This window comes from Parabacteroides sp. FAFU027 (assembly GCF_022808675.1).
Classification (GTDB): domain Bacteria; phylum Bacteroidota; class Bacteroidia; order Bacteroidales; family UBA7332; genus CAXXIC01.
Genome location: NZ_JAKZKV010000002.1, coordinates 1 through 57,671 on the forward strand (window position 1 = coordinate 1; position 57,671 = coordinate 57,671).

A 57,671-nucleotide genomic window follows, 5' to 3' on the forward strand; every position below is an offset into this window, starting at 1 on the left:
AACTTGACAGAACTACATATGAGGTTTTGCAGATCTTGAGTATTTCATTGACTGATAAAACTAATCTTAGAGAACTATTCAACAGAACTAAATTTCAAAATGACAAAGATCGTTTTAGGCTTAATGAGCCAAGTTTATTTGAGTTTTAATTACGTCCCAATTTTAATGGGACACTAGTGAAGTATTATATAAGATAAAACGATCATCTGGTCGGGAATACCTACTCACCAGAAGTTAAAGTATGCAAACTAAAGTTTTACCTATTTAGGGCTACTCATAAATCCGTATATCGTTCAGCAGATAGTTTCAAATTATAAAATGAGAATTGTTTTTACACGAAGTGTATATACTACAAAACAATACAACAACAAGTAATTGATATATATGGTAAATTTGCAATATCGCATTTACAGCATTGCTAATATCATAAAATAAAAACACAGAGGGGTTACCTTATGAGTATGCCCCTATATGCGATAGCTATCGGTTGCATGTGCAGCTAAAGCCAAAATCATTATTGATACATGAAAAAACTAGACCTCTTTTTTCTCATCGTTATTTTATTTACTCATTACAACTCTGTTTTCAGTAATAATTTCATTCAAAAATCAGATCTTCAAAACGGATTGAGTAGCAATTATATCCGTACTATATACAAAGATACAAAAGGGCTATTGTGGATTGGTACTGATAACGGACTGGACAGCTATGACGGGCTTCAATTTGTCAGCTATGGAAAAAGGCTTAAGATGCCATTGAAAGGTATCGTACAATCTATTCTTGAAGTAAAAGACGGAACTTATTATATTGGAACAACCTGGGGCGCTTACATTTATACTGTAACAGGGAATAAAATCAGCCCGATAGACTTTGGCCGTCAGGCTCTTGATGTCAGGCAGGTATTTAAAGACTCAGCAGGCAAAATCTTTTTTATTACAGACAAAGGCCTTTTTCTACTAGGCAAAGATAACCAGGCTTCTCTTTTTGCGACACAATTAAAGAATCCCCAATTGATTGGTATGACAGAAGATGATAAGCATAATCTTTGGATCATTTCTCACGATGACATTACTCTAATAGATTCACATAAGCTAATTAAGCCAATTTCAATCAACGAATCTTTATCTGGCCGTAAGATTCTTTCATTATGCTACACCGGCAAAACTGATTTATTTTTAGGCTCCGACAAAGGCATGATGCATTTCAACCTTTTATCCCAGACATTAGATGAGATAAAAGGATTTGACAATTTCACAATAACAGCATTGGCTAATGATAAAAAGAACAACCTTTTTATCGGAACCGACTATGACGGCCTGATTATTTACAATCTAAAAAACGGACAATCAAGAAAAATAGACAATTCAGGAACACCGTCCGGATCCCTCTCGTCAAATGCCATTAAATCTCTTTTATTTGATAATGCAGGGATATTGTGGATAGGAACTTTTACCGGAGGATTAGATAAGCTAAACTTACAAAACAACTTTTTGTTCAGAAATATTGAAATAACCGGCAACAAAGAAGCCCATATCCGTTCGGTGTATATCTCTCCAAATGATGATAAGTATATTGGAACAAACACCGGGATAATCCGTTTAGATTATCAAAATCAGGTTATTGCTAAATACACAGGAAAAAATCTACGTTCCAAGATCTTGACTACAATATACCCGTACCCGGGTAACCCTGATATGTTATTAATTGGTACCTTCGGAGGTGGAATGAGTGTCTTAAATAAAAAAACAGGAACATTTACAAACTTCTCAGACAAACCCTCTTTTACACAAGGGACAGTCTACCGTTTTTGCAAAGACAATCATCAAAACTTATGGATTGCAACCCTTGACGGTGTTTTCAAATATGATCTTACCAAACAAAAATTTATTCAATACAATCTGACCACTTTGATGGCCAACAATGAAATCTTCTCATTGGATACAGATAAGTCCGGCAGAATCTGGATCGGAACCAAAAACGGAGTCTGTTACTATTCTTCATCAGATCACAAATTTCATCTACCGAAAGCACTTGCCGGATTTCGTTTCCAATGCACCTATATACATTGTGACAACATAGGCAATAACTGGTTTTGCTTTAATAAAGGTGGCGTGCTTAAATTAGATAAACACCTGAATAAAAAAGCCTGGATTACGACAGAGATAGGTCTGCCCGAAAACTCACCGGCCTCTGTGATAAATGACAAAAACGGAAATACCTGGATCAGTACACTTAAGGGGTTATTCAGTATTGATACTAAACATCAGGTCAGCACCTACGATCTGGAAGACGGACTAGCCGGTACCGGTTTCTGCCCCGGTGTTGCTTCTTCAGACAAAAACGGGAATATATGGTGGAGTAATGAAAAAGGATTAGTTTCGTATAATCCAACCAAAAACAATAACAGGAAACAATACAACCTTCTTTTTACAACACTTAGAATAAATGGCACCTCCTACTCTATAGATACGCTTTCCTTTGTTAGTAAGAAATCTATCAACAACTATCAGATTCTAATTACAGGTCGGCACAATAACAATCTCGAGTTTTTGGTATCGGCTTTAAATTACGAGCACCCACAGAAAAACAGCTATTCATACGAGCTGAATGGCAACGGTTATCATCGAAGTGAAACATCAAGAAATAATATTGCCTCCTTCAATGATTTGGCAACAGGCAACTATATACTCACAATCAAGACCAGTGACAGAGATGGAAACCGGGCCAGACAGCCTTTAATCATATCATTTGCTATTGTTCCCTATTTCTACGAAACAACGTGGTTTATCTTTATTATTATAGCTCTTGTAGGAGGCTCTATCCTCTATTTTACCCGCAACTACATCTTCCGCATGAAGGATAAGTTCCTGGAGCAACTGGAGGAAAGCAAGAAGAAACAGCCACAGGGAAGTGGTATCCAGCGGGTATCCGATGAAAAAGGAGAAATCATCAAAGAAAAACTTCTTTCGTATATGCTGGAAGAAAAGCCATACCTCAACCCGGCTCTAAGACAAGCAGATGTTGCTAAGGCGATAGGATTTTCGGTCCATGAAATTTCGGAGGTTATCAACAGCCAGCTAAATCAGAATTTCGCAGACTTTGTCAATTATTTCCGGATCGAAGAGGTGAAAAGAAGAATTATAAGTGGAGATAATAAGCTTTATACAATGTCTGCCATTGCCAAACAATGTGGATTCAATGTCAACTCTTCATTTATCAGGGCCTTTAAGAAAGCAACCGGAACCACTCCTTCTCAATATTTCAAGAGCGATAACGATGACTCTAATCCGACAGATATCCGTAAGTAGTTCAGCGCTCAATGGTATTACATTGTTTTTCTTCGTGAATAACAACCTTGGATTAGTAGCAGAACAACCCAGGATATCCCCTACTCATACAGATAGGGATTATCCTGGGGTTAACCTCGACTATACCTCATCTATACTTGGGGAAATACTCCTATGACAATCGAATGTCCCCTGAATTAGTCATTAATTACTTTCGGGCTACAAGAGAGAACGATACTCTTTATTGAAATGAAAACAGAAAAGGTATTTCTCAGGAATTGTCACCTATCATCCTAAATCAAAAGAGGGACATTCCTTACATGTATAAGAAAAGTTTCCCCTTTACAAATTCGACTAAACCTTTATCTTTTCGATATATCATCATTAGAAATAAACCTCAGGCCATCTACATAATTCCCTTTATAAATCCGGGCAAAATCAGTATATTCCATATACGCGGGCTTCTTCAAGTTAGGAGAAATCTCTTTCCCATTGATGACCAGATTTTCGAAAGTGACATTCCGCACCGCTCGCAGGCTATCGAAACCTTCTATGATTGAAAGATTTGAATTCGAACCGTTATACTGAATATTTTTAAAATAGATATTTTCAATCCCCCTACCGGGAGCTAAAGCATACTTTTTATTGAAAGTCACGCGAAGATTCACCAGTTGCCCCTGTTCGAAATCATCTACCCGAATATTTTCAAACCGGATATTTCTAGCCAGATTCTGATCGGAGACATTAATTGCGATGCAACCCTGATAGTTTATTTGAGGTTCATCATGGTTGAGTATATCTATATTTGAGAAAGTTATATCCTCCAACATTTCTGCTTTTCCTGGCTCAGGATTACCGTGTGTGCCCATCATGATGGGATGTGCTACATCGGCCCATAAAACAGAATTTGTGACTGATACATTTCGACAATCACCATAATATCCCCACCGGTGGCAATACAATGCAATACAATCATCGGAAGTACGGAGAAAAACGCCGTCAACCTTGACATTGAAACAGCTCATCAGGTCTATGCCATCCGCCCACCCCTTTGAGCTAAATGAACGAATATCACGGATTACCAAACCACTTGACTGACCTCCATAAACGGTATAATGGGATGGGTTAATGAAAATAAGTCCCTCCAGAGTGACATTCTTAGACTTCGTAATCTCAACGCCTCTTTCGCCGTGATATAAAATACCTCTCCCACAAATACGGACATTCTGCACACTATCACACACTAACTTCGCATTGACAACTGCCCCTCCTGCAATGTAAACCGTTTTACCGGATGAAATCCTCAACTCTCCTTTTGGATAGGTATGATAACCTGGACCAATATATATCAGGTTTTTATCTTTGATGGATGGAATATCAGACTCCAAACTGTTGGCAAAAATATGCAGGTTATGAAATATATCACCATTCACTTCAACAGACAGGTTACCCGGACGTGTGATTTCAAAACGGACAGAGTCATTGCTATAAGTACATGGGATATTCTCGTTTGCAGGTCTGATACGAACCGTCTTTACAGGCTCCCGATTACAGATTACCAGCACCTCAACTTTTTCTCCTTCAAAATCAAAAGCAACCATAGAGGCCTTTCTCATATAATGCATATCCACATCGACCGAATACTCAAACAAATCGATCCACCGCCCACCTGCCGTGCAAACTTTGACCGAATAATCACTATTCGGAACCATTTGTTCCGGGACCAGATAGGTTCTGATTTTTTGACTACAAACATTGGAAATCACTCCAATCGTAAAAAGATAGATTAATAATAAACGATTCATTAATACTCGGTTTTTATAAAAGAGGATCTATTTAAATTGCCACTCGCGTTAAACTCCTATTCATCTTCAGAAATTCTTTTGGCGAAACACCAAACTCATACTTGAAGCATTTTGAAAAATACTTCACATCATTAAAACCACATATAAATGCAACCTCTAGAATATCTTCGACTCCATTTTCCAGTAAATTCCTTGAATAGATAAGTTTTACCGACCTCATAAATATACCTGGAGACTTCCCTGTTATTTGCTTAATCCGCCGATAGAGAGTGGAAAGAGAGAGATTAAGATCTTGCGCCAAACTGCTATAGTCATATTCTGAATCCAGAATATTTTCTTCTATCAGCATAGTTGTTTTCTGAAGGAAATCCTGATGAATTACTAACAAACTCTCTTCTGACAATTTCGAGAGTTTAGATCGGTATTGACTGGGCAGTAATCCGTACCTGGTTTTAAAACATTGACTAAAATAGTGAGGACACCCGAATCCTAAATGGTAAGCAATTTGAGAAATGTTGAAAGACTTGTCTCCTAAAAGTTGTAAAGCCTTTTCTAATCTCATTTGAGTTACAAATTCGCAGGGCGATATACCCACCATTGATATTAAGCGTCTGTACAAAGTTGACTTTGATACTTGTAAAGCCCCCGCAAACCGGTCTAAATCGAATGTACGATCTGTAAGATGATTATTGACAATTTCCAATGCTTTCCTGAGAAACAAATCATTTGAAAACAACACTCTTTCGATAAAAATAGAGGTGTTTCTGCTCTGTAATAATTGCATAAAAATAAAAGTGAAAGAAAATGGCGACCGGGAAGTCGCCTTTTGACTATTAACAAAGCACTTATTTAACCATCAAAACTTTTCGTGTTATATTTCCGGTAATATCAGATATGGCCACTATATATGTACCTGTAGCAAGATTATTGATATTTACAGCCTGGTTTGAGGAGTTAATCTCTTGTTCCCAAACTAAGCTTCCAACAGAGTTGTATATGTAAATCCGGCCCTCTTCTATCCCACCAACAACGATCTTCTCTTTTGCCGGATTCGGATAAATTGAGACCTGTTTCATTGCAATCTCTTTCACAATTGAGGTTTTTAAATATAGATTCTTAATCTCAGTCAAGGTCATCCCATAATTATAGAATCGCATATCATCCAGCAAGCCGTTGAAATAGGGATCGCTGCTAAACTGAGATTTACCCAGATAATTGGCTGTAGTCGCCGCTAAGTCATAAGGTCTCAGATAGAAGGGATAAGAAGTTCCGACAGCAGCGCCATCCAGGTAAATCGTCAGTTTATTTGCACCCAGAGTTACGGCGACATGATGCCAAGCTCCAATAGGCAAAGCTGAACTTGCATTAACGGTCTGAGTTCTTCCATCTGAACTTAACATTGAGAAACTCATCAAGCCAGAGCCATTATATGGAGAAAGAAACATATATGAAGTTGTTCCACTACCTAAATCCAAAATCCGGGACCACGATGTCTGGGCATTGTACTTCACCCAGGTAGCAATAGTAAAGTCACTTAGTTTCTCTATAAATCCGTTGGGTAATTTCACATAATCATCCACACCATCCATGCTTATGGCATTATTAAATTCACCTGTCGCTGGAATAGGTCCGTTATATAGAATTCCTGTGAGATTATTTCCATTTGAATCAATCGCAAAATATCCGGTCGTCTTTTCATCGAATTTATAGTAGGGCAATTTGGTCGTAGTTGCATTTATAACATAAGTTACTGTATCGGACACTTGCACTGCTCCGGCTTTGTCGTACGCCTTTGCCAATAATTTATACGTCCCCGTTTTATTTACCGATAGTAGATTATAGGTAAATGGTGAAACCTTAGAGGTAAAATATAAACTATCATTAACATACACCTCTACTTTATCCAATGCTCCATCCAAATCATACGCAGAACCATTGATATAAATATTAGCCGGAGCAACATAAGCAGTATGGCCTATCGCCGGAGAGACCATCTTAACAATAGGACGGATATTCCCCTGAATAAATTTTGCTTTATCAAATACTGCTTTGCACAAAGCATTGGTATTATTACTGGACACAGCAAGTCCTGCTAAAGTAAGACGATTGAATTTTAAAATGGCACTACCAATGGTAGTCCAGCTCAAACTATCAGGCGATACTGATGCGGTAAATGTATTTCCTGAACGCGATAATTGAAGCCAGTATGGAAATGTATTAAACGCTGTATTTGATGCAACTGTTTTTGTTGTTTTTCCGGTACTGTCACGAACGGTAAAAACGGCCCCCTGACTAGCAGTAAGACTTAATAGAGCGTTCACCGAATTTTGCTCCAGGTTTTCCCGAATCATAAGTCCGGCCTGACACAACGAATTTACTTCATCTATAGAGTTTATCCTTGCAATGATGGAGCCGTCATCGACAATCTTCTGATAGGCAAACTGACAATAATCTGAAGCACCTTTTATTCCGGCACCGGTACCGTAAACAGTAAGAACACTATTTTGCATGGTAGTCTTTCCATAGACCGGAAGTTTTGCAATTGATCTGGCACTTATATCCAGGAATTCCCAGGGTAGGATGTAAGTTCCTGAATCAGCCGCTGATGTCAGAGCCATAATACCCGGTGTATCATAAGTATCCGCATGAACCGCTGTACTTGAAATTGCAGTGGACGGTTGTTGCTGGAGAATCTCTGTAATGCTTTTTATTTTATCACCCTGATTTAAACGGTGGGCATAATGATTGTAAATTGTCTCCCAACAACGACCATATTTTCCACGGGTAGCAGCTCCCAAAGCGGATTCTGTGTACCAGGAACAATTCGACCCCATCTGTCTGGAATAGGTTGTATATGGTAAATCATTGTATTTACCCACCCATGCACCTGTACTGTCGGTCATCATGATATTGTAACGGGCAACATATTCAGCTCCTTTACGATAACGGCAATTGTCATATCCATACATATCAATGCCCTGATTCCATGACATCTCACAAAATAAGCCATAGAGTTGTAGTCCCCCCACAGCGTGTCCCTGGTCACGGCCACTCTCTTCCCATTGACCCCAGATATTGGCTCCAACCGTTGGCAGATTGGGATAGAGGAAATTGACTGACCTTGTTATATTTCCGGTACCATCTCCGTTTTTAGCATAGCTTAACGCTTCATTAAAAAGATCTTTGTTGTCACAAAATATACCAATGGCCATGATAGAATTCATATTGCAGATATCCCAATTGACGCGATAATTAGTTGCACAAGCATCATTGTGATTAATTAGAAATATAGAGTTATTTGGATAAAATACCGTCATCAGATATTTTTTGAATTTCTCTACATTAAAACCGGAATACCCGCGCATTAATTCTGCTGCCATAGCGAACTGATAGCCATTTAAGCCCAATGCCAGAAAACGATCCGAGTTACCCGATACGGAAGTGTTAATATTTGCCCAGGCATTTAAGATTTCAGCGGCTTTAGCGGCGTGTGCCAGATCTCCGTTTATTTTATAAATCATGGCATGCTCATAGACTGCAGCCACATCCCGATACATTAATTGGATATTATTCGGTGTTCCGGACCCTCTATACACAATATCCGTTGCGTGAGAAGTCCAGGACAACTGAGCTTCAGGCGCTGCAAGGAGATTCTTCCAGGCGGTATACCAGGGTTCGGCTTGTTCTGCAATTTTTTGTCTTGCCCGTGCCAAATCAGACTCTTTGTGCAAAATACCCGGATGCACAAAATCCTGGGCATTTAATTGAATAATCATACCTATACTACACCAAAGAGTCATGAGCATGATTGCTTTTCTTAATTGTACTGATGTTTTCATTGTTGACTTTAAGATAAATGGGATTAGAAGTTTTCTGAATGCAATATTACAATCTCAGACACCTCTAATACAAACTAATACAACTCAAAGAATTTCGATTTTATAATTTGCAACTTATTCATACAACAAACGACTAGCTGTATATGCAAAAAAAGGACTGGATAAGCGTCCTGCTCTGTATTTACCATATTTCAAAAAGCGAAACACTTTAATCGGATGGGGTTGCATATCTGCGCCCCCATCCGGAAAGAGAGATAATACAGAGACTAAAAACGATTAATAGAAAAGTTTCCAGACCATAGAAAGGGGCAAAATAGTATTTTATAAAAACCGAACTTTCTCTTAAAAAGAGGATTTTAATTGTAATGCAATATTACAGACAGAACAACTCAACTCCAATTCTTTATCAACCAAAGACTTTTCATTTTTGTAAATTGAAATAAATAGGTATCTTATATCACTACTGTAGTCTAGTTTCCAGCAATAACAGTGCGCTTGTTACTGTTGCAGATTGATGTTTTACATCCCTTATCACCCTTTAGGTTCCATCCTATCTCTAAAGTTATAATCTCATCAACCGGGATACTTTTGTTTTAAGCCTACACTTCTCTCTATTAAGACTTCTGCAGAACTTTCACTCTATAGTTCTCGATCATACTGGACGATTCATAAAACCTGACAGGTAAAATTTCCCGTCAGGTTTCCTTAAAGATATTCTTGCTTCCCAAGAATTATAATCCTGAAAATCTTATTTGACAGTTACTTTTTTAGTAACTAAGGCTCCATTACTATTGACAGTAACGATATATATACCCGCTTGAATTACATTAATTACAGTTTTGTCTTTTGTAATTTCTGAGGAATAAATTTTCTGGCCTAATGTATTGACAACAGACAATTCACCATCACCTTTTGAAACAATCTCAATTTGTCTACTCTCGTTCACTAAGATAGTGACTTCATTCTCTGCTACTTCATCAATAGCAGTCGCAGTTCCCACTGTATAGTTAATGGTATATGTTTTAGTTGTTAAACCATCTAAAGCTTTCACTTCTATTGTTGAAGTACCAGAACCGGAAGTCACATCAACAACCTCTGTTCCGGAGACTGTTGCACCTGAAATATTCGCCACAGCAGTCGGAGTTACAGAAGTTGTTCCGCTTGGTAGATTTGCAGTATATGCTGTTGTTGCTGGTGAAAATACCGGACTTAAGGCTCCTGCACTTAAAGTCAATGAGGAAAGCGTTGCATCAATATTGGTAATATCATACATCTCTACATTATCAATATAACCTGTTCCGGCAGCGTTACTGCTGTAGTTATTAAAATAGAAGAACTGATTTGCAGAAGTTATGTTTGCTCCGGTTGTAAATGTAAAATCTACGGTTTGCCAATCCGCTCCTGAAGTAATTGTATTCACAATATCTGCAGCTGTTCCCGACCAACCTGAAACGTTCAAATTAAATGTACCTGCATCAACAAAAACTCTCGCTCTGATTCTGTATGTCTTGTTGGCAGCCCAAACTCCGGTCAAAGGATAAGTAATAGAGCCTGCTCTGGTACCGGCCACTTTACCACTATTCAAACCACAATATACTCTTGTAACATCAGAATTAATGGTTGCACCCGCCCCCCATGAAGCCGAATATACTGTCAAGCTGTTCAGATAGGGATCTGTCACCAGATTGGTTCTGTCATCATATAGTTTAGTATCACAACCAGCAAAACTTATTCCGCTTACACTTATATTTTGAGAAGTTGCTCCGGTACTGGCTACTACAATATTTCCGCTTACGGCTGTTACTCCGTCATAAGTCACACTTACACTCGCACTGGTTGAGTTAGCCGGCAAAGTGGTCGGATTCACAGTAATTCCCACAGGAGCAGTAATTGAAATAGGATCGGTCAGATTTGCACCCGATATGGTCAGGATTTGTGAAACAGGAATTTCGCTATTGAAGCTCAAAGAAGTTTGAGCAACACTAATCGCAGGTACCGGTGGAATGAGATTCACCGTATAGGTTTTAGTGGTGCTACCATCACCCGAAGTAACAACAAGATTTGCAATCCCCCCCGGGCTAAGAGTGATTGTTCCGGTACCGGTTACAGTTGCAAACTCTTTATTAACCGTTGCACCTACAGTTACTGAGGTGGTTCCAGCAGGAACATTCACATTATAAGTGGTAGTCGCCGGATCAAAAGTAAGTGAACCCACAGAGAGGGTAATACCTGACAAAGTGGCATCTTTTACATAACTGGCGGCACGCGAGGCAATAGTGGTTGCCGACAATCTGCCTTTATAAATATTGAATTCGCCAATCGAACCAATCATATTGGCATCGCCGGGATAACCGGAACGACCCAGATAGGCCACATTTGCACTTATATTAAATAACTGATTTACATTACTCAACGCTGTTCTTGTTTTATAAACTCCATCCTGATATACAATCACAGAGTCCATCGTCATAACTCCTACAATATGGTGGGCTTTACCGTTGGCCATGCTGGCTCCCGATGCAGTAGAAGCTCCATTCCAGGGTTGATGATTGATATTACAGCTTGAAGAAAAATCGGTGGTATGTACATACAAATAGTCCGTACCATTTTGCAACGTTTGATTACCAGTGTAAAACAGGAAGTTGGCCGCAGAAGTCTTAACGATACCTTCCAGTGTTACTGAAGGGTATTGCGTTATACCCAGACCGGCAGCCGGTAATGAAATGTATTGGCTGGTTCCACTTGCAAAGTTAGTTCCTGCGGTAGTTGTATAAACACCGTTTGCAATAGCGCCTGCCCCCATAATCGTTCCATCGGCTGAACCCACCACGTCTTTGGCAGTTCCATCGGCAAAAGTATAGGAGTGAGTCAATACAGGAGTAGCCACATCTTTACGCCAGTTTACCAGATAGGGGGTACCCGTAGTGCTTGCTTTCAAGGTAATGGTACCATAGTCAGCACCAGAAACATCATAGGTGGTTGCTCCGCTGACAGTCGTATAAACGGAACTGGCAGGAGTAGCACCTACAGTAAGCGAAGTGGTACCGGCTGGTAAAACGACGCCATAATTATAGATATTCGCATCGAAAGCAGGCTTCAATGTTCCGGCATCCACGGTCAGTGTCGCCAGTTTTGAATTCATGGTTGCATAACGGCTTGCTACAGTAGCCGCATCCATGGCGCCATCATAAATATTAAACTCATGGATCGGTTGTGTAAATAACGCATCAGACCAGGCTCCTTTTCCTAAATAGGCATAAGTAGTTGCCAAAGCTGAAACAGCAGTATTATATGAATTTGCGGTCAACACTGTAGATTGCGCCAATACGCCATCATAATATAAGGCAATGGATCCATCGACAGTCGCAGTTGAAGGTGTTAGTACCGCTACATAATGGTGGGTTTGTTTGGCTCCGGCTTCGGTTCCAACCGCAAATTTTGAGTTATTCAATCCGGCTTTCGTATTTGAACCGCTAATCTCCGGTTGCAACATAAAACTGTTTGCCCCTGATGCACCGCCAAAATAGGCTAAACAAGACCATTTGTTAGGGTTGTTCTGGTCGTTACTGGTGGTAATATAAGCTTCAATTGTTACAGCTGCATAAGTATTCAATGCCATTGCTGTACCATCAAATGAGATATAGCCCCCCATGGTTGTACCTGATGCCTGAAAACTATTGTGATTATAAAAATAGCCGTTTTTCACTTCCCAGTTACTACCATTAATGGTTCCGTTAGCTGGACTACCAAGAGCTGTTCCGGCGACATCGGTTACTGTTGTACCCGTTACTGTTCCGTCCTCAAATGTGTAGGAGTGTTTCAATGTTTGACCATTGAGGGTTGTTGCCCCCAACAGAACCAAAGCGGCAAAACCGTACTTTGCACTAAGGCGTAAAAACTTGTTTTTCATAATAAATAAAGTTTAGTTGATAATTAGACTATTCTCTTAATCTCCTTGAAGGAGAATCCCAGAACTTGAATTTCGTATTAAGTTCTGGCTTGAATTTTTGAAAGACAAATCGGGAGGAAAATGGTATTAGATTTATTTCGTAAGAGAGATGTATTAGTCACGTATTCTCATTGAACACGCATATAAAATGGAGGGAATAAACCTAACAGGTTTTCAAAACCTGTTAGGTTTGGCCTTTTAAACACCCTCTTTCAGGTTTAAAGCTTTATTTTACCAGAGCTTTAGTTACAAAGTTGTCTATCTTAACGATGTAGATTCCGGATTTTACAGGAATGAAAGATGCATTCGTAATCTGCAATTTACGTCCGGTCAAATCATAAACAGCAACTTTCTCAACACCGGTCAGACCCTTAATCTGAAGACCTCCATCGACCGAGAATACACTGCATCTGTTAGTAACTACAGATTTTACAGAACTGATAGGGGTTTCACTGTAGGCAACATCGAGAGCCGGAATTGTACCAAACACATTGAGCAAATCAGTCTGAACTTCAGCGTCTGTCAAAGCTCTCTTATAAATCCTGAAATCGGTAACCAATGTTTTGCGCAGGTAAACATCTCCGGTATAACATGACCGACCAATCCAATTGTACCATGTACCTAATCTGTTGGAATATACTTTTGGCAAGACTGTTGATGGAAAATTGGTAATAGTTCCTGAATGTAACATAATACCGTCAATATAGAGATTACCGGTAGTTCCGCTTTGTACATAGGTTAAGTTATGCCATCCTCCGGTTAATGCTTTTGCTGCATGAGTTACAGTCTGGTTCTGTGTCTTATAATTGTAAGGAGTAATACTTTGGCTAAGGTCTTTCAGTGAACCTATCACATAACCATTATTATCTGATAAAGCATTCGCCCCGTTTGAGAAAGACCACAAGAAGTTACCATTGCTGGTAAGTCCGGTATAGCTGTCCTCAATGCGGTAATAAGCGCTCATGGTGTAGTCTGATAGATTATACATCAGCTTTCCAACCTCCTTACCCATATCGAAATAGCCAATACTATCTCCCAGGCTGAGGATCTTAAACTGAGCGGAAGTTCCAATGGTTTTTACCATAGCATTTTTCTTCAGGATTCCTTTTAATCCTTTTTCCGCAACGTCTGTTACCACAGAATCTGTCACATTACTGAAATCAAATTTGACCAAAAGGTCATTGTTGTAGGTAGTTCCCGATTTGGCAAGAACAGTGGCATAGAAAGTTTTAGTTACGACCTGTCCGTTCTTTGATAAAGTCGCTGTAAGCGAGTCTGTATAATTAAAATAGTTAGGACAAGTAACAACTCCGGCTGAAGTAATCAAACTGTCATTGGAGGATTTCCATGAAATAGCAATGGCATTATCCAACGATCCTTTTGTTGGTAAAGTCAGGTTGCTTGTTACTGCAGAAAGGTCACCAAGGTTAAGGTTTATCTGCTCAGTAGTCAATTCAGGCAACAGCGCATTTGGATTTTCAGCATAAGCAGCATTCAAATTAGAAATTGTGGTAGTGACCGGTTCAAAATCACCATAACCATTGGTCAGGTCACCGATCGAGAGTGGCATATTCAACACCTGGAATCCATAAATCATTGTTTTCTTCAGGTAACTGTCCGAAGGATAACAGGAACGGCCTAACCAGTTATACAATGTTCCGGTTCTACCGGAAACAGGAAGAGTAATTGATGGCAATGCTGTAACGGTACCTGTACTTTGTTGAACACCATCAACAAAAATTGTACCAGTGGTTCCGTTCTGTGTATATGCAAAATGGTGCCATCCACCAATCGTGGCAGCTTTTGCGGCAGACACTCCTTGCTGGGCTGAATAATTAGAAGATGTAATACTATAGGATTGATTATTCAAAGGACAAATAATATATCCGTTCAAATCTTTGGTTACATCAGCCGAATTTGAGAAGTTACAGAAGAAATTTCCAGCTCCGGAAATTGTACTGTAGTCATCATCAACCCGATAAAAACCACAAACTGAGAAATTTTTCAGAGAGTAAATTGCTTTACCAATCTCTGTTCCCATATCGAAATAGCCGGTACCGTTTCCTGTATACAGTACGTTATACTGGTTGGTAGTACCGATTCGTCTGATGCTGGCGTTGTTCATTACAGTACCTTCAAATGCATAAGTAGAATTACTTTTTACAACGGTATTTCCACTTGCATTTGTTGAGATTAACGCATTGTCAAAATCCCAGTTTGCTACAATATCTTCAGCAGCAGATTTGGCTTTAACCGTTACATTGAAGGTTTTGGTCAACGTATAGGTAACACCATCAATTGTCTGGGTAAGAGTTGCGGTCATTACCACTGTTGCATCGAATTGATCCGGACGGGTTATCGTTCCGTCATTAGCGACTACAGCAGTATTTGAGGATGACCAGGCTACCTGCACACTGTTATCTGAAGCCGTCGGCAAAGTCAGGTTTGACGTAACTCCTGTTACGTCACCCAAAGTAAGATTATTATACGACGAAATCAATGCTGAAGAATATCCGTTTAGAATCATAACCTCGTCTGAAGTAAGAGCTCTGTTATAGATCCGGAATTCATCAATTGCACCGTTTAAAGCCGGGTCATTATATTGTGATTTTGCCAGATAATTCAACGTTGTAGATGGCAACATCGATGGATTGATTGTCAGATTTGAGTTTGTTCCGACTAATGAACCATTTACATATAATTTACCGGTACCAATCAGTGTGGTCGGATCATATTTACAGGTAACGGCTACATGCACCCATTTACCGGTAGGCAATTTCGCCGTTCCGTTAATGAGCTGTTCCGTCCCGCCGTTTTTGATGGCAAAACGTGCAATAGAACCATTAGATGGCGTAAGAAACATATAATACGAAGTTCCTGTTCCAAAGTCGAAGATACGCGACCAGGTACTCAACGTATTGAAATTTACCCATGTAGAAATCGTAAAATCGGTCAAAGTACTGACAACACCCGCCGGCAGAGTCATGTAATCGGTCTTCGTAGGAAAATTTACAGCACTTCCACTTTTACCTGTTACAACTGCAGGAGCACCAACTAATGTACCTGCAATACCATTACCAGTGTCATCCGTTACGGTTGTACCACTAACGGCATCAAAACTATACCGGGCCACCAACCCGGTCGTAACATCATCCGCTAAACAGATCGAAGCGGATAAAAAAGCCAATGCAGAAAGGAGTGATAATCGCCATTTCCACATACTCTTAAATGAGTAGTTCTTTTTTTTCATAATTAGAATTTAGTTAATTAAGTCCCCGAAACATCCATGAAAAGAATAGCCTGACATGGATGATTTCATCGCATATTTACGATGCAATATTAAACATAGCAGCTACCAAATCCCGAATAAAAAAGGGTAAATCGGATTGCATTTTATAATTTACAACTCACTTTACCCATCTCATTATAAGCCCCTAATAAAATCCAAATAGATTCACAACAGCTCTAAGACAGAATCTGTCTTAGAGTAAAAACAGACCTCCATTTTCTGGATATTTTTTATGCAAAAACGAAGGAGAAAAAAGAACTAATAAGCTATATTAAGAAGGAAACTTATACCGAATCCCCGTCAGAGAAACGAAGCCTCCTTGAAAAACAAGGAGGCTTCTCAATAACCAAACTTTCGTTTTTATCTAAAAAACTAATATCTCAATTTCCACAAAAGGTATTACCAACCCGGATTTTGCTTTAGTGCACCATTGAGTCTTATCTGCTCCAACGGTATGGGAGCAAGATAATCACGTTGTGAATAAAGCAAATTCCCGGGGATTGTGGCAATGGAACGTCCATAATCAGGGTCGGTAGTACTTACCCCTTTGGTTTCATCATATACACCATATGTCAAAGGGTATTTAGAGGGCTGATAAGCAGGTTGCCCGTGATAAGCCGCATCATTGGCAATAGCTGTCATATATTCTGTACCATAAACGTGGCGTCCCAGTTTTTGACCTCTTAAGTTAATGTGAGCAATTCCCCAACGTTTAAGGTCGTTTTCACGAAATCCCTCGCCAAACAACTCGCAAGCACGTTCACGACGAATTTCATCAAGCATATTCATTTTTTTACAAACCGTTTTGTTTTGTGACTGATCCCACCATCCGGCATCCCACACATTGGCAATCAATGCATTTGTCAACGGTGCGACCCCGGCACGTGTCCGGTTTTTATTAACAGAAAAATTCAGATCCTCATCGGAAATCGAACCATTACCCAACTCTACTACGGCCTCCGCATAAATCAAATGCACTTCGGCCAGACGGATAAGTGGGTAGTCTGGGGATTCAGTAGTGGATGTTGATCTAAGTGCCCCTTCAGGCATAAACTTGCGGCAGCCGTAGCCATTATTCGTTCCACCATACAAGGTTGGTACATAAACCGTCGCTTTATAACTAAAAGCCGGATCATTTTTATCATACGGGACCTTCGGATATTTGGGGGTAGGATATGGTTGACCTGTAACAGTGCAGGCTATACCGTAAGCAGGGTCACTCATCCACGATGTTCTATCCGGCAAATAAGCACAACCGATAAAGCGATAATCGCGGTTACGGTACTCATTATTAAAATGAGAGAATCCCAGGAATTGCGGATTGTTTTGCGCATCAGCCATATCACCCGTATAGCTTATACGAATAGGTAACCCATTGCGACACAGAAACGCTTCACCCAGATAGGTACTGATATTTGCACCTCCCCAGATTGGGATTGTATGTCCCAGGTTAATTCCCCCTTGTCTGGAAACAAAATCATATTTCGAACTGAAAATAAACTCTTTATTAGTGGCTTTCCCTGCATTTTTAAAATTGGAGATGTTACCACCCTGATCGTCAATGTTGAACAAATAGTAATAGCTCAAAGAATCGCATTGGTTCCATAACTGGAAGGTACCGGTTTCCGCTTCCTGAATCACCTCTTTAGCCATTTGTTTGGACTCGGTCAATAAACCGGTAATAGACGGATAATCGGTAGGTTTAACATTACCTGCACCTTTGGAAGTGCCATCTCCATCTAAATCATAGCTAATGGTTGGCACATATTTTTCCCACGTTGCCTCGTAGAGTAATACACGGGCAAGAAACGATTTAGCAGCTTCCTGGCTTACCTTTCCCTTATCCGCTGTGGCTATATTTTTCTCCTTAGGAAGTAGTCGTATTGCTGTTCTCAGATCGTTGGCAATAAAATTAACCACTTCATATCTGCTATTTCTGGGTCCATATAATGTCGGATCATTCAAGTCAAACGAATGATCGGCAATAGGCACGCCTCCAAAATATTGTAACAGGTAAAAATGTTGCCAGGCACGAAAAAAGTAGGCCGTCCCGATAGAAGTTCTGATAGTTGCTGTATCCCCTGCATATTCAGTAGCCTTTTCCAATAAAATATTACAGTTACGAATAAAGCTGTACGGTTTATCCCAACGAAAATCAGTTTGACCGGCAGAGGCTCCGCCATTAGAGCCAAATCCAGAAATATCCATACCCTGATCCATTTTGTAATAGGCCGCAGCTCCGTTGTAATCTTTCCAACCCTCCATTTGATATAATGCATTTGCTGCTTGCGAAAACTGTGTTGGATTTTTAAAAAAAGCGGCCTCAGTACCTACTGATAGCGGTTCTTTATTAAGCAGATCGCTACAGCTTGACATGATCAGAGAAAATGCCAATAAAGAATATATTATTATACGTTTCATATTTTACACTATTGATTTGTTATACAACTAAAACGTTACATCTAAACCACAGGATAACAAGCGGCTAAAAGGGAAAGTATTATTAGATGACTCTCCATATTCCGGATCATAGCCGTCTTTTATTTTGCTCCACTCCCACAAGTCATCACCTGAGAAATATACCCTGACTTTATTGAGGGAGAGTTTCTTGGTTAATACCGGTGGAATAGTGTAACCTACGACCAGTGATTTCAATCTAATATAGGATGAATTTTGTACACTGACGTCTCTATTTTCGTAATTCCATTTATTGAAGTTCGCATCTCGTGAAGCCACTGCAAATTGCGCATTCGGATTATCCTCTGTCCACGTTTTACCCATGAAAGTGCTATTTTGCAGCATATAATTCGTTACCCATGGTGCATAAAGGTTACCAGACCGCAACACGGACTGTTTCCCGACTCCCTGGAAGAAGGCCTGCACATCAATGCCTTTCCATTCGAGTCCGGCTTTAATACCAAATGTCATGTGAGGAGCCGCATCTCCGGCATACACCAAATCTTTTTGAGTTATAACCCCGTCACCATCTACATCCACTAACTTACGAGCTCCTGCACGAAGGCGATTGGTTCCTTTTGCAGCTGGAGCTGGAATGATATTTCCTGATTTAACTGCCGTATGTGTAGCATCTGTCCAGTAGTAAGTTTCGTAATAAGAGTCTGCCTCCGTCTGCGTCTGGAAAACTCCGTTTGTTTTGTAAACATAAATCGCATTGAGTGGTTTTCCGATCAAACGATTGACATTCTTACCGGGGCTGGGTACATTTTGATTGTTTGTCAGTTCAAGTAGTTCGGTTGAGGCATCGGAAAGAGACCCTCCAATATTGTATGTCACGTTTCCAATTTTATCTCTCCAGTTGAGGGCAAACTCCCAACCATTGGTGCGTAATTTGCCATTATTTGTCGTTGGAGGTGTAGTTCCAAGAATTGAAGGATAACTCACCGAAATAAACATCCCATCATTCGTTCTTGAAAAGTAATCAAATGAGCCGGACAAACGATTTTTTAAGAAAGTAAAATCCAATCCAGCATCGTGATTGATGATGGTCTCCCAAGTACGCGTAGATGATGTCATTTTGCTAAGTGCCAAGGCAGTTTGACCAGCCAATGTCCCTACTCCAAAATAGGTACTTGAAGGCGTTGTTAAAGTAGCGTAAGACTCATAATTATCAATACCATCGACATTCCCTGTTTTTCCATAATTATAGCGTAGTTTCAGGAAATCAAGGAATTCAAAGCTTTTCATAAAGCTTTCATTACTGATCACCCATCCTCCCGATAGTGAATAGAAATTTTTCCATCGTTGGTCAGGATACAGTTTGGATGAGCCATCACGGCGGCCTAAGAAACCGATAAGATATTTATCCATAAAACTATAGTCCAGGCGTGTTACATAAGAAAATAATCCCCATGAAGTCTGACCTCCGATCGCTGTATTCTTTGTATCTTCAGTGCCGTTCGTCATTACGCTCAGGTCTACCAGTCCAGAGCCTTCATACAAAGGACCCAGGTTACGAGCAGCCGTTACGCTTTTAAAATTTTCCTCTTCAGCTGTCACCCCCAACATTCCTGTGACATGGTGTACTTTACTGAATCTGCTATCATAGTTAACAAATCCCCCAAGAGTCTTATTTTCCCACTTGTTCAGATTCTCAGAAAGTGATCCGGGGGATTGTCTGTTGGTAGTAGCTACGTCTGCCCAATCGTAATATTGAATTTTCTGTTTCAGGGTTTGGATATTTTTTTCAACTGTCTTGTAGCCGGCAGTCCCTGACAAGGTGAGACCAGAAACCAACGCAGAAAGATCCAATGTTGCTTTCAGATTATTTCTGGAGGTAATGTATCCTGTATTTATTTGGCCACCACCGACAAGACCTCCTACCGGATTTCGGTTACCAAATGTATCGTAAAAGTTTCCTTTTGGAGTGTAGATAGGCCAAAACCAGGGATCGAAATACCCTGAACCCACATCAGTACTTGGCGTTAAGATATCGCGTTTTTCATAAGCCATACCTGTTTCGATTTTAAGAAGTTTGGTAGCCTGGTAATCCACATTTAAACGCCCGCTGTATTTTTTCTCACCATCCTCAGCCACTTTTAATTGCGATTGGGCATCTGAATACCCCAAAGAAGCCATATAGCTAAACTTATCGTCGCCACCGGATACATTGATTGCATGTTTTTTCGTACTGGCCTGCCCGTATAACTCATTCATCAAATAGTGATTTGGCTCATAACGGTAGGTTTTGCCGCTGTTGGTCAGGGTTAAGGTTTCTCCGTTACGCAGTGCATTCCACAGCACATCCCGGGAATAGGTGGTTCCGTTAGCATCCACTCCCCCCAATACACTGCCATCTTTGAATATCCACCAGTCTAATTGTTTAACGATATCTTCTTTCGCTGTCAAAGTTGGATTATTGGCCATTGCATCCCTATATTGTGCATCATACCACATATCCAGCCATTGCGAGTTCGTGGTTATAGGCGGTTGAATTCCGTTAATAGTAGTACTTAGAGATCCGTTATAGGTAATTTTTGCTGTACCTTTTTTGCCACGTTTTGTGGTTACTAAAACTACCCCGGCAGCTGAACGTGCACCATAAATTGCTGCTGAAGCATCCTTTAGTACAGAAATATTCTCGATATCACCGGGATTCATCTGATTAAGCTCATCCACAGATCCAGGTACACCATCTATAATAACCAGGGGAGTGGAACTACCATTGATAGAAATATCACCGCGGATTTTCAAAGCCGCCCCTTCACTACCCGGACGGGTAGAACTACGGGTAACGACCAAACCCGGTACTTCTCCCTGAAGTGCAACTGCTGTATTCGTAAGGCCCCTGTCTTTGAAAGCCTCCTCTCCTTTAATTTGTGAGATCGCACTGGTCAGAGAGGCTTTCTTCTGCGTTCCATAACCGACAACAACCACTTCATCCATTAGCTTGGTATCTTCGACCAGGGCTATCTTCAACGTTTTATTACTTACAACTGGTACGTCCTTAGCCGTATATCCTACATACGAAAAAACTAATATTGCACTTGAGTTAGGCACTAGTATTGTAAACTTACCGTTTACATCTGTAATGGTGCCTTTTGTGGTACCTTTTACCGATACGTTTACGCCGATAAGCGGCTCTCCTTTTGAGTCAGTCACGGTTCCGGTCACAGTCTGTCCCTGCTGTTGAGTTACTTGCTGATTAGCGACTTCAGTTTCTCCGGCATACAATACCTGAGCTGAAGAGAGTAACATCAAACAAAGCAAACCGGATGTTGCCGCTTTACCTGCATACCGTTTGAAATGTAACGGTTGGCTGCTAGATTTACTTTTCATGTAATTTAAATTTTGGGTTTTTAAAATGAAGGTTTACGTAAACCTTATCGTTTTACTATTTGGATTCGATCAGCGATTAGTTTCAAAAAACTACACATAATTTTCGGGGTTAGTTTTATTCGGCTTTTAAGTTCATAATTGAGCAATTGTACGATAGACCGGTACGTGAGAGATAATAGGTTGACCTAACCTCTGAGAATTCTATTAAATAATCCTCATCTCTCGTAAAAAAAAAGCCTGGCATGAATGATTCCAGCGGACATTTACAACGCAATATTAAGCATCGTATCGACCAGATCTCGAATAAAAAAGGGCAAATCGGGTTGCATTCTATAATTTACAAACTATCTTATCCAACTCATTACAAGCACATAAGACAATTCAACCAAATTCACGCTATAAATTAGCTATACATAAAACTGAATATGTTTTTCAGGAAAAACAAGCCTCCATATTCTGGATATATTTTAAGACCAAGGACTAAAAGGCGGTGGATTCAAAGAGAAATAATGCAGATAGACATTCTAACGGATTTATAATTCCACGACGATAGCTACAGCGTCCGGCATCCCGAATTCAATCCGGCAGGATGATGTCAAAGGAAGTGAATTCCGATTCGTCCCATGCGGTTCGTTTATAATTCGGAGGATCTCGGAAATAAACTCAGATTACAACTTAACATTCAGTATATATGAAACAGAGCTACCTAAAGATGATTTATGACATTGAATCGGAGAAATCATACACCAGCGTTACTTGTTTAACGATAAAATGGGAAATCCAGATCGCGAAGAATAGTATATTAATTGATAATCAATTGAGACGAACATAAAAAACGACAGAAGGGTATCCCAACAGTAAAATGGGTACCCTTCTGTTATTTTCTAAAGAGTCAATAAGGGAAAAGCCGGAAACAGAATTATGGTTGTTTACTTTTCTGTAATATAATCATTTTTCAAAACTCAAACCAGTCACAAATTCACCAACCCGGATACCGGCAGTAACAGGATCTAATATAACTTCGTTATTAATCCTCAGATTCTTAAAAGCCACATTCCGAATCATTTTATCTTTACTAAATCCTTGAATCAGGGAAGGATTTGCCCCACTACCAGTATAGGAAATATTTCGAAAAATGACATTTTCAATTCCCCGGCCAGGCCCTGTAGTATATTTCGGATTTTCTACCACTCGCAGATTGAAAAGCTGTCCTTCCTCAAAATTATCTATCCGGATATCTTCGTACCGGACATTTCTTACAAGATTATAATCCCCACAACTAATTGCCATACATCCCTGATAATTCCGGTCATCCTCATCGTGTTCTAGTATATCAATATTATGGAATGAAATATTTTCTATCGTATCTCCTTCATGACTGGTATCTCCATGCAATCCTATATTGGTAGGATGAGCGACATCGGCCCACAAAACTGAATTTGAAACAATTACATTCCGGGCGCTCCCGTAAAAATTCCAACGGTGCCCATAAACGGCGATGCAATCATCAGAGGTACGGAGAAACACGTCAGCAATTCTTACCTCCGAACAACTCATCATATCTATTCCATCGGCCCATCCTTTGGAACTGAAGCTTTTCAGATTAGTTATAGAGATTTGATTCGATTCACCCAGATAAACCGTATAATGTTTTGGATTAAATACCGTGATACCGTCTATGGATATATTTTTGGAATGGGTGATTTCCACTCCACGAACCGGTTGATCTATGATACCCCGGCCACATATTTTTACGTTTTCTACCTGATTACAGAGTAACTTCCCCTGAAGCACGGCTCCTCCGGCCAGATATACGGTTTTATTGGAAGGAATAACAAATGCATCTCCCGGCACATCTTTCGGTTTGTGGATCCCCGGCCCGAAATAGATCACATCCGGATCATCTGCTTTAGGAACATTGGTCTCAACCGGATTGGCAAAAAGATGCAGGTTGTGACGGGTATCGCCGTTGGTTTCAATGGAAAGTTTCTGAGGTTTATCCAGAGTAAAGTAGAATGTGTTTCCTTCGGTTCGGGTTGGACTTATACCTGAAGATGTAGGGCGGATACGCACATCGGACAATGTTCCGTTGTTTTTACGCACCTTCACCTCAACACTACCGGCAAAATCGAATTGCACCATCGATGCATCCTGTACATTGTCCAGATCAACCTGAACTTTGTATTCAAAAAGATCCTGCCACTCCCCTCCTTTCTGACGTACCTGTACGGTGTAGTCGTCATTATGGCGGGAATATAATAATCCGTTAGGAACAGGATGTATTACCAACTGTTGGGCTGCCCCAACAATTGTAAACAGTGATACAAATAATAGTATAGTATATTTCTTCATAAAAGGTGAATCTAATGATTTCATTCAAAAAACAATCAGATATACTTAGGCACTACACTTGATATTACGTTATAGACTTAAGCAAATCCTATATAGATAGAGCTTCATGATCTTTTTAGATTTTACGAATCAAGACGGTTTGGACTGACCATCAATCAGAGCTCATTACCCGATTAAGGTTAAAAACAAAACCTAAACCTATCAAAAACCTACAGCTTATTCCATTATACTTTTATATAAATAAACAACAAAAATATATCGAATCAAACTACAACACTTAATAGTTAGGGTGACATCTGGTTGCAACTTATAAATTGAGACAAAATGCCACAATCGAAAAATGCCAAACACCTAATTTCCAGACCAGAAAAAAGCGCTACTAAATATCCGTGTCATCAACAGGTAACTTCAATGTTACTTATTGGCAATGTGTTTTTCTGTAATCCCGGGGTGTTTTTCCAAATAATGCCTTAAATGACCTGGAAAAATACTTCGGATCATTATACCCGACAGCCGATGCAATCTGCTGAACAGAGTCTGATGTATTCAGTAAAAGACCGGATGAATGCTTTAACCTAACATCTAAAATAAATGATACCGGAGACATATCTGTCAGCTCTATCATCTTCCGATGAAGTGTAGATTTAGAGATTTTCATACTTTCAGCAAACTGGTCAAAACCAAAATCCCGGTTATTCAGATTGGCTTCAATTATTCCGGCTGCTTTCGTGATAAAAGCCTCATCACCCGTCAGATGTTTCTTCAAGGGAATATTAACACTGGCTCTATCCCCTCTATTCAATAATTCAGATTTAATTTTTCCTTTCCGGAGTAGATTTCCAATCATCACTACCACCAATCGGAGATCTATCGGATAGGTAAATAAAGCATCAATGTCACAATTATAAAACTCGATCTGATGCTCAAGAATCATTGAATCTGAAATTACAATGATGCCGATATGATGAGTAGTTTTATTTGTTTTTATAGACTTGCAGAGGACCTTTAAATCCTGTCCAGGCTTTCTTTCACACACGATTAAGATATCCGTCCCTTCGTTTTGAAGAATATCCAGAGCCATGGAAACGCTATCCACCTTTTTTACGACAAAGTCTGATTCCAGCCTCTCATTAATCAATTGCCCGTAATCACATTTATCCCCCAGGATCAAAACCGAATGGCTCCTTAGAGGAGGTTGCGGAGTTACCTGTCCGGCCTTTTGCCATATACCATTCATGCTATAACAATTAATATCGAGAAATTTTAAAGACAAATGTATTGCACTAATATTCGAAGTCAAAACCCGGAATAAACAAACTCCGCTCAGATTATAATATGAGAAAAAATTACAGGATTCGGAAAATCAGTTTTAATTGCAGATTATAATTTGTAGATAAATAATCACTATAAAGTGAGACAGTTACCCTAAAATCGACTAATATTGCCAAAGAAACAAGAAAGTGGGTATCTGTAAGCTTGGCTAAAAATCCATCCCGAACAGACACCCACTTCTTTATTATAGCTCAGTACCAATCAATCAATTTCCACCTTCCACTCCGCAGTCCAGCTTTCTCCTGGTCCTAATTGGTTGATACCAAATTTCCGGGTTAGTTCTCCATCGTGGTCTTCAAAATCAGCCACACCCGACCAGGGTTCAAGACAAACAAAATCGGCATCCTTTACCGCCCAGATTCCAAAATGAGGGAAGTTACTGAAGCTGAAAGTCAGCTTCTGGTCATCCTTACTATTCTGTAAGACTATGCGTTGACTCTTCATATCAGTCATCACCAAAGCATCGTTATAGAACAACGGATAAGAAAGGGGCAAGACTCCGTTTTCCAACGGGACCACCTCTGTTTTCCGGAGCAGTTGGTTACCCTGTAACGGGTGAATGTTCAGCACCTCATCCTGTTCCAGCCAAAGCTGATAATCGCTATAAACCTTATCCTCATTCACCTCGATGGCAAAAGCCGGATGCGCGCCGAGAGAAAACCACATCGGTTTATATACGGAGCTGTTCTTAACCCGGTATTCCACACGCAATGCTGCTCCCACCAGGATATACTCCACCTCCAGGTCAAAGTCAAACGGGAACAATGACCGTGTCTCTTCTGTAGAACTCAATCCGAAAACCGCAGAATCCCCCTCTTGTTTACGCACATCGAAATTCATCTCACGGGCAAAACCGTGACGGGGCAGATTGTAACTCTTTCCTTCATACTGGTAAGCATTTCCTTTTAATGCGCCCACAATCGGGAAAAGTATCGGACTTGTCTTTCCCCAAAAGGCTGGATCAGCCTGCCACATCCACTCTTTGCCACTCTTTTTATCGACCAACGATCTCAGCTCGGCTCCCAGTGCCAATACTGACGCTTTGATTTGTTCGTTTTCTAACTGTATCATCATCTTTAGTTTCTGTCTTTATCACTTAAAGATAGCGGTTTTACACCTAAACCTTCCCGAATATTGTCTTTTACCAAATGAAAATGAGGGGATATACTGCTAATTAAGCATATCCCCTCATTCCACTACAAAACCGTTATACGTTTCATTTGATAAGATGATTACTGCTTAATAAACTTCACCGAACTAACGTCTGCTACGTTATCCAATCTCAGCAAATAGACTCCGGCTGTAAGACCACTTATATTCAATTGATTGCCATTTAACACCGTATTTATCAACACCTGTCCATCCAGGCTGGATACCTTCACCCGGGTACCTGCGTCAACAGCACTAATATACAAAACGTCTGTTGCCGGATTTGGATAAACTGACACTCTTTTCTTTACATATGAGATAACAGAGGTTGCAATCGGAATCCGCGACGCGATCTCACTATCAGCACGTTGGACTTTCGACACATGCAATTCATCAATGGTAACAGGATTTGCATTTCCCCAATAAGGCAGGTAAACATAACTGGTACTATTCACCGATGGAGCAATGGATACTGACGATTGCGCATCCAATCTCCCGTTGATATAAATCTTTGACGATCCGGCTCCCCAACTCAGGGCCACGTGCGTCCAGGTATTCAACGGCAAAACGGTATTACCGGTCAGTCCCCCTCCACCTGCTCCGTTCCAACTCGACATCGTAATTTTCCCAAACTCATTCACAGAAGAATGAAAGACATACCCTGCCGATGGTTTGACAGTCGTATTAGTCCAGTTGATACAAACCAAACCGTAATTGTATGATTCCGGTTTTACCCAAAACTCTATCGTTGCTGCGTTTGTCAGACTTGAAGTAGTCGCCGGGTAACGCACAAAACTATTATTGGTAAAATTGGCTGCTTTTCCCAACCCGTTCAGACTGGAAGAATAGTTCAGTGTATTGGTTACCGTACCGGTAGTAGTCTGGTTAAAGTGATCTAGGATTACCGAATTGGCATCTGATTGCGTTTCACTGAAGAAGACCGGAATACGGCTCGCAATCTCGGCATCGGTCCGCTGCACTTTCGAGATATGCAGCTCGTCAATCGTAACCGCATTGCTATTTCCCCAGTAAGGCAAATAAACATAGCTACTGCTATTAATAGACGGATTAATCGATGTCGCCATCTGAGCATCCACCTTCCCGTTAATATAAATTTTGGTAGAACCGCTTGCCCAACTGATGGCCACATGCGTCCACGCATTCAATGGCAATACGGTGTTGCCGGTAAGCGAACCGTCACCATGCCCGTTCCAACTGGAAGTCGTAATCTTTCCATCCGCATTAATGGATGAATGAAACACATATCCGCCTCCGGGAGCCGTAGTCGTATTGCTCCAGTTGATACAGACCAGTCCGAAATTATAGGCAGTAGGCTTCACCCAAAATTCAATGGTGGCTGCATTGGACAGTTCTGATGTGGAAGCCGGATAACGTACAAAGTTATTGTTGGTAAAATCAGCAGCGTCTCCCAGTCCGTCCAGACTGGTGGAATAGGTAAGCGCAGATTTTAATGTACCGGCTGTGGATTGGTTGAAATGCTCCAGCAACACGGTATTGGCATCCGCCGTGATTTCAGGGTATTGCGCACGGGTCAATGCCGGACATAGTAATAACAATGATGCAATAAAGGCCATTCTGGCCATTAACGGGTAGATTTTTTTCATAAGCTGTTGGGGATATAAATGATAGTATAAATCTTAATCGGGTTCAGGATACCTTGGGTTAACGACTCAACAAAGATAAAGATTATTCTTTAACACAAGTGCTAATATTCATTCTCACCCGAGACAAACATATTATTTTAACAACTGTATATCATACATTTAGAGCAATTCCAAACTAAATCAGAAAGGTAATCAATTACAGGAAAAGGTTTGAGTCAGGTCAACAACTCCGAAATTAGAAAAGTCTTTGTTTTTGACGTTTGAGAGATCAACTCATCTCACATTTTACTAACTTAGAGACCTCTAATCGTTCTGTAAATCTAAACACCACCAACATGAAACAAAAAATCAGATGGGGCATATTAAGCACTGCTAAAATTGCAACAGAGAAAGTAATTCCCGCTATTCAGCAAGGTGAATATTCCGAAGTAGTGGCTATCTGTTCACGCGACATAACCAAGGCTCAGGAAGTAGCCGGAAATTTAAATATCGGGAAATATTACGGTAGTTACGAAGAGCTGTTGCAGGATCCGGATATCGATGCCGTTTACAATCCGCTCCCGAACCACATGCACGTCCCCTGGACAATCAAGGCGCTTGAAGCCGGAAAGCATGTATTGTGCGAGAAGCCTATCGGGCTTAATACGGAAGATGCAAGAAAACTGGTGGATGAAACACTGAAGTATCCTCATCTGAAAGTGATGGAAGCCTTCATGTATCGCTTTCACCCGCAGTGGCATCAGGTGTTATCCCTCATCAGGAATGGGGTCATCGGAGAAGTCCGATCGGTTCACACCATCTTTTCCTATTACAACGACGATCCGGCAAACATCCGTAACCAGATGGGAATAGGCGGGGGGGCTTTAATGGATATCGGTTGTTACTGTATATCCTTCCCCCGGTTTATTTATGGAGAGGAACCGGAAGCAGTTACGGGTTTGATGGATACGGATCCTCAAATGCATACTGACCGGCTTACCTCTGGTCTGATGAAATTCTCTTCCGGTAAATCGGCCTCTTTTACCTGTTCTACCCAGTTGTTCTCTTTCCAGCGAACCGTCATATCGGGTACAAACGGACAAATCAATATTAAGATCCCGGTCAATGCTCCACCTGCCGGAACCACAACAATAGAGCTGATCAATAACGATGGAGTTAAGGAGTTTTCGTTTACACCGGTGGATCAATACACGCTTGAGGCAGACGCCTTTTCCCTGGCAATACTGGAGGATAAGCCTGTACCCACGCCATTGGATGATGCGATTGGCAACATGAAAGTGATCGATGCAATCATTGAAAGTGTAAAAGAAAACAGGTGGATAAATATAAGTTGAAGAAAAACAAATGAGCCGTGACATCAGGTCGCGACTCATTTATTTTTACGGAGTATCTCTACAGTGACAAATCATTTACTGAATCCGCCACGCCTTAATCATTGTAGGCAAGACAATGAGCAACAGCGGCAACGCCACAATAAAGCCGCCAATAATGGCTATGGCCATCGGTTGGTGCATCTGTGCTCCGGTTCCAATACCGAAGGCAATCGGCATTAATGCCACAATAGCACCCAATGCCGTCATCAGCTTCGGCCGAAGACGGGTGGCTATGGTATAGACAATCGAATCGTCCACCGACAGACTATTTCTTGACTTCTTGTATTGCAGAAAGGAGAAAATAGCATTCTCTCCGATAATCCCAACAATCATAATCAAACCGGTGTAGCTTCCTACATTCAACGGCGTTCCGGTAATGTAAAGTGCGAGATAGCTCCCCGAAATCCCCAGCACAGCAATTAACAGAATCAGCAATGTGATTTTGAATTTCTTGAAAAGGCCCAATATCACATAGAAGACCAGCAGGCTGGCGGCTATCAGGATAAATAACAATTCATGAAATGATTGCTGCTGTTCCTTAAAGGCCCCGCCGTACTCTATATTGTACCCCTGCGGCAACTTCACCTTCCGGTAAACTTCCCGCTGAACATCCCTCATCACGCTACCCAGATCGCGTGCACTCAGACGAGCCGTTACAATCCCCATATTCTGCAAATTCTCACGCTGTATCTCTGCATCGCCGGGAACTAACTGCACCGTTGCCAGTTCAGTAATGGGCTTTAACTGTCCGTTGGGCAGGAAGAGTTGAGAGCGGCTGATATCGGCGACTCCGGTAGTGTTGTTATCGGGATAGATTAACCGGATTGGGGTCAGGCGGTTTTTATCAAAGACGGTACCCTCCACATTTCCCTCCATCGCGGTCTGCATCTGGTATTGCAGGTCAGTCGGAGTCATTCCGAACTGAGCCAGATTTTTAGGATGTACACTCACATACGGACCGGCAATGGTGATACCATTGAATACATCCGCCGTTCCTTTTACATGTTCGACTATTCCTGCAATCTGCTTCGATAAATCCTCCAGCTTCTTCCGGTCTGTTCCGAAAATCTTTACCTCTATCGGCTGCACCGATTCCATCAGATCCCCCAGCATATCGCCAATCACCTGACCGAAGTCAATCTGTAACGACGGCTGGGTCGATTCGATCTGTTTACGGATATCGCTGATCACCTCTTCTGTAGAACGGTTGCGATCTTTTTTCAAATGAATGAGGTAATCGCCATTATTCGGTTCGGTAATGAAGAATCCCATTTGAGTACCGGTACGTCGGGAATAGGCTTCCACTTCCGGGATCTGTAGCAACATTTTCTCCACCTGACGCAATGTGCGGTCTGTCTCGTCCAATGAGGTTCCCGGCGGTGTTTTGTAATCCATCACGATACTCCCCTCATCCATTTCGGGAAGAAAGCCGGTTTCAAGTCGCGGAAATATAAGTGCGATTGAGATGGCCAGCAACGCCATGAAAGAGAGACTGATCCACGGTTTCTCCACAAAGAAGGAAACCCAGTGACGTTTCCCGTTTGCCAGCGGCTTGTCTTCCTGTTTCTTGGGCAAAAAGACGTTCTTCTTTTCAGGAGATAGTAACAGATAGATGACCGGCAGACCTACCCAGGTAACAAAAAACGAACAGACCAGAATGATAATCATCGCATTGGTCATCACTTTAAAATAGGCACCTGCCACACCACTCATCAGGACAAAGGGCAGAAAGATGACGATCGTACTCAGAGACGAACCCACCATGGCCGGAAAAAGGTATTTAATGGCTTTCTGTACCAACAGGGAAGAGGGTTCATCGGGATGCTCCTCGTGTGTCCGGTGAATTTGCTCCACGACCACAATGGCATCGTCGATGATCAAGCCGATTGCAGCAGCAAGAGCTCCGATGGTCATGATATTGAGCGTCTGCCCGATTGCATAAAAGACAATCAGCGAAAGCAGTAACGTAACCGGAATGGTAATCAAAATCGTAGTACTGGCTTTGACCGAACGGAGAAACAGGATTGCTACAAAAATAGCCAGCAACAGCCCCACCCAAAGGGCATCGGTTACGCTTTTGACGGAATCATTGACAAACTCAGCCTGTACATAATAGGGATGAATAGAGACATCCGGCGGTAACACCTTTTTCAGCTCATCCAGTTTGTTGGCCATGCGATCGGACAGGTCTATCAGATTGGCGTTGGGTTGTTTCACCACGGCAATCAGAATCCCCTCTTTTCCATTTGCATTGATCTTTACATATTCCTTTGCTTCGCGAATGCCAATCTGCGCAATATCTTTCAGGGTAACAATGCGTTTCCCATCATTGCTGATGATCACATCATTGAGCCGGTTGATGTTGTCAATGCGGGCATCGGTGGTAGTCAGGTAAAGCAGGCGGTAATCGGTCAGATAGCCGTTTGATTTTACGAAACCGGTCTGGCTCAACGCCGTCTTGATTTTTTCAGGCGTAATGCTCATGCTGCTCATCTTGCTCTGATTGAGCATCACCCAGTATTCTTTCTCTTTTCCACCGATCACCCGTACTTCCGAAGCCCCATCCACCTGTGAGAGGAAAGGCTTAATGGTATAGGTAGCCAGGTATTTCAGGTCAATGGGCGAACGGCTGTGACTCTCCAGAGTATATCCGATAACCGGTAGAATAGACGGATTCATTCGCTCTACCGTAATTTTGATGTCTGCGGGCAATTCATTCCGGATTTCGTTAATCTTTGACTCAATCCGTTGCTGACCTAAGTCTATGTTAGAGCCCCAATCCATAAATGCCGAGATTTCGCAACTTCCACGACTGGTGGTACTGCGTAAGGTCTTCAGGTCGGGCACTTTCTTCATCGCCAGTTCCAACGGTCGGGTGACGGTAAACATCATCTGATCCACCGGCAACTCACCCGCATCGGCAATCACCTTGATTTTCGGGAAAGTGATTTCAGGAAAAAGCGTGGTCTGTAGTTTATTATAGGAATATATTCCGCCCAGGATGATGATCACCAGAGCTACAGACAGCGGATTCTTGTAGGTTATAAAGAACTTGTTCATCGTGCCGGACTTTTTTCAACAACCACTTTTGCCGTATCGGGCAGTCCATAATTGCCACTGATTAATATCCGGTCAGTAGGAGCCAGTCCGGGTGACAGGATTTCAACCCGGCTTTTCGTCTCAATGCCTTTTTTGACGAGAACTTTCACTGCTGTTTGGCGATCTGTCATTTTCATAATCCAGAATTCGCTCTGCACCTCATTGGTCAGAATCGCTGATTTAGGCAAAGAGACGGTATGTGATTTTGTCCGTTTGATGAAATTCACCCGGGCTACCAGATTCTCGGGGATAGAAAGCCCACCGGGAATACGGATGATAAACCTTTGTGTCTGTGCCACAGGGTCAACCATTGGCATAGAATTAGAAAGTGTTCCGGTAATTTTGCTATTATCGGGCAAGGTCAACTGAAGCGTTTTATTGTTGGACAAAAAAGGGCGCAGTTCATACGGAAGCTCCAGCATAAAAACCAGGCTGTTAATATCACTGATCGCAGCCAGCGTTTCGCCATCCTGCACGTAATCGCCCACCCGGTAGGTCAGTTGGGTAATGTATCCATTTCCCGGAGAAGGTATGCGGACGGTTCCGCTAAAGCGCATGCTACTATCCAATGCTGAAACAGTTGTTCCCAAATGCTCCGCCTCCTTCGACCGGACGACAAACATACGCTTTCCTTTACTAACCTGTTGTCCCAACTGTACGTTCACCTCCTGGAGATATCCGTTTGTATTGGATTTCACGAAGGTTTTCACCATAAACGCCGAGGTGGCATTAAGCTCTGTCACCTCGTCCATCTGTCCGGTTTGAGGATTGGCAATAGCTACCGGAGTACGCCCGGCGGTAGTCTTTTCATCATCCGATGATGCTTCTTTGCCCTTGCAGGATGCGATCGTCAGGGCGATGATCAGGGCGAATGGGAGGAGCTTTTTCATTCGTATAAATATTTCGTTATTTGTTCATTATGCCCCAAGGCGTATCCATTGAGCTAAGTTATGCTGCCACTTTGTGGAGATTTACAGAATTAAAATAGCACTCAAAAAAAGGCTCTATAACGGCTTGTATGGAATACATCTCAGCCCAACGTCAACGCCTTGGGTATAAATATGATCCGATTCAGATTGCGTCCTGAAAGGACAACATAATATCACATGCGCCATTATTTCTCCCGGTTCCAATAATTCAGTTCATTGACGATCTGATACCCTTCAATGGTGTTGGATACCAACATATTCCTTGCAGTCAGGTAGTTGCCGATTGCCAGAATATAATCCGCAATATGCACCTCTCCTATTTCCAGCAATTTATGATTGGCATCGAGCAGGGCGCGGGTATAGGTAATCTGTTGGTTAAGTTCGTGGGTAAGTCTGCGGTTGGCTTGCAATTGTTGCAACAGGCGATTGATTTGCTGATGATATTGCGATGCAAAGAAATCCTGATTTCCGCGACGGGTCACCTCATCCAGTGCAATGCGGTTGTGCTGCATCTTCCGCTGGTCTCCATCATAAAGAGGAATGCTGACGGTAAATCCTGCCCCTACCCCGAAGTTGCGGAAAGGCTTCTCAATTAACGAAGAGTTATATCCCCCATCAGCAAAAATGCTGACTTTGGGCTTGTAGGAGAAATCAATCTGTTTATCGCTATTCTTCAATTTCAGGCTGTCAATGACATATTGTTCGTGAAAGGTGGATTGGGTAAAGGAGGGCAATACCTCCATGTGAAGCAGCGGGTCAGTCAATGCCTGAAACGTAGTATCTTCTATGCCACACAAATACCCCAATGAGGCATAATCACTCTGGTATTGGCTTTTGAGCCGTTCCACCTGCAACGATTGCTGTCGCTGACTGACCAGGAAACTCAGATACTCGGTCTGTTTATAAGTACCTCTTTCTGCCAGTTTTTTCAGAATCAGCTCTTCTTTTTTCAGCAGGCTCAGCATCTCGTCGTTAAACAGATACTGCTGCCAATCCCCAAAGGCTACCAGGAACTGGCTGGTCACACTCTTTTTCAGCTCTTGTTCTGAGATCTTGCCGGTATTGCGGAGGGAACGGTTTTGCAGGGTAGTTGCTTCCAACTGGTTACGTTGGTTCTGTCGGCCGACTATCTCTTTCGAAATTGACACACCCGTATTCATATTTGCCCCGTTGGTAATCGCCTGGTCATATCCCCATCCGTTCAGTACCGGGGCATAATAGTTCGTGCTATTGAAGCTCACCTGAGGCCCCCAGCCGGCACGGGTACGCAAGCTATCAATCCGGCCCTGTTCCTGTTGATTGCGGTAGTCTTTGAGTAACGGACTGTTTTGCAGGGCCTTTTGGATGAAAAAAGAGAGTTCCTTTGATTGCTGGGTAAAAGCGAATGAAATAGAAACGATACTCATCACACAAACTCCCCCCAGCTTCTTTTTCCATGAATTATTCATAATTATCGAGTGAGTTCTTATTGCTTATAGACTGTTTATTATAGCTTGATTTCAGAGCCAACTATACTCCACCTTATCTGAAAGTTGCACTTCTCAACATATCATAGATAACTGTTCGTCAAAATCTTGCGCCAAAGTTAGTAATCTTAAAGAAATTACCTATTCAAAAACTGTAACTGACATAAAACCCCGTCTGCCGGGATTGTACAGACGGCATTAAGGTTAACTTCGCCCCCAATCGTCTCTTCAGCGAATCATAGGCCCAATATGAGGCCTGAGTGGTCATCATACCAACAGCAGCTCCCATCAATACGTCATTTACATAATGAGCATTGTCCGCAACCCTGCAAAACCCGACATATCCGGCTGAGAGATATGCCACTGCCGAAACCCAGGGGCTGATGTATCCCAACTCTTTTGAAACAAAAGTAGCCGAAACAAAAGCCATAGCAGTGTGCGCCGATGGGAATGATTCCCTTGCCCGGCGGTCAGGACGGGTTTCATGTACCAACAATTTGGTTCTGTACACCACAAAATCGTTAACCACACAGGCTACCGCCAGAACCGCGGTACGGTCAATAAATTTGTGCTCTGCTTTTACCCCACACAGGTTTAATGCATACTCTGCAGCAATCGGAGCGTAACGGACATAATCTTCACCCAGATTGATATAATGTTTACTCAATTGATTATTCCAGCTCAATTGTCTTTGCAAGTCCTCCTTCAGGTGCGGTACAGCCATAATAGCCAGACTTCCCGCTGCCAGACTTGCCGGAACAATACTCTCTTTCACATATTTCGAATTATACCATCGGGGAGAAATCCTGACAACAGATACTGTATCAGGAATCGGTTTTACAGAATCGGTTTGCGCTGCTACTGACTGGGTAATGAGAGTTATTACCGGAAGGAGGAGCAGTATGAGCTGCTTTATTTTACATATTCCTGAAAATCCCATACAAATCTGGTTTTGCAATGTTTATTCTCTAAAACGGAATGAAAGTAATGATTATTTCAAAAAAACGCCCAGGACAACGTTATTTCAGTACGTTGCCTTGGGCTGAATATATTGTAGAAACGAACATTGACCTTTTAAGGGGTTACAGATATGCGACCATCATTTTAACATCCGGACAATATCATCGGGGAAAAATATTTTATAAGGAATAGAATCAACCGGATTAGTTTTTAAGAATAGACAAGGAATAATTTCTTTTCCTTTGGCAAAAGGCAGTTTTGAAGCTTTGATTTCAAGCTCCCGCACTAATCTTGATACATTTTCAGCTTCCGTCCATTTACATTCGCCTACTAACAACACCTTGCCATCAATAGATTCAGCAACCACATCCACTTCAATTCGTTCGTCCTTTGAGACATTCCCCCACCAACTACGCGCATAACCAAAGATGTACCCATCCACTTCTATACCAGAGATTGCCTGACGACATAGTTTCTCCCACCAAAAAGATATATATCCGGGAATTTGCCCGGCTATACGTTCTAAAACAAGATTGCCCTTGTCTAACTCTATCAGGGAACGATTAGGAACAACAAAAGTAAAGTAGAAATTCACAAATGGATCCGAGATCCTGTAATAGCTTTTTTTGTTATTCCGGATGTTTTCGCCAAAAGGGAGCTCACGTTCGATATACCCAAGTTGAATCAGGCGGTCTAATGGTCCGGCTAGACTAGTCGCAGGCTTTTCCAACCGTGCAGCAATTTCAGATAGCCGGTGTACCCCATTACCAATCAAAGTCAGAATCGTGTATGATTGCGTCGTATCACGCATATCATCAACAAATAAGCGCAAAGGTTCTTCAATCAATGTTCCCAACGGAGAAAAAAGATGTGAAAGCAAAGCATCATTCAGACTTTGCTCCTGTAAGCGTAATTCCCAATAACGCGGCACCCCTCCCCATATCGAAAATTCAGTAATTGCCTCTTCTGCCCCGCATTTCAATATTTCCTGAAGATATGGAAGCTTCATAGGCCGAACCTTCAAAATAATATCAGCACGTCCGTACAATGGAGCTGTACTGTCAATAATCAATCCATGCATCAACTGCTGAGATGATCCACAAATAATCAAATGAAAGCGGTTTTCTCCTTTATCTATCAATCGCTGTATTGTCGCAGGCAGTTCGGGAGAACTCTTTACCAGATAAGGAAATTCATCTAAGCATAAGGTTATTTTGGTGGTAATACGTTGATTCAATACAGTAAACAGGGCTTCCCAATTGGGATATTTCACTAAATCAAAACCTGGAATAACATTTGATAAAGTCTGTGCTAACAAAGTGATTTGCTGTGTACTTTCAGTCTGATCCGCCATAAAATAGATATCCGTTTCAGTTAATACCCGTTTTAAAAGTGTGGATTTACCACAACGTCTGCGACCATATACGACAATAAAACCAGACTTATCACCGGTAATAATTTTCCGAATACGTGCTTGTTCTTCTGTTCTGTTAACAAATTTCATCTGACATAATTTATTTTGTTCGAGCCACATATTGTGTTGATAACTATCGGTATCATACTATAATATCATAGCCTTTATGAATATTTATTCCTGCTCGTTTCATTCGAGCATCAATCACAACACACAATTATGTAGTACAAATATAATGTTTCTCCTACATAATACAATGCGTTAACTAGCATTTATTGTCTTCAACTCCGAAGCAAGAAAAAAGGGGCACCTTTCGGCACCCCTTCAAAATATATCATTCAAGAAATTTATTCAGCAATCGGTTGCATCGGATCAACACCCAACGAACCTTTCAGATAATCCAGGTATGACGGACTGCTTACCATTTCCAGCTTCGCTTTCGCCGCCTCCAGTCTCGATGGAAGATCCAACCGGACTACTGTAGAGGCAAAGTTTTTGCGGCTCAAAACGTCTTCCATGTAAGCGACATTCTTTGTCCACAATGCAATATCGCGGTTTTGTTTTTCAACCAAACGAGCCTTATACCAGTCACTGTTCAAAACGACCTCACGCTCAAACATTTTCCGGACATCCGGATGATTGCGGTCTTTACCTTTGTAATGGCCATCGATCATGATGTGCACCAAAGCTTTCAATGGAGGACATAACCTTTCGATGGTTCCATCTTTCATCAAACCTTCAGCTACACGTTTCTGAGTGACAGACAGGTTGTCGATTGACGCAATAAACATATCCATGTCCTGCAATTCAGGACGCAACATGTCTTCGCTGAATACGGCATCTGCCCGGCTGAAAATACGTGCCATGAAGTGTTTCACAAAATTGATTGTGATGCGGTATCCCAACAAACTGGCATCTACTTTCCGTCCGTTGTGTTCAAAGTCTTCCACTTTTTCCAGGTATCCGTTCTCGATCAGGAACTTCGGATCGCGTTCTTCAACTGTCATACGACACCAGATTTCCGGGATCAACAAGCTAACGTCGTGGTCAACTTTATACTTCGGACCAACGTAACCCGCAGCTGTACTGAAACCGTGGTAGTCTGTCAGAATATATGATAAGAAAGCGTTGTTCAAATCAGCAGCCGGCAACAAGTTGTTGAACGGTCCTTTTGTCAAAGCGCCCTCAGAACCAAAACCTGTTGTTGATGGAGATTTACCTGTAATACTACAGATGAAATCGATGAACAACTCAGGCAACTCCTGATAGTGGATCGGGTTGTACACAGCCAAAGGCGGAACATTGTTCTCCGGTTCTGCAGGGTTGTTTCTACGTCCGGGAAGCACTGCATTCACAGGCATATACAACGGTTCATCCAGTGGAATTTTACGGAAAATACGGGTTGAAATTTCACCCACATATTTATCCAGCGGATCTACCAGATCAGGACGGGTCTGCAGGTAACGCGGGTTCTTAGACGGTTTACCATCAACCAAACGGGGCTCCGAAGGAATAACCAAAAACTCAGGGCTATCGCTTGCCAGGAAGTTATTGATCAGATCTTTCACCGGTTGAGTGTACAATTCAAATCCAATAGCGTCATCCTTAATCTCCTGAACTTCTTTACGGGTCAGCGGTTCAAAGTTCGAAGTGAAGGTACCGGGACTTGACAGGTCTTTTTCGCCCTGTTTGTCATATCCTTTAATGATACAGTCATCCGGACGCTGGAATAAGCGAGCTTCACAGTTCTTGACAATCTTCACACTCGGATTCTTGTATTCCGGATTCAAATGAGACAGTTTATCAGCATCCAAAATAATAGAGGCTGTGATATCATCTTCAACCTGCACTTTGGCTGAAGGGTTAAAGTCCTGACGCAACAGGAATATTCTCCAGGAACCGTCTTCTTCGTGACCAACGCGCAGGTAGTTCGACAACAGTTTATTATTGTGGAATTTCAACTCATTGCCGGGAATACCGTTAACCTTATCCACCGAGAAATATTTACGCCAGTCAGCATCCCATTCAGCAGAATAGTTACCTTTAATAACGTAGATCAACACTCTTATACGCTGAGGTAGTGATGCCAACCATTCATTGTACTCATCAGTGTACATATCGGATGGAGTCAGCAATTTAATCACCGATCCCAGAGAGCGCTTGGGGCTTAAGATGTGACGGGGTTTATTTACCGAATAATCAGCCGGAACTTTAAAGCGGGTTGAAAAATCATGAGCCATGATTTTCTCCACCATATCCATATCTTCGTTCAGGTCGCCGACGATGTACGATCCCTGAATCATTGCATCCTTAATGGATTTTGAGATCTCGGATTTACCACCGCCCGAAACAGTACATGGCTTATGGCAAAGGGTTCCTTCAGCATACGTACCTACCAGATGCCATTTAGGACCTTCCAGGCGCTTTTTCATTTCGACTTTATAGCCATTCGGGTAGATATATACTTTGTACGGCAACAGTTTGATCGATTGTTTTCCGGCTCCCTGCTTCCAGGTAATACTTTGCGTTTTCAAATCGAATACGGTATCTTCCGGAACATAAATCACATTTCTGTGGTTGCTGTCAATCGCGTATCCTTCTTTCTGCAAGTCCACCAAATCGGCATACAGGGAAACAAATGAGGCAAAATTCATTCCATTGGTTGGAATGCGCTCATCAATGTAACATTTCTCTCCCAGGTTATAGCTACGGAAGGCAATTGCACCACCCGCGTGCTCTTCTTCGGCATACCCAAACAGGTTGGCAGAATAACTAATCATGGTCTTGACCTCTTTTTTACAATAACCGAAATAGTTATCGGAGATCAATGTGATAACAACGCCGCGCTCATCACGACAAGTAATTTTAAAAGCGTTGCCATCATTATATTTTTCATCTTCATTTTTCCAACACATACCGTCACGACGCTGGCGTTCGGTCGCTTCGTCGTAATGAGGAAGGCCAAGCTCTTTTTTGGTCAGGGTCTGCATGTGCGGAGCCAGAATCACACAACCGGTGTGTCCTGTCCAGTTTTCCGGTGACAATGCAGCGTCGTTTTCAGGCAGGAACGGGTCTCCTGCATTTCCAAAGATTGACTCAACGAAATCCAGGTTAGAAACCAGCGAACCCGGAGCCAGGAACACGACTTCCATTGATTTTTCGCGGATTACTCCGGGAACTTCAGGAACAACAATGGGTCTCAGCATCAAGCTTACAAAAAGCTGAGCCGGTTCTTCCAGATTTGCAGTAAATGGCAAAGTCATTATATCTTTCGGCGGATTCAATGCGTGCTGCAACAACCGGCAGAAAGTTACCTTTGGCACTGCTTTTTTATCGTCCGCGATAGGCAATCCCCCTTCTGCAACGTGGAAAACCCCTTTCGTTGTCCGACGATCTGACTTCGGATTATTCAAAATCCCCTGAGCAGTACGATACGTTGTAATCTGATCATTTTCGTAATAATCAGCCCCCGGAGGAATGGATATAATACGCGCCAATCCATAGCGATCGAGAATAAACGACTTTCTCGGAAATGCGAAAGAATTGTCACCGGGTACATCTTTGAGGTAGTCTTTCAGAAAATCCCTGAGACGCATACCTATTGGTGATGCATTATTGGATAACAATTCCGATTTGATATTGTAGTTATTCAATAATGGTTTTGCAATCTCCAGAAAATCAGTATTGATTCCGTAGTTACATGTCGGATAACCATCGGCGGCCAGTTTCAGGTTGATGTATTCAATCTTCTTTTTCTCTGACACCACTGGCTCATGCTCATCATAGCCAATTCCAAAGGTTCGGTTTACAGTCATGATTCTTGTTTATAATAGTTAGTAGTGATTAATTCATTAGTCGCTGATAACCAGTAAAAGTAGTGGTTTAAATGCAATTGACAATAAGAATTCAGTTTCTTTAATTAGGGGTAGCAAAAAAACTCTTACCCCATATACCAATAGACCCTTTAACAAAAGTCTTATCGATATACTTAGATATCCCCCGGAAAATCTATCCCTACAATTATCTCTTCTGGATTAGGGGTATAACCGTAAATACAATCAATCAGGAAACACACTTTAGGGTTATAACCCTAAAAACGCATGCAAATTTACAACTATATCAGGTTGTACCCAAACAAAATCCAACCCAGATGATCCGCACTTCTCTTGCGAAATATCATGAAGAATCCTTGATGACGAATATTCAACTCTATGCTATTGAATAAGATTGTGATCTTTTTTAAGCCGATGAAAAGGGCAAGCCCGTTTTCATAGCTTCCTGCCCCTAACCTTGAAAACGGTCGCAGATCTTTTCAACGGTTTATTAATTCATTGAAATCCCCTCATTCGGAGTACGACTTCAAGTCGCGCCCCGAATACCCAATAAAAACGGCGCTTAATCACCAGTTATCTGGTGATTAAGCGCCACAAATATGAGCAATGAAACATTACGCCAGCTCTTCGGTTACCTCTTTCGGATTAATACCGTATTCGTTTTCACCCGGTTTGCCTTCGGTAAACATCAGCACCAACAACCAGATAGCGCCAACGATAGGGAGTAAAATAATCAGGTAAAACCAACCGCTCTTACCCACATCATGCAGACGGCGCACTGTTACAGCCAACCCCGGAATAAACAGTCCTAAGGCAACGATAAAATAAAATACGCCATAAAACAGCGGCTGAATGGTCGTTCCTGCAATATTATCAATGACAATAGCCACTAGAAGACATAAGAATTGAAACAAAGCAAAGAACCAATACTCACTTCTTCTGGCTCTACCACTAAAGGTTGCATAATTTCGCAACGCACTCAAAAAATAATTCATACATAAAGATTTAAAGTTCTCCTACTCTATGGGCTTTTCGGAATCCGCCGGATAAACTATTACATTATATTCTACTATTACTTCTTCCGCCCCAAAAACCGCAGCAAATACAAAAACAAGTTGATAAAGTCCAGATATAAGGAAAGTGCACCCAGGATGGCTAGCTTTTGAGTCTGTTCGTTATCTTCAACGCTAACCAGCGCTTTGATTTTCTGGGTATCGTAAGCGGTCAGTCCCACAAAGATGAGTACCCCGGCATAGGTTGTGATCCAGTAGATTGTTTCGTTATTCATAAAGAGGTTGACCACCGAGGCGATGATCAGGCCCAGCAAAGCCATAAAGAGCAGGTTACCCCACGAGGTCAGATCTCGTTTGGTATAATAACCATAGAGACTCATAGCCCCGAAAGTAGCGGCTGTTACCACAAAGGTAGAGGCAATGGAAGCCGAGGTATAAACTACGAAGATGCTCGAGAGAGTAACACCTGTCAGGAAAGAATAGATAACGAAGAGAATGGATGCTGTATTCAGCGTCAACTTTTGGATACTGGCGGTCAGGTACCACACCAATCCCAATTGGGCGAACAGCAATACATAGAAGCTGACTTTACTGCTGAAGATGAGACTCAGTACAGCTTCCGATCCGGAAACTACATAAGCTGTAGCAGCCGTAATCAGCAGTGCGGTACACATCCACACATATACTTTTTGCATCAGATTGATTTGTACCGTTTGCACCTGGGTAAGAGAAGTTGTTGTCATAGTATTTTATCATTTAGTGGTTATTGAATTATCTTATTTCGATTCTGCTTTCAGTCCAGAATCTAACAGGTCACCAAGACCTGTTAGGTCTCATCAACACGACCGCAAGTCTGGCTCTAATCCTTCTTTCAGGCATCTACACAATAGCTTTACGAGTGTAACTGTGTGATTAATTGCAAAATATCCTTTCAAGAGTCCTCTTAAAGACAGCTTAAAAGCCTATTTTCACAACCCGAAAACCAAAATTATGAATATATTCCGCAAATCAGCAAGTTTTTCCTCAGATAATCTATATTTGGATTCATTTTTATTTGAAAACAAAGCGTGATAATGAATAGTAAGTAATGAGCATAAGTTATTGTCATATTTACCCCATCCCCCTGAAGGGGGCTTTTACCGCAGTGGGATTTGAATTTAACTACGGCTTCTACTGTTATAAACTCATTGTTTTCACTACAGTAAGTCCCCTTTAGAGGTCCCGATATCTATCGGGATAGGGGTAAAAATAGAAAAGTAAATTAATACGACATTTATTCAATCCTACTACTTATATATATTATTACATCGCAAAAATACTTTCCCTAATATTGCAAATGGAGAGACCCTTCCTTATTTGAGAATAGACTACGTCCATTTTTAATTTCGTGGCTGAAAATATCGTTATCATTATTGAAGGCTTAACCTCTCAATAATTCAGTCAACTACTGGATATCGTTATCTTATACTTCTCTGGGGCTGTTTGGTCTTATCAACCCGGCAAGCGGCACGAAGCCGCTGCCCGGCGTGCATAGTAACTTCCTTTGGGCACAGCGTCGCTAAAAAAAGGTACAAGCAGGTTAAGTCCGGATATTTCGTAACTTTTCAAAGAACCGCCACAAGGTCGAAGCCAGAGTTTTCAATCTATATTTTCCCTACCCTTGCTCCGGTGATGTTACGGCGATGTTACGTGGTTGATAAACCTATATTCCATACACATTCCATAGATATCCCATACTTACACCATATATGTTCCATACTTAATAAGGTATGGGTTATCTAATAAATAACTTTGCAAATACTATGAATAGAAAAATATTCATACCTTTATCAACACCATAACATCACCGGAATAACCATAGAGTAACAATACACAAACACGATATATTATGGCAAAGGTAAAAGGCATATTCAATGTACAGGGAACAGTGCAGAACGTATCGTTTTACACCATGCGGGGCAGTGACGAAGTCATCATGCGGGCAAAAGGCGGACCGAAGAAGAGTACTATTAAGCGCTCGGAAAAGTTTGCAAAGGTTAGACTAAATAACCACGAATGGAAGGGCTGCACACAAATGGGCTCAGGAATCAAAGGTTGTTTCTGGGGAATGTCACGTCTGGCCGACTATCCGTTTATCGGATCGCTCAATGCATTAGCAAAGAAGATCCAGCTGTGTGACACCGAAAACCCACAGGGGGAACGAAGTCTCTATCTTTCTCGCCATAAAGAGCTGATTACGGGATTTAACCTGAATAAGAACAATCCTTTTGACAGCCTTTTCAAAAACAACATCGGCTACACCATCGACAGGGAATCACTCTCAGGAAACATCACAATCCCACGGATAAACACCGAAGTACATCTGAATAATTACAGAAAGCTACCGCTTTTCCGATTGATAATAGGACTGGGCTGCATGTCGGATATCGGACTGGATAGTGAAAAGAAAAATTATATTCACCTGAACAGTGACCTGTACCATCACGGGAAAATCTTCACCAGTGAATGGATGCCTACGCAGGGTATTTTCGAAGAACAAAAGGCCGAGCTTATCATTCCGATACAAGAATACCAAAAGATGAACGAGCATATCAGCATTCTGCTTTGCGTTGGTATTGAATTCGGCACGTTGGGAAATGACGGAAAGCCGGTGGAGGTGAAATACGCGGGTGCGGCGAAGATACTGACAGTGGTATAAGGATTTAGGTCAATATAAACCACCTGACTAAGCTCTCGTACTGAGCTAAACCCTTTTTGGGGGCTTTTACATCCTGGGAATCCGGCAAGCAGCTAAGAGCAGCAGCCAGGTGTGGGGTGCCTACTTTCATCGACTTTCGGTCGGTTGAATCGAAACGGATAATATGATATCACCGGTTTAACAGGTTTTGAAAACCGGTTAGGTTATTGATTAAAAACAAAGAACCGCAGCAATTCTCCAAAGAGAATCACTGCGGTTCTTTATCTTGTATGGGTACAGGAATTACGCTTTACCGCCAGGTCCCAATACGGTTGGAGAGGGCTGTTGGTCAATCTCCTTTTCGAGCAAAGGAATTTCGCCGTATTTGCGTTCGTACTTCCCTACGTTATCAGAGATAGCCAGTAAAAGACGCTTAGCATTTTCAGGCGCCATGATCACGCGAGATTTGATTTTTGCTTTTTCCACACCCGGCATCATCTGCACAAAGTCAAGGATAAACTCAGCGCTGTTGTGTGTAATAACAGCAAGATTAGAATAGGTACCTTCCGCGATGTTTTCGGGCAGGTCGATTTCAAGATTGTCCATAATACGGTTTCTTTATATGATTAATGAATGATTAAATTCACAGGCTCTTAAGCGAATGGTAAAACACCCGTGCTTAGGCAGAAGTAATTTTACACTCTCAAACACAAATGTAACAATATTATTCTCACATCCGGCTAAATAATAAAAAAAAGGCACAACAGACGAATCCGTTGCACCTTTTCAAAAAACAATATATTTGTGGTCGATTACAAATCCGTGATAGGTTTGTGTTTAGGCACTAACAGTTTGATCACTGTCCAAGCAATGAGGTATGCAAATCCGCAAAGACCAAACATGATCGCGTAAGCATTTTGCACATGCGACTGAACTACCGCTGTTGCAGCATCGCCAACCAGGTTTTGAGCAGTAGCTGCAGCTTCTCCGAGACCTTTGTGATAGTCAGTCAGACGACCTGCAAGCTGCTGAACCAATACACCTCCGATACCACCGGCAAGGCCACCGATGCCGGTTACAGATGCTACCACTTTCTTAGGGAACATATCCGAAACGGTAGTAAACAGATTTGCAGAAAACGCCTGGTGAGCTGCTGCTCCGATACAGATTACGATCAATGCATAGATATAAGCATTGTCGCCGAAACGGGCTGTACTACCAAGATATGGTGTAGCCAACAGGAACACAGGCAATACTGCGATGATGAACATCGCCAGCAAACGTGCTTTATAAGGCTCCATGCCTTTGTTCATGAATACCATCGGGAAACCTCCTCCGGATACACTACCAACGATGGCAACACCATAGACAATGAACAGAGGAATCATGATCGCATGGCCTTCCATATTGAACTGCTGTTTCATGAAGTCAGGCAACCAGAACAACAGGAACCACCAGATTCCGTCAGTCAGGAATTTACCCATGAAAAATGCCCAGGTCTGACGGTAACCTAATACTTTATACCATTTTACTTTTGAAGCCTGATCTTCCTCTGCAGGATTATCACATACTTCATCGTCAGAGTGGATATAATCATACTCCTCTTTTGACAAACGTTTTTGTTTGCCCGGAGAAGAATATAAAGCGAACCAGAAGAACAACCAAAGGAAACCTACAACACCTGTGATAATGTAAGCCATTTTCCAGCCTGCGATAGCTCCGTCAAACCAGGTTGCATAAGCGATCGCCGGTACTACAAGCGAAGCAATCATAGCTCCGACGTTAGATCCCGAATTGAAAATACCGGTAGCCAACGCACGTTCTTTTTTAGGAAACCATTCAGCTACGGTTTTGATAGATGCAGGGAAGTTACCAGCTTCACCAATACCGAACAATGAACGGATTATAGCATGCATATATGCCATACTGCCGGCAAATGCATTTAATATACCAAATACAGACCAGATGATTAATGAAAGTGCTAATCCGAGTTTGGTACCGATTTTATCGATGATAAAGCCCGCCAGAAAAGTAACCAGGGCATAAAAAAAAGTAAACCAGGAAGTCACTAACGCAAAGTCCGTATTTGACCATCCCAGTCCACCTTCAGAAACGGGTGAAGAGAAAAGTGGCTTCAGATAACCGATCACCTGACGGTCCATGTAGTTGATCGTTGTTGCAAAAAACAACAGCGCTACGATGGTCCAACGGTAACCTTTTACTTTCTCGGCTACTTGATTTGTTGTACTCATTGTATTTTGATTTTAATGTGTTTTCTAATTTTCGAGAGAAAGAGATAAAAATCTCCTCCCCCGCTCTTCACAGGGCAGAGGAGGAATCTAACATCACTTTCTAACTTTATTTATTATGGCAAATGCATTTCTACATTTCTCTGTTATAGCAGCCCAGTTCTGAGCTTTAATTTCTTCTGCAGGAAACAGGTTAGAACCCATACCTACACAGGTAACACCTGCATCAAACCAACCTTTGAGGTTAGCTTCTTCCGGTTTAACACCGCCGGTTACCATCAACAAGCTCCATGGCATTGGCGCTTTAAGTCCTTTCACGAATGCAGGACCAACTACGTCACCAGGGAATACTTTGCAAAGGTCACAGCCCAATTCCTGAGCGAAACCTACTTCTGATACAGAACCACAACCCGGAGTATAAGGAACCAGGCGACGGTTACATACTTTTGCGATTTCAGGGTTGAACAACGGACCCACTACGAAGTTTGCACCCAACTGAAGGTACAATGCAGCAGTAGCAGGATCAACGATTGAACCGATACCCATCACCATTTCGGGACACTCTACAGCAGCCCATTTTACCAACTCACCGAAGATTTCGTGTGCGAAATCACCGCGGTTAGTGAATTCGAAAGCGCGAACACCGCCTTCGTAACATGCTTTTACTACTTGTTTTGCCACTTCCACATCTTTGTGGTAGAACACAGGCACCATACCGGTCTGTGACATGGCTGTTATTGTTTGGATTTTAGTGAATCTTGCCATAATAATAGACCTCTCCACCCCTCCAAAGGAGGGGCTTTCAGGAGGGTTAGTTTTAATATTGTTAATCTATTTTGATTTCACCCCTATATCCCCTAAAGGGGACTTTGCCTTCTGCGATCAATTGGAGTTTAACAAGAACCCTCGAAATTACCAATTGCTTCTACCGCAAAAGCCCCCTTCAGGGGGTTGGGGGTAATGAAAGTTGAGAAAAAGTATTCTCTAAATATACCGTACACCACCAAAAGCCTCCCCTTTGGGGAGGTTTGGAGGGGGCTCTTTTTTTATCTTGATACTCGTCCTGAAGCGTCACCGCCCATCAGCTTCTCAACCTCTTCAACAGTTACGAGGTTAAAGTCACCGTAGATAGTGTGTTTCAGGCAAGATGCTGCAACTGCAAATTCAAGCGCTTTCTGATCATCAGTTGTGTAAGTCAGCAAACCGTAGATCAAACCACCCATGAATGAATCACCACCACCTACGCGGTCAACGATGTGAGTGATATCGTAGTCTTTTGATACTTTCAAAGAACCGTCAGAATACAAACAGCCTCTCCATGTATTGTGGTTAGCGTTGATAGAACCGCGAAGAGTCACGATTACTTTCTTAGCGCGTGGGAAACGTTTCATCAACTGAGTACATACTGATTCGAATTCAGCAGCATTCACTTCGCCACCGGTGTGGTGAGAATCGAAACCTTCCGGTTTGATACCGAATACCATTTCAGCATCTTCTTCGTTACCCAGGATTACGTCACAACCTTCTACCAAAGCAGGCATTACCTCAGCAGCAGTTTTACCGTATTTCCAAAGGTTTTTACGGAAGTTAAGGTCAGTAGAAACCGGCACGCCCAATTCGTTAGCTGTTTTGATAGCTTCCAGACAAGCGTCAGCAGCACCCTGAGAAAGAGCAGGAGTGATACCGGTCCAGTGGAACCAGTCAGCGCCTTTCAACACCTCTTTCCAGTCGATCATACCGGGTTTGATGTCAGCGATTGAAGAGTTGGCACGGTCATAAACCACTTTACTTGCACGTGCTACAGCACCTGTTTCAAGGAAGTAGATACCCAAACGATCGCCACCGTAAATTACGTTGTTTGTGTTAACGCCATATTTGTGAAGGCTTGACAAACATGCTTTAGCGATATCATTTTTAGGTAAACGGGTTACGAACTCAGCGTTCATTCCGTAGTTAGCCAAAGATACTGCTACGTTAGCTTCACCACCACCATAAGTTGCAGTGAACTCAGTAGACTGAATAAAACGCTGATAGCCCGGAGTGGCCAGACGGAGCATGATTTCTCCAAAAGTTACAACCTTTTTCATTTGAAATAATTTTGTTATTCGTGTAAATAGCGGAACCAGAACCGGAAGATCTTTATATTAACCGGCTACTGACCGACCGCTTATTTATAGGTTAAATAATTAATATCCTTATTATTGGGGTGCAAAGATATAAGTTTATCCTGAATTTGCGCAACCGATTGCACAAAAAATTTCAACGTCTCTCTGTATGTCATTCGGAACACCCTTACGAATGCGGAGAAAAACCTAACAGGTTTTAAAAACCTGTTAGGTTTAGCCTCTTAGAGCGAATCCAGCAAAAGAGGAAATTAGAACTGGAAGAAGTTTTTAGCGTTGTTGTAGCTGATATCTTCTACCATTTTGCCCATGAATTCGATTTCACTTGCAGGAAGAGCACCACGCTCCACATCTTTACCGATCAGGTTACACAAGATGCGACGGAAATACTCGTGACGAGGATAAGAAAGGAAGCTGCGTGAGTCGGTCAACATACCTACGAAGCGGCTCAGCAGACCCAACACAGACAAGCTGTTCATCTGGTTGATCATACCTACTTCCTGATCAAGGAACCACCAGCCTGATCCGAATTGGATTTTTCCGGCTACACTACCATCCTGGAAGTTACCGATCATAGTAGTGATCAGGTCGTTATCGCGTGGGTTCAGGTTGTAAAGGATCGTTTTTGCCAACTGATTGTTGGTATCCAGACGGTTCAGGAATTTAGACATTGATTTAGCAACGGTAAAGTCACCGATTGAGTCGAAACCTGTATCCGGTCCGAGATTTTTGAACAGACGTGAGTTGTTGTTACGGATAGCGCCGTAGTGGAACTGCTGAGTCCATCCTTTTTCACAATCCATCACTGCAAATTCAACCATCATTGCTGATTTAAATTTCAGGATTTCTTCGTGAGTCAGCTCTTTGCCGCCATATACTTTATTAAAGATAACATCGATTTCAGCCTGAGTATAATCTTCAGCATAGAACTCTTCGATACCGTGGTCGCTCAATTTACAACCCACTTCAGCGAAGAAGTCGTGACGTTTGCGCAACGCATCGATTACATCAGAATATTTAGAGATAGAAACGCCTGATACTTCAGACAATTTCTCGATATAAGCACGGAATTCAGCAGGAACCTCAACAGCCATCGCTTTATCAGGACGCCATGTTGGCAACACTTTCACTTCGAAACCTTCGTTTTTCAACGCGATGTGGTATTCCAATGAATCAATCGGATCATCAGTAGTACATACCGCTTCCACATTGTAATGCTTCATCAAACCGCGTGCAGAATATTCAGGAGTACGCAATTTAGCGGTACACACATCGAAAATTTCTTTTGCAGCCTCCGGTTTCAGGATTTTATCCACACCGAACCCTGTTTTCAATTCCAGGTGAGTCCAGTGATAAAGCGGGTTACGCATGGTGTAAGGCACTGTTTCAGCCCATTTCTCGAATTTCTCCCAATCAGAAGTATCTTTTCCGGTACAGAAACGCTCATCCACACCGTTGGTACGCATTGCACGCCATTTGTAGTGGTCACCTTCCAACCAGATCTGACCGAGGTTGTCAAACTTGCGGTCTTTAGCGATAAATTCGGGATTCAGGTGACAGTGATAGTCGATAATCGGCATCTTAGCCGCGTGCTCATGATACAGCTTTTGGGCTGTTTCGTTTTCGAGAAGAAAGTTCTCGTCCATGAATTTTTTCATTGCGCAATAAAATTAGATTATATGGTAAAATGAAAGTTAGTTTAAAACCCGTCAAGCTTACAAATCGTAAGCACTTATGCGATAAAACATACATAGCTAATATACAGTCATTTACACAAACACACAAGCCTGTGTAAAATTAGTGTGTCCGCGCACAAAAGTACAAAAATATTTTGACACACAAAATCTTTTAGTAATTTTGCACCGTATCTTTCAATTAGTAATTTTGTGGTCGCACACACGAGGTATTTGTAAGTATCAGATGAATAAATCTACCGATAAAATAAGAATTGTGGACATTGCCCGTCTGGCAGGCGTGTCAGCAGGAACAGTGGACAGGGTACTGCACAACCGGGGAAGCGTATCAGAAGAGAGCCGCATCAAGATTGAGAACGCGCTCAAGACGATGAACTACCGCCCCAACGTATATGCCTCAGTACTGGCGCTGAAGAAGAAGTTTCAGTTCGTGTGCATTTTACCTATATATAATGAAGGGGATTATTGGGAAAAAGTGGAAGAGGGTATCCAGAGAGCGGCAGACGAATTTGCCCCGCTGAATGTCTCGATGCGCTACATCTACTTTAACCAGTATGATGTCTACTCCTGCCGGTTGGCTTTTGAGAAAGTAATGCAATCAGAACCCGATGCGGTACTTTTCCCTCCTTTCTTTAAAGAGGAGTCAAAAATATTCGCCGAAGGTCTATCAGAAAAAAGTATTCCGTTTGTGTTGCTCGATTCTTTGATTACAAAACCGGAGCCTCTCGCCTACTTTGGACAGGATTCGTTTCAAAGCGGATTGATTGCGGCTAAATTACTGATGCTATCCATGCAACAGGATTCGACCATCGCCCTGTTTCATACTTACCGGATCGGAAATCTGGGTTCTAACCAGACATTGGAACGCAAAAAAGGCTTCCTGCATTACCTGAACAACCATTTTCCCGAGTGCAATACGACCACAGTGGAGCTCAATGCCGTCAACCCCGAACAGAACCGACTGGCGATAAAGAGCTTGCTGGAAAGCAACCCCAACATCAAAGGGGCCGTTATCTTTAACTCGCTGACCTATATGGTAGCTGGGTATCTGGAAGATTTCGGACGGACAGACATACAAGTGATCGGTTATGACCTGCTCGACCGAAATGTGGAGTTCCTCAAAAAAGGGGTGGTTAACTACCTGATCGCCCAACGCCCTGAAGTACAGGGTTACAACGGTGTGAAAGCGCTGTGCGATTTTCTGGTATTTAAGCAACTGGTCAAACAGATCAATTATATGCCGATTGATATCCTGACCGGAGAAAATATTAATTATTATACCTCTTACTAAAGAGTAAAAAGGGAGTCAGATGGAGTTATATGGAGTAAACGGAGCGGTAACTCCCACCCTCAATCCCTCACTCCTTCAATCCCTAAAAACCTTGACTATTTCACTAACTTAACTATACAAAAATGAAAGCTTTAAACAGACAAAACGTGAGCGCCAGCCAATATCCTGAGCGCATTATTCAGTTCGGTGAAGGTAACTTCCTCCGCGCATTCGTTGATTGGATCGTATGGAACATGAACAAAAAAGCTGACTTCAACAGCAGCATCGTAGTGGTTCAACCCATCGAAAACGGTATGGTAGATATGCTGAACGATCAGGATTGCCTTTACCACCTTAACCTGCAAGGTCTTGACAAAGGTAAACAAGTGGACAGCATCGAACTGATCGACGTGATCAGCCGTGGTCTAAACCCTTACACTCAGTTTGATGAATACATGAAACTGGCTGAAAATCCTGAAATGCGTTTTGTTGTTTCTAATACAACTGAAGCGGGTATCGCTTTCGATCCTGCTTGCAAACTGGAGGACGCTCCTGCTAAATCTTACCCTGGCAAACTGACTCAGTTGCTTTACCACCGTTTCAAAACCTTCAATGGCGCAGCTGACAAAGGTCTTCACATCATCCCATGTGAGTTGATCTTCCACAATGGTACTGAATTGAAAAAATGTATCGAGCAATACATCGAATTGTGGAACCTGGGTGCAGACTTCAAAGCATGGTTCGAAACTGCATGTGGTGTTTACTGTACTTTGGTTGACCGTATCGTTCCGGGTTACCCAAGAGATACCATCAACGAAATCCTTGAAAAAGTACAGGTTGAAGATAAATTAGTGGTTAAAGCTGAAATCTTCCACTTGTGGGTAATCGAAGCTCCTGAATCATTAGCAAAAGAATTCCCTGCTGATAAAGCCGGCTTGAACGTATTGTTTGTACCAAGCGAAAAACCTTACCACGATCGTAAAGTTACTTTGCTGAATGGCCCTCACACTGTATTGTCACCTGTAGGTTATCTGTCAGGTCTGGATACAGTAAGAGAAATCGTAGAAGACGAAGTAACCGGCAAATTCGTACAAAAAGCGATGTTCGAAGAGTTGCTTTCTACCCTTGACCTTCCTGAAAAAGAGTTGGCTGAGTACGGTGAGTCAGTGGTTGAGCGTTTCCGCAACCCATTCGTAAAACACTTCGTAACCAGCATCATGCTGAACTCATTCCCTAAATTCAAAACCCGCGACCTGCCAGGTTTGAAAATTTATCTGGAAAGAAAAGGCGAATTGCCGGCAGCGTTGACTTTGGGTCTTGCAGGTATCATTACTTACTACAAAGGTGGCAAACGTGGTGATGTGGAAATCGTTCCTAACGACGACAAAGCAATCATCGACCTGTTGGCTGAATTGTGGAAAACCAACGATGTTGCCGCAGTAGCTAAAGGTGTACTGGGCGCTGAGTTCATCTGGGACGAAGACCTTAACAAAGTTCCTGGTTTGACTGAGAAAATCACCGGTTACCTGGCTTCTATCCAGGAAAAAGGTATGCTGGAAACAGTAAAAGGAATTATCTAAGAAAGCCCCACCCCAGCCCTCCTCCAAAGGGAGGGAGAAAGACCGGGGTTAATGACATACCACAGAGAACCGCAGAGATTTTGCACGGAGAAACACGGAGTAAAATCCTCTGCGGCTCTTGTAGTATAAGGAGAAGACATCAAGCCAGTCTTGAAAATAGTAAATTGTAAATACTTAAATAGTAAATAAACAAGATGCAAACTCAATATTTAAGAATCAATCCTGAAGACAACGTTGCGGTAGCCATCGTAACCTTGTCAGCCGGCGAAACGGTGAATGTGGATGGTAACGAAGTTACCCTGCTGCATGAGATCCCTGCCGGACATAAGTTTGCGTTGCAGGATTTCGCTGCGAAAGATTTCGTGGTGAAATACGGATACGCTATCGGTCACGCTCGCGAAGCCATCGCTAAAGGCGCTTTGGTGAATGAGAAAAACATCAAAACCAACCTCGACGGGGTATTGGAATACACCTATTCTCCTAAACTGGAGTTCCCTGAAATCGCTAACCGCAACCTGACTTTCAAAGGTTACCGTCGTAAAAACGGTGATGTAGGTGTGCGTAACGAAATTTGGGTTGTTCCAAGTGTAGGCTGTGTTAACGGTACCGTAAACCAACTCGTGGAAGAGCTGAAAAAAGAGACTAACTGCGCTGGCGTTGACGCTATCGTGGGTTATCCTCACAACTACGGTTGTTCTCAGCTGGGCGACGACCACGAAAACACCCGTAAAATCCTTCGCGATATGGTGATGCACCCAAACTGTGGTGCCGTGCTGATCGTAGGTCTGGGTTGTGAAAACAACCAGGTATCTGCATTCAAAGAGTTCCTCGGCGATTACGATACTGAGCGTGTGAAATTCATGGAGACTCAGAAGGTGGGTGACGAATTCGAATCCGGCATGGAGCTGATGCGCGAACTTTACGCAGTGGCATCAAAAGACGTGCGTACCGATGTACCTTTGGCTGAGCTGAAAGTGGGCTTGAAGTGTGGTGGCTCTGACGGCTTCTCCGGTATTACCGCTAACCCGCTGTTGGGTGTATTCTCTGACTTCCTGGTAGCTCAGGGCGGTACTTCGGTATTGACTGAGGTGCCTGAGATGTTCGGTGCGGAGACTATCCTGATGAACCGTTGCGAAACTACCGGTCTGTTTGACAAAACCGTTCACCTGATCAACGACTTCAAAGAGTACTTCATCAAAAACGAACAGCCTATTTATGAAAACCCTTCTCCGGGTAACAAAGCGGGTGGTATCTCTACTTTGGAAGAGAAATCATTGGGCTGTACCCAGAAATGCGGTAAGTCTGTTGTGAAAGACGTATTGATGTATGGTGACCGCATCCATACCAAAGGACTCAACCTGTTGAGCGCTCCGGGTAATGACCTTGTGGCTGCTACGGCATTGGCTTCTTCTGGCTGTCAGATCGTACTCTTCACGACCGGTCGCGGTACTCCATTCGGTTCTTACGTTCCAACGATGAAGATCTCTACCAACTCGAACCTGTACAACAACAAACCGGGCTGGATCGACTTCAACGCAGGCGTAATCCTCGAAAACAAAACGATGGAAGAGACTCACGAAGCATTCGTAGAGTACATCATCAAAGTGGCAAGCGGCGAGCTCGTGAACAACGAAAAGAAAAACTATCGCGAAATCGCAATCTGGAAAATGGGTGTTACATTGTAAGCAGCAAAGAACAATCAACCCTATATAATGAAGCCCGCTCGATGGATATTGAGCGGGCTTTTTTTTGTTGTCAAATACTTACTTGGGGTCTATAGCTCTAAATTTCATATAATAAAAAAAGAGAAACATACATGGAATGAATTGATACTGTATCAATAGAAACAACTGTTCTATTAAATACAAAAACATCGTCTTAACATAAGCTAGCAGTCCTATTTCACAACCAAAGCCAGACTCAAAACCATCAAAATTAGCAGTTTCATAAAAAAGGTATCGTCTTGTTTGCGAATCATCTGATTCTTCTGGCATTTCACTTCTTATGTATACGAAATCCTTATTTTCACTAGTAGATGGCTCTCCCTTGAGACCTTCTCCAGAAGTAACAGTATAAGCACCCTCATAATCGCCAAAAAAGTAATTCGACTTAAAAAAGTTCAAATAGAAAAGAGCAATCACAATAAGAAGGACTGGCATTACCTCTGATGCTTTAAAAAATGGAGCAAAGCGTCGAAAAAAATACAAGACTAGCTTATACAAAATAGAACCACCAACAACTACAATTACAACGCCCAATATATAGATATATGACGATTGAAATATTTTACCAAATAAACTTTCAGAGTCAACACAGTTAAAAAAAAATTTCAGATGGACCCGGATATTTGAAAGCCAAGTCATAAAAAAACGGAGTAAGGTCAAAAAGATAGTAAATAGAAACGAAGCATATATACTCAACTTGAATATCCTAATCGTTTTAGCATTCATAAACTTCATATTTGGTTAATCCTTGATCAAACGGCATTCAATTTCTGATAGAGTTTTATTTAAATACGGCTCAAACTCATGCTCCATTACTCCATCAACTCGTTTCAAAACAAAATCATTTTTTCTTGCTGCGTGTATTTCCCCATTTTGCAAATAAAGTTTCTCATTGGGTTCTGACAAGATTTCGTATATCCCTTTTAGCCCTTTGCATCTTACATTATCTCCTTTCTTGTACATACGTATAGAATTTATGATTTACATAAAAAGTGGGATTCGAACCCACACCTTCGTTGTCAACGATGTTCTTCCAATTAAACTATTTAACTCCCATTTTCATGTGAATATTTAACTCTACATTAAATTCCCATGAAATACGAGATCGCAATTGTGCCAGTTTCTTTGAAACAATCTGAAAAATATCTGATAGATAATTTGGAATTAAAAAGGCACAATGCTCTTTCATAACTTCCATTATTTCCATAATGATTCATTTTAAAAGATTCTGTGCACTATTGCATTGCTTTCGATGGGACTTGAACCCACATCTGCAAAAACGTGCCACCTATCCAATTCAGCCACAAAAGCATCCAAAATTATAAATAAATATTTGTTTGGCAAGAATATACCTATTCTTGTTTATGTCTCTTCAAAGCAAATACAAATCCCACTTCAACCCGCTACAAAATGTAGAACTAAGAATTACACCTCAACCAACCATCTACAAAATGTAGGAACAAGAATCAAACCTTATTCAACCCTCTACATTTTGTAGAAACAAAAATGAGTATTCATTCAACCCGCTACAAAATGTAGAAGCTTAGTTTAAGCTGCAGTGGACCATCTACAAAATGTAGAAACCCCAACGACAACCCATTCAACCCGATGCAATTTGCAGAATCAAGAATGAGGCATCATTCAACCTGCTGCAAAATGCAGGAGCTTGTTTTATGTTGTTGTGGAGTTGCTGCAAAATGCAGGAGCTCCAACGAGATCCTATTCTTCCTCCTGCAAATTGCAGGAGGTTGAATAAGTATGCATCCAACCGCCTGCAAAATGCAGGAACATGAATAAGGTCCGTTTCAGGCTGCTGCAAAACGCAGCGACCTGAATGGCACACC

Annotated in this window: 33 protein-coding genes, 2 tRNA genes and 1 pseudogene; 7 read left to right on the forward strand and 29 right to left on the reverse strand. The window is 41.9% G+C overall.

The window, feature by feature from the left end; genetic code table 11:
• Together MLE17_RS03445 and MLE17_RS03450 are read left to right on the forward strand one after the other, a co-directional pair.
• Nucleotides 1-149 (forward strand): annotated as a pseudogene (locus MLE17_RS03445) (IS4 family transposase); the annotation flags it as partial.
• A gap of 375 nt (nt 150-524) precedes the next feature.
• Nucleotides 525-3,308 carry a two-component regulator propeller domain-containing protein gene (locus MLE17_RS03450; protein WP_243347096.1) on the forward strand — a complete coding sequence of 928 codons (2,784 nt, stop codon included), beginning with the start codon at nt 525-527 and terminating at the stop codon, nt 3,306-3,308.
• Nucleotides 3,309-3,649: 341 nt separating this feature from the next.
• Here MLE17_RS03450 and MLE17_RS03455 read toward each other — a convergent pair whose 3' ends face one another.
• From MLE17_RS03455 to MLE17_RS03505, 11 genes are all read right to left on the reverse strand, one after another.
• Nucleotides 3,650-5,092, reverse strand: coding sequence for a glycosyl hydrolase family 28 protein (locus MLE17_RS03455; protein ID WP_243347097.1), 1,443 nt, complete (start codon nt 5,090-5,092; stop codon nt 3,650-3,652).
• 31 nt (nt 5,093-5,123) lie between these two features.
• Nucleotides 5,124-5,876: a helix-turn-helix transcriptional regulator gene (locus MLE17_RS03460; RefSeq protein ID WP_243347098.1), complete on the reverse strand. Its 753-nt coding sequence runs from the start codon at nt 5,874-5,876 to the stop codon at nt 5,124-5,126.
• A gap of 61 nt (nt 5,877-5,937) precedes the next feature.
• On the reverse strand, nt 5,938-8,931 hold the full coding sequence (locus MLE17_RS03465; protein ID WP_243347103.1) for a LamG-like jellyroll fold domain-containing protein: 2,994 nt from the start codon (nt 8,929-8,931) through the stop codon (nt 5,938-5,940).
• A gap of 748 nt (nt 8,932-9,679) precedes the next feature.
• Nucleotides 9,680-12,841, reverse strand: coding sequence for a beta strand repeat-containing protein (locus MLE17_RS03470; RefSeq protein WP_243347104.1), 3,162 nt, complete (start codon nt 12,839-12,841; stop codon nt 9,680-9,682).
• Between the two features lie 265 nt (nt 12,842-13,106).
• Entirely contained in the window at nt 13,107-16,130 is a 3,024-nt protein-coding gene (locus tag MLE17_RS03475; protein WP_243347105.1) for a LamG domain-containing protein, read from the reverse strand.
• A gap of 438 nt (nt 16,131-16,568) precedes the next feature.
• Nucleotides 16,569-18,590 (reverse strand): RagB/SusD family nutrient uptake outer membrane protein, encoded by a 2,022-nt coding sequence (locus MLE17_RS03480; protein WP_243347106.1) that lies wholly within the window; start codon nt 18,588-18,590, stop codon nt 16,569-16,571.
• A gap of 27 nt (nt 18,591-18,617) precedes the next feature.
• Entirely contained in the window at nt 18,618-21,884 is a 3,267-nt protein-coding gene (locus MLE17_RS03485) for a SusC/RagA family TonB-linked outer membrane protein (protein ID WP_410795596.1), read from the reverse strand.
• A 1,029-nt stretch (nt 21,885-22,913) separates the two neighbouring features.
• Nucleotides 22,914-24,317 (reverse strand): glycosyl hydrolase family 28 protein, encoded by a 1,404-nt coding sequence (locus MLE17_RS03490; protein ID WP_243347110.1) that lies wholly within the window; start codon nt 24,315-24,317, stop codon nt 22,914-22,916.
• Between the two features lie 418 nt (nt 24,318-24,735).
• On the reverse strand, nt 24,736-25,554 hold the full coding sequence (locus MLE17_RS03495; RefSeq protein ID WP_243347113.1) for an AraC family transcriptional regulator: 819 nt from the start codon (nt 25,552-25,554) through the stop codon (nt 24,736-24,738).
• Between the two features lie 296 nt (nt 25,555-25,850).
• The gene (locus tag MLE17_RS03500; RefSeq protein WP_243347118.1) at nt 25,851-26,723 is read right to left on the reverse strand and encodes an aldose 1-epimerase family protein; all 873 of its coding nucleotides are present in this window, start codon (nt 26,721-26,723) and stop codon (nt 25,851-25,853) included.
• Between the two features lie 158 nt (nt 26,724-26,881).
• Entirely contained in the window at nt 26,882-28,423 is a 1,542-nt protein-coding gene (locus MLE17_RS03505; RefSeq protein WP_243347120.1) for a LamG-like jellyroll fold domain-containing protein, read from the reverse strand.
• 335 nt (nt 28,424-28,758) lie between these two features.
• On the opposite strand from MLE17_RS03505, the gene MLE17_RS03510 reads away from it, so the two are divergent.
• Nucleotides 28,759-29,757 carry a Gfo/Idh/MocA family protein gene (locus tag MLE17_RS03510; protein ID WP_243347123.1) on the forward strand — a complete coding sequence of 333 codons (999 nt, stop codon included), beginning with the start codon at nt 28,759-28,761 and terminating at the stop codon, nt 29,755-29,757.
• 75 nt (nt 29,758-29,832) lie between these two features.
• On the opposite strand, the gene MLE17_RS03515 is transcribed toward MLE17_RS03510, so the two are convergent.
• The 8 genes from MLE17_RS03515 to MLE17_RS03550 all read right to left on the reverse strand — a co-directional run bounded on the left by MLE17_RS03515 (nt 29,833) and on the right by MLE17_RS03550 (nt 43,253).
• Nucleotides 29,833-32,856 carry an efflux RND transporter permease subunit gene (locus tag MLE17_RS03515; protein WP_243347125.1) on the reverse strand — a complete coding sequence of 1,008 codons (3,024 nt, stop codon included), beginning with the start codon at nt 32,854-32,856 and terminating at the stop codon, nt 29,833-29,835.
• Nucleotides 32,853-33,785 (reverse strand): efflux RND transporter periplasmic adaptor subunit, encoded by a 933-nt coding sequence (locus MLE17_RS03520; RefSeq protein ID WP_243347127.1) that lies wholly within the window; start codon nt 33,783-33,785, stop codon nt 32,853-32,855. The genes MLE17_RS03515 and MLE17_RS03520 overlap by 4 nt, the downstream gene beginning before the upstream one ends.
• 224 nt (nt 33,786-34,009) lie before the next feature.
• On the reverse strand, nt 34,010-35,272 hold the full coding sequence (locus MLE17_RS03525) for a TolC family protein (RefSeq protein ID WP_243347129.1): 1,263 nt from the start codon (nt 35,270-35,272) through the stop codon (nt 34,010-34,012).
• Nucleotides 35,273-35,435: 163 nt separating this feature from the next.
• Nucleotides 35,436-36,230 (reverse strand): phosphatase PAP2 family protein, encoded by a 795-nt coding sequence (locus MLE17_RS03530; protein ID WP_243347130.1) that lies wholly within the window; start codon nt 36,228-36,230, stop codon nt 35,436-35,438.
• 159 nt (nt 36,231-36,389) lie between these two features.
• Nucleotides 36,390-37,754: an ATP-binding protein gene (locus MLE17_RS03535; RefSeq protein WP_243347131.1), complete on the reverse strand. Its 1,365-nt coding sequence runs from the start codon at nt 37,752-37,754 to the stop codon at nt 36,390-36,392.
• A gap of 257 nt (nt 37,755-38,011) precedes the next feature.
• Nucleotides 38,012-41,479 carry a hypothetical protein gene (locus MLE17_RS03540; RefSeq protein ID WP_243347132.1) on the reverse strand — a complete coding sequence of 1,156 codons (3,468 nt, stop codon included), beginning with the start codon at nt 41,477-41,479 and terminating at the stop codon, nt 38,012-38,014.
• Between the two features lie 632 nt (nt 41,480-42,111).
• Nucleotides 42,112-42,492, reverse strand: a complete 381-nt coding sequence (locus tag MLE17_RS03545) for a DUF805 domain-containing protein (RefSeq protein ID WP_243347133.1) — start codon at nt 42,490-42,492, stop codon at nt 42,112-42,114.
• 77 nt (nt 42,493-42,569) lie between these two features.
• Nucleotides 42,570-43,253: a Bax inhibitor-1/YccA family protein gene (locus MLE17_RS03550; RefSeq protein WP_243347134.1), complete on the reverse strand. Its 684-nt coding sequence runs from the start codon at nt 43,251-43,253 to the stop codon at nt 42,570-42,572.
• 1,145 nt (nt 43,254-44,398) lie between these two features.
• Between MLE17_RS03550 and MLE17_RS03555 the strand changes: the two genes are divergently transcribed.
• A complete protein-coding gene (locus MLE17_RS03555) occupies nt 44,399-45,208 on the forward strand; it encodes a hypothetical protein (RefSeq protein WP_243347135.1) in 810 nt (269 codons plus the stop codon).
• Nucleotides 45,209-45,490: 282 nt separating this feature from the next.
• On the opposite strand, the gene MLE17_RS03560 is transcribed toward MLE17_RS03555, so the two are convergent.
• The 5 genes from MLE17_RS03560 to uxaC all read right to left on the reverse strand — a co-directional run bounded on the left by MLE17_RS03560 (nt 45,491) and on the right by uxaC (nt 51,217).
• Nucleotides 45,491-45,793 (reverse strand): DUF3467 domain-containing protein, encoded by a 303-nt coding sequence (locus MLE17_RS03560; RefSeq protein WP_243347136.1) that lies wholly within the window; start codon nt 45,791-45,793, stop codon nt 45,491-45,493.
• Between the two features lie 206 nt (nt 45,794-45,999).
• Nucleotides 46,000-47,439 (reverse strand): MFS transporter, encoded by a 1,440-nt coding sequence (locus MLE17_RS03565; RefSeq protein ID WP_243347138.1) that lies wholly within the window; start codon nt 47,437-47,439, stop codon nt 46,000-46,002.
• A 93-nt stretch (nt 47,440-47,532) separates the two neighbouring features.
• Nucleotides 47,533-48,201 carry a bifunctional 4-hydroxy-2-oxoglutarate aldolase/2-dehydro-3-deoxy-phosphogluconate aldolase gene (locus tag MLE17_RS03570; protein ID WP_243347140.1) on the reverse strand — a complete coding sequence of 223 codons (669 nt, stop codon included), beginning with the start codon at nt 48,199-48,201 and terminating at the stop codon, nt 47,533-47,535.
• A 281-nt stretch (nt 48,202-48,482) separates the two neighbouring features.
• A complete protein-coding gene (locus MLE17_RS03575) occupies nt 48,483-49,523 on the reverse strand; it encodes a sugar kinase (RefSeq protein ID WP_243347143.1) in 1,041 nt (346 codons plus the stop codon).
• Between the two features lie 287 nt (nt 49,524-49,810).
• Nucleotides 49,811-51,217, reverse strand: coding sequence for a glucuronate isomerase (uxaC, locus tag MLE17_RS03580; RefSeq protein WP_243347144.1), 1,407 nt, complete (start codon nt 51,215-51,217; stop codon nt 49,811-49,813).
• Nucleotides 51,218-51,479: 262 nt separating this feature from the next.
• Between uxaC and MLE17_RS03585 the strand changes: the two genes are divergently transcribed.
• The 3 genes from MLE17_RS03585 to MLE17_RS03595 all read left to right on the forward strand — a co-directional run bounded on the left by MLE17_RS03585 (nt 51,480) and on the right by MLE17_RS03595 (nt 55,788).
• Nucleotides 51,480-52,544: a LacI family DNA-binding transcriptional regulator gene (locus MLE17_RS03585; RefSeq protein ID WP_243347146.1), complete on the forward strand. Its 1,065-nt coding sequence runs from the start codon at nt 51,480-51,482 to the stop codon at nt 52,542-52,544.
• Nucleotides 52,545-52,666: 122 nt separating this feature from the next.
• Nucleotides 52,667-54,103: a tagaturonate reductase gene (locus MLE17_RS03590; RefSeq protein WP_243347147.1), complete on the forward strand. Its 1,437-nt coding sequence runs from the start codon at nt 52,667-52,669 to the stop codon at nt 54,101-54,103.
• Nucleotides 54,104-54,297: 194 nt separating this feature from the next.
• Nucleotides 54,298-55,788 (forward strand): UxaA family hydrolase, encoded by a 1,491-nt coding sequence (locus MLE17_RS03595; protein WP_243347148.1) that lies wholly within the window; start codon nt 54,298-54,300, stop codon nt 55,786-55,788.
• A gap of 78 nt (nt 55,789-55,866) precedes the next feature.
• Here the strand turns inward: MLE17_RS03595 and MLE17_RS03600 are convergent, their stop codons facing one another.
• The 5 genes from MLE17_RS03600 to MLE17_RS03620 form a co-directional block, all read right to left on the reverse strand.
• Entirely contained in the window at nt 55,867-56,466 is a 600-nt protein-coding gene (locus MLE17_RS03600) for a hypothetical protein (RefSeq protein ID WP_243347149.1), read from the reverse strand.
• A 102-nt stretch (nt 56,467-56,568) separates the two neighbouring features.
• Complete coding sequence (locus tag MLE17_RS03605; RefSeq protein WP_243347150.1) at nt 56,569-56,790, reverse strand: hypothetical protein; 222 nt, start codon at nt 56,788-56,790, stop codon at nt 56,569-56,571.
• Nucleotides 56,791-56,812: 22 nt separating this feature from the next.
• A tRNA-Val gene (locus MLE17_RS03610) sits at nt 56,813-56,874 on the reverse strand.
• Entirely contained in the window at nt 56,870-57,034 is a 165-nt protein-coding gene (locus tag MLE17_RS03615; RefSeq protein WP_243347151.1) for a hypothetical protein, read from the reverse strand. Before MLE17_RS03615 ends, MLE17_RS03610 begins: the two co-directional genes overlap by 5 nt.
• A 37-nt stretch (nt 57,035-57,071) precedes the next feature.
• Nucleotides 57,072-57,138 (reverse strand) — tRNA-OTHER (locus tag MLE17_RS03620).
• Nucleotides 57,139-57,671 lie beyond the last annotated feature (533 nt).

Bases quoted from the DNA above. Each gene is read 5' to 3' on its own strand.
- MLE17_RS03450 (WP_243347096.1), top strand. From the start codon at position 525: ATGAAAAAACTAGACCTCTTTTTTCTCATCGTTATTTTATTTACTCAT.
- MLE17_RS03455 (WP_243347097.1), bottom strand. From the start codon at position 5,092: ATGAATCGTTTATTATTAATCTATCTTTTTACGATTGGAGTGATTTCC.
- MLE17_RS03460 (WP_243347098.1), bottom strand. From the start codon at position 5,876: ATGCAATTATTACAGAGCAGAAACACCTCTATTTTTATCGAAAGAGTG.
- MLE17_RS03465 (WP_243347103.1), bottom strand. From the start codon at position 8,931: ATGAAAACATCAGTACAATTAAGAAAAGCAATCATGCTCATGACTCTT.
- MLE17_RS03470 (WP_243347104.1), bottom strand. From the start codon at position 12,841: ATGAAAAACAAGTTTTTACGCCTTAGTGCAAAGTACGGTTTTGCCGCT.
- MLE17_RS03475 (WP_243347105.1), bottom strand. From the start codon at position 16,130: ATGAAAAAAAAGAACTACTCATTTAAGAGTATGTGGAAATGGCGATTA.
- MLE17_RS03480 (WP_243347106.1), bottom strand. From the start codon at position 18,590: ATGAAACGTATAATAATATATTCTTTATTGGCATTTTCTCTGATCATG.
- MLE17_RS03485 (WP_410795596.1), bottom strand. From the start codon at position 21,884: ATGTTACTCTCTTCAGCTCAGGTATTGTATGCCGGAGAAACTGAAGTC.
- MLE17_RS03490 (WP_243347110.1), bottom strand. From the start codon at position 24,317: ATGAAGAAATATACTATACTATTATTTGTATCACTGTTTACAATTGTT.
- MLE17_RS03495 (WP_243347113.1), bottom strand. From the start codon at position 25,554: ATGAATGGTATATGGCAAAAGGCCGGACAGGTAACTCCGCAACCTCCT.
- MLE17_RS03500 (WP_243347118.1), bottom strand. From the start codon at position 26,723: ATGATGATACAGTTAGAAAACGAACAAATCAAAGCGTCAGTATTGGCA.
- MLE17_RS03505 (WP_243347120.1), bottom strand. From the start codon at position 28,423: ATGAAAAAAATCTACCCGTTAATGGCCAGAATGGCCTTTATTGCATCA.
- MLE17_RS03510 (WP_243347123.1), top strand. From the start codon at position 28,759: ATGAAACAAAAAATCAGATGGGGCATATTAAGCACTGCTAAAATTGCA.
- MLE17_RS03515 (WP_243347125.1), bottom strand. From the start codon at position 32,856: ATGAACAAGTTCTTTATAACCTACAAGAATCCGCTGTCTGTAGCTCTG.
- MLE17_RS03520 (WP_243347127.1), bottom strand. From the start codon at position 33,785: ATGAAAAAGCTCCTCCCATTCGCCCTGATCATCGCCCTGACGATCGCA.
- MLE17_RS03525 (WP_243347129.1), bottom strand. From the start codon at position 35,272: ATGAATAATTCATGGAAAAAGAAGCTGGGGGGAGTTTGTGTGATGAGT.
- MLE17_RS03530 (WP_243347130.1), bottom strand. From the start codon at position 36,230: ATGGGATTTTCAGGAATATGTAAAATAAAGCAGCTCATACTGCTCCTC.
- MLE17_RS03535 (WP_243347131.1), bottom strand. From the start codon at position 37,754: ATGAAATTTGTTAACAGAACAGAAGAACAAGCACGTATTCGGAAAATT.
- MLE17_RS03540 (WP_243347132.1), bottom strand. From the start codon at position 41,479: ATGACTGTAAACCGAACCTTTGGAATTGGCTATGATGAGCATGAGCCA.
- MLE17_RS03545 (WP_243347133.1), bottom strand. From the start codon at position 42,492: ATGAATTATTTTTTGAGTGCGTTGCGAAATTATGCAACCTTTAGTGGT.
- MLE17_RS03550 (WP_243347134.1), bottom strand. From the start codon at position 43,253: ATGACAACAACTTCTCTTACCCAGGTGCAAACGGTACAAATCAATCTG.
- MLE17_RS03555 (WP_243347135.1), top strand. From the start codon at position 44,399: ATGGCAAAGGTAAAAGGCATATTCAATGTACAGGGAACAGTGCAGAAC.
- MLE17_RS03560 (WP_243347136.1), bottom strand. From the start codon at position 45,793: ATGGACAATCTTGAAATCGACCTGCCCGAAAACATCGCGGAAGGTACC.
- MLE17_RS03565 (WP_243347138.1), bottom strand. From the start codon at position 47,439: ATGAGTACAACAAATCAAGTAGCCGAGAAAGTAAAAGGTTACCGTTGG.
- MLE17_RS03570 (WP_243347140.1), bottom strand. From the start codon at position 48,201: ATGGCAAGATTCACTAAAATCCAAACAATAACAGCCATGTCACAGACC.
- MLE17_RS03575 (WP_243347143.1), bottom strand. From the start codon at position 49,523: ATGAAAAAGGTTGTAACTTTTGGAGAAATCATGCTCCGTCTGGCCACT.
- uxaC (WP_243347144.1), bottom strand. From the start codon at position 51,217: ATGAAAAAATTCATGGACGAGAACTTTCTTCTCGAAAACGAAACAGCC.
- MLE17_RS03585 (WP_243347146.1), top strand. From the start codon at position 51,480: ATGAATAAATCTACCGATAAAATAAGAATTGTGGACATTGCCCGTCTG.
- MLE17_RS03590 (WP_243347147.1), top strand. From the start codon at position 52,667: ATGAAAGCTTTAAACAGACAAAACGTGAGCGCCAGCCAATATCCTGAG.
- MLE17_RS03595 (WP_243347148.1), top strand. From the start codon at position 54,298: ATGCAAACTCAATATTTAAGAATCAATCCTGAAGACAACGTTGCGGTA.
- MLE17_RS03600 (WP_243347149.1), bottom strand. From the start codon at position 56,466: ATGACTTGGCTTTCAAATATCCGGGTCCATCTGAAATTTTTTTTTAAC.
- MLE17_RS03605 (WP_243347150.1), bottom strand. From the start codon at position 56,790: ATGTACAAGAAAGGAGATAATGTAAGATGCAAAGGGCTAAAAGGGATA.
- MLE17_RS03615 (WP_243347151.1), bottom strand. From the start codon at position 57,034: ATGGAAATAATGGAAGTTATGAAAGAGCATTGTGCCTTTTTAATTCCA.